The organism is Flavonifractor sp. An92 (assembly GCF_002159175.1).
Taxonomy (GTDB): Bacteria; Bacillota; Clostridia; order Oscillospirales; family Oscillospiraceae; genus Pseudoflavonifractor_A.
Genome location: NZ_NFGZ01000003.1, coordinates 170,659 through 217,550 on the forward strand (window position 1 = coordinate 170,659; position 46,892 = coordinate 217,550).

A 46,892-nucleotide genomic window follows, 5' to 3' on the forward strand; every position below is an offset into this window, starting at 1 on the left:
ATTGCTCAGCCCGAAGGAGCGCAGGAAGGCCTGGGTGGTGCGGTACTGGATGGGCCGGCCAGGCACCGGCAGGCGCCCGCACTCCTCGATGAGGCCCCGGTCCACCAGCATGCTGACGGTATAGGCGCTGTCCACGCCCCGGATCTGGTCGATATAGGCCCGGGTGATGGGCTGAAAGTAGGCGATGACTGCCAGCACCTCCAGCGCCGTCTGGGACAGGCGGGCGGGGCGTCGGCTCTCCAGCGCCCGGCGGATGACCTCCGCGTGCTCCGGCGCGGAGCAGAGCTGATAGGAGGTGCCCAGCTGCAAAAGCCGCATCCCCCGCCGCTCGAAGCGGTAGCGGTCGGCCAGACGGCGGCAGGCGCCGTCCACGCTCACACGGTCCAGGTCCAGCGCCATACACAGCCGCTCCACGCCCACCGGCTCACCGGAGGCAAAGAGCACCGCCTCGATGGCTGACTCCACTTCACGTTGTACGTCCAAGGCTTCCGCCCTCCTCTCAGCCCGCCTCTTCGCTTTGGTCGGCGCCCTCCGACACGGCGGTGACGGTACAGTCCCGCTCGTTGCCGGTCAGGCGCACCCGGCGGTCCTTGCACAGCTCCAGCACCGCCAGGAAGGTGGCCACAATCTCCGAGCGGCTGCGGCTGCCGCGGAACAGAGAGCGAAAGCCCATCACGCCGAAGCGCAGCAGGCGCTGCAGCACCTCAGCGGCCTTGTCGGCCACCGGGTAGGGTTCCCGGCCCACGATGCCCTCAAAGGCCGCCATGGGCGGCGGCAGCTTCCGGCCCGTGCGGGAGAGGACCTCCATTACGGCCCGGCGCAACTCCTCCGCCGTGTGCTCGTACTCATAGGAGCGGGCGGGCAGGGGCTCCGGCGTTTTCACGAGAAAATCCCGTCCCACTGCGTAGCGCCGCTCCAGCAGGGGCAGCACCGCGCGCACCCGGGAGCGGCTTTCGCTGCGCTGGTGCTCCTCCAGAGAGGCGATGAGCTGTTCCATCTCGCTCAGCGCCTCCTCGTCCTTGATGGACAGGAGCATCCGGGTCTTGATGAACATGAGTTGGGAGGCCATGGTGACGAATTCGCTGGCCACGTCCAGGTCCAGCTCCCGCCGCCGGGCCATCCACGCCAGATACTGGTCTAAAATCAAGGAAATCTGAATATCCTTGATCTCCATTTTGTTCTTGCTCAGCAGATGTAAGATAAGGTCCAGCGGTCCGTTGAAATCCTCCAGGTCGGCCTCCGCCCGGACCCGGACCACCTTCTCCAGATGATAAATGGGACTGTCCATACCGCTCCCCTACCCCAGAATGGCCTGGGCGATGGCGTAGTACGGGAAGCTGGACCACTGGAACAGCAGGTCGAACACCGCGTTCCGTGCGGCCAGCAGGGGCCCATCCAGCACCCCGGTCCACAGCACCAGCACCAGGGCGATCATCCCGTAGCGCTCGTACCGCAGGATGTTGTAGTAGGTCTGGTCCGGCAGGAAGGCCCCCAGGACCTTGGACCCGTCCAGCGGCGGAAAGGGGATCAGATTAAAGATACCCAGACCGATGCTCAGATAAGCGGTGATCAGCAGAAAATCCAGCATCCACGCCAGAATGGCGCTGTTGGGCCACAGGGCATAGCTCAGTCCCGCCAGCGCCGCCCGGAGCAGCAGCGCCAGAAAGGCCAGCACGAAATTGGACACCGGCCCGGCCAGCGCGGTGATGGCCATGCCGCTCTTGGGGTTTTTGAAGTAGTTGGGATTCACCGGCACGGGCTTGGCCCAGCCGAACCCCGCCACCAGCATCATCAGTGCGCCGAAGGGGTCCAGATGCCGCAGGGGGTTGAAGGACAGGCGGTGCATCTGCTTGGCCGTGGGGTCCCCCAGGGCCAGCGCCGCCAGGCCGTGGCAGGTTTCATGGACCGTCAGGCACAGCAGCACCGAAAAGGCCTGCATGAGCAGATATAGCAGCCCCTGCCAGTCCATGTGTTGAAAGAATTGGGAAAATGCGTTCAATCAGTCGTCCTCCTCTGTACGGGGCGGTTCTTCTGACGGGTTGAATTATACCAAGTTTTTCCCCGGTACACAAGGCGGAACGTCATACGATGTGGCTGCGCAGGACGCCGATGCCCCCGATCTCCACCTCCACGGTGTCGCCGGGGTGCATGGGCCCGATGCCCGCCGGGGTGCCGGTGGTAACCACGTCGCCGGGCTCCAGGGTCATGGAGGCGGTGATGAATTCCAGCAGCTCCGGCACCGCCGTCATGAACTGACTGGTGCGTCCGGACTGCACCACCCGGCCGTTGAGCCGGGTCTCCACCGGCAGGTCCGCCGGGTCCACCTCGTCGGTGACCAGGGGGCCGATGGGGGCAAAGCCGTCCATGCTCTTGCCGCGGCTCCACTGTCCGTCTCCCTTCTGGATGTCCCGGGCGGTGACGTCGTTGAGGCAGGTGTAGCCCAGAATGTAGTCGGCAAAATGCTCCGCCTTCACGTCCTTGGCGCGGCGGCGGATGACGAAGGCCAGCTCCCCCTCATAGTCCAGACGCTGGACAAAGCCAGGCGCGTGGACCTCCCCTTCGGGGTGGTTGAGGGTGTTGGGGGCCTTCAGGAAGAGCATGGGCCGCTCGGGCACCCCCTCCCCCATCTCCATGGCGTGGTCGTAGTAGTTCTTGCCCACACAGACGATCTTGGTGGGCTCGCAGGGGGCCAGCAGGGTGCAGCTGCTCAGCGGCAGGCTCTCCCCGTCATAGCACACCCCCTCGTAGGGCGGGCAGGCCAGGGTGCGCACGGTGTCGCCCTGGAGCACGCCCCACACGGGCTTCTCGTCCCGCAGGATACGGACGTATTTCATTGCATTCCCTCCCGATGGGCCTCCACCAGAGCCAGAAGCACGTCCCGGCCGTTCCCCTTCTCCGCGGAGAACGGGATGAGCGGGGTGTCCTCATCCAGGGAGAGGGTCTCCCGGATGCGCTCCAGATTGGGCTCGATCTCACTCTTTTTCAGCTTGTCCAGCTTGTTGGCCACCACGGCAAAGGGCTTGCCGCTGTTCTGGAACCACTCCGCCATGGTGCAGTCGTCCGCCGTAGGCTTGTGCCGGGCGTCCACGATGAGCACCCCCAGGGTCATGAGGGCGGGGTCGGCAAACCAGCTCTCGATGAGGCGGCCCCAGCGGGCCTTCTCCGCCTGGGAGACCTTGGCGTAGCCGTAGCCCGGCAGGTCCACCAGATAGAGCTTCTTGTCAATGAGGAAATAGTTGATGTGGGTGGTCTTTCCGGGGGAATTGCCCACCCGGGCGAAGTTTTTCCGCCCCAGCAGGCGGTTGATGACCGAGGACTTGCCCACGTTGGACCGCCCGGCAAAGACGATCTGGGGCAGGGCGTCCCGGGGAAAGTCGGCGGCCTTGGCGGCCGAGCGGACAAACTCCGCGTTGTTCAGGTTCAGCGGCACTCTCGTCGCCCCTTTCTCACACGCCCGCCGCCCCATACCGGAGCGGCGGGCAGGATTGCTCTCTCACTGCTGGAGGTTCAGCCCGCCGGTGCGGCAGGCGCTCTCCCCCTGGACCGGCTCCGCGCCCGGAGCGGGCTGAGCGGGGTCCAGGCCCAGAGCCTGGGCCAGCACCGCGTCCACGTGCTCCACCGGGATGAAGTGGAGGGCGGCGCGGACGGTCTGGTCGATCTCCTCCAGGTCCTTCTGATTGTCGGCGGGGATGAGGACGGTACGGATGCCGCCACGGAGCGCGGCCATGGTCTTTTCCTTCAGCCCGCCGATGGGCAGCACCCGGCCCCGCAGGGTCACCTCGCCCGTCATGGCCAGCTCCCGCTTCACCGGGATGCCGGTGAGGGCGGAAACCATGGCGGTGGTGATGGCGATGCCGGCGGAGGGGCCGTCCTTGGGGACCGCACCCTCGGGGAAGTGGACGTGGATGTCCTTCTTCTGATAGAAGTCCGGCTCCAGCCCCAGGCGGTCGGCCCGGCTGCGGATGTAGGTGTAGGCCGCGTGGGCGCTCTCCTTCATCACGTCGCCCAGGTTGCCCGTGAGCTCCACCTTGCCGGTGCCGGGCACCACGGCCACCTCCACCTCCAGGATCTCGCCACCCACGCTGGTCCAGGCCAGGCCGTTGACCACGCCCACCTGCTCGGTGAGGGCCACCTTCTCGGGGTGGTAGCGGCGCACGCCCAGCAGCTCCTCCAGGGAGTCGCCGGTGACGGAGAGGCTCTTCTCCCCCGCCACGATGCGCATGGCGGCCTTCCGGCACACCGCGCCCAGCTCCCGCTCCAGCACGCGCACGCCCGACTCCCGGGTGTATCCGGCGATGATCTCCCGGATGGCCCCGTCGGTGAGCTTGAGCTGGCTCTTCTTCAGACCGTGGCGCTTGAGCTGCTTGGGCAGCAGGTGGCGCTTGGCGATCTGGAGCTTCTCCTCGTCGGTGTAGCTGGTCAGCTCGATGACCTCCATCCGGTCCAGCAGGGGCCGGGGGATGGTGTCCAGGGTATTGGCGGTGGTGATGAAGAGGACGTCGGACAGGTCGAAGGGCACCTCCAGGAAGTGGTCCCGGAAGGTGCTGTTCTGCTCGGCGTCCAGCACCTCCAGCAGGGCGTCAGCCGGGTCGCCCCGGTGGTCGGCCCCCAGCTTGTCGATCTCGTCCAGCAGCAGGATGGGGTTACAGGACCCGGCCTGCCGGATGCCGGCGATGATGCGGCCGGGCATGGCGCCGATGTAGGTCTTGCGGTGGCCGCGGATGTCGGCCTCGTCGTGGACGCCGCCCAGAGAGATCCGGGCCAGCTTCCGGTGCAGGGCGTGGGCCATGCTCATGGCGATGGAGGTCTTGCCCACGCCGGGAGGGCCCACCAGGCAGAGGATCTGCCCCTTCAGGTCGGGAGAGAGCTGCTTGACCGCCAGAAACTCCAGCATCCGCTCCTTCACCTTCTGAAGGCCGAAGTGCTCGGCGTCCAGCACCTTGCGGGCCGCCTCCACGTCCACCCGGTCCTTGGTGCGCTTGCCCCAGGGGAGCTCCAGGCACACGTCCAGATAGTTGCGGATGACGGTGGCCTCCGCCGAGCCGAAGGGCTGCTTCTCCAGGCGGGAGACCTCCTTGAGGAGCTTCTCCTCGGTCTCCTTGGGGAGCTTGGCCTTCTCGATGCGCTGGCGGTACTCGGCCACCTCGTTCTCGGCGCCGGCCTCGCCCTCCCCCAGCTCCTGCTGGAGGACCTTGAGCTGCTCGCGGAGGTAGTAGTCCCGCTGGTTCCGGGACAGGCCGTCCCGCACCCGGCTCTGGAGCTCCAGCTCCAGCTCCAGCACCTCCAGCTCCCGCTTGAGCTGCTGATAAAGCCGCTCCAGACGGCGCACCGGGCGCAACTCCTCCAGGATGGCCTGCTTGTCCCCGGCCCGCATGACGATGTTCTGGGCGATATAGTCGGCGATGTACCCCGGGTCCTCGCTGGACAAGAGGTTCATCAGGATATCGGGGGTCATCTTGGGCGCCAGCTCCACGTACCGCCCGAAGAGCTCATACGTCTGGCGGATGAGGGCCTCGGTCTTGGCCGAGTTGCGCACGCGCTCCTCCACCGGGATCTCCTCCACCGTGCCGCTGAGGTACGGGGTGAGCTGGGTGAGACCGGTCAGCCGTCCCCGGGCAGAGCCCTCCACCATGACCCGCACGTTGTCGCCGGGCAGACGCAGGATCTGCTTCACACTGGAGATGGTACCCACCCGGCACAGATCCTTTTCCCGGGGGGCCTCCACCGCCAGGTCCTTCTGGGCCACCAGAAAAACGGGGCTGCCGTTGGTCATGGCCTCATCTAGGGCCTTGATGGAAATGTCCCGGCCCACGTCGAAGTGGAGCAGCATGTTGGGGAACACGGTCAGACCCCGCAGGGCCAGCACCGGCATCTCCACGCCGGAGGCGATGTGCTCTTGCTCTGTCATAAATCCTTCACTTCCCTTCCGGAAGGTCGTTGTAATTGCTGCGCGGTCCGAAAAAACGGCCGTTAACAGCGCGGGCGGGGCAGCGCCTGCCCCGCCCCTGTATCACTTTTTATCAGGACACGTTGCCCCGCAGAGGAGCGCCGCCCTGCTCCGAGCGCAGCGCAGCGCCGCCCAGACGGGGCCGCTCGGTGCGCTTGGGGTCGTGCTCCACCTGGGGCGGGACGTGGTCCCGCACGCTCTCGGCGGTGATGGTCACCTTGGAGATAGTGGGGTCGGAGGGCACGTCGTACATGACCTGGGTCATGACCTCCTCCAGCACGGCACGCAGGCCGCGGGCGCCGATCTCGCGCTCGATGGCCTTGTCGGCCGCCGCCTCCAGGGCCGCGGGCTCGAACTCCAGGTCCACCATGTCGTACTCCAGCAGCTTCTGGTACTGCTTCACCAGCGCGTTCTTGGGCTGGGTCAGGATCTGCACCAGCTGATCCTTGTCCAGCGCCTTCAGGGCGGTGATGACGGGCAGACGGCCCACCAGCTCGGGGATGATGCCGAACTTCAGCAGGTCGTGGGGCTGGATCTCCCGATAAATGGCGTCGTTGCGCTCGGTCTTGCTGTGGATCTCCGCGCCGAAGCCGATGCTCTTCTTGTCCAGACGCCGCTCGATGATCTTCTCGATGCCGTCGAAGGCGCCGCCGCAGATGAAGAGGATATTCTTGGTGTTGATCTGGATGAACTCCTGGTGGGGGTGCTTCCGGCCGCCCTGGGGCGGGACGTTGGCCACGGTGCCCTCCAGGATCTTCAGCAGAGCCTGCTGCACGCCCTCGCCGGACACATCCCGGGTGATGGAGGTGTTCTCGCTCTTGCGGGCGATCTTGTCGATCTCATCCACGTAGATGATGCCTCGCTCGGCCAGCTCGATGTCGAAGTCGGCGGCCTGCACCAGGCGCAGCAGGATGTTCTCCACGTCGTCGCCCACATAGCCAGCCTCGGTGAGGGTGGTGGCGTCGGCGATGGCGAAGGGGACCTTCAGGATGCGGGCCAGGGTCTGGGCAAAGAGGGTCTTGCCGCTGCCGGTGGGCCCGATGAGGAGGATGTTGCTCTTCTGGAGCTCCACGTCCTCTCCCCCGCCGAAGTAGATGCGCTTATAGTGGTTGTACACCGCCACCGAGAGGGCCACCTTGGCCTCCTCCTGGCCGATGATATACTGGTCCAGCACCTGGCGGATCTCCCGGGGCGTGGGGATCACGTCGGGCACATCCAGGCTGGTCTCCGGATCGTCGGCGCTGTAATCCTCGTCCAGGATGCTCATGCACAGCTGCACACACTCGTTGCAGATGTAGGCCCCGGGGCCGGCGATGATGCGGGCCACCTGCTCCTGATGCTTGCCGCAGAAGGAGCAGCGGACCGACTTGTGTTCGTCATTTTTTGCCATGTTCTTACCTCGGTTACAGGCACAGCGTGCCGATTCAGACATGCCGCGGAGGAGCGGGCGCAAATCGCCCCCGCTCCCCCGGGCTCGTTACCGCTGATAGATGACCTTGTCGATGAGGCCGTACTCCTTGGCCTCCTCGGCAGACATGAAGTTGTCACGCTCGCAGTCGGCGGTGACCACCTCCAGAGGCTTGCCGGTGTTGTCGGCCAGGATGCGGTTCATCCGCTTCTTGATGATCTCCAGCCGCTTGAGGTGGATGGCCATATCGGTGATCTGACCCTGAGTGCCCGCGGAGGGCTGGTGGATCATGATCTCGGCGTTGGGCAGGGCGATGCGCTTGCCCTTGGCGCCGGAGGAGAGCAGGAAAGCTCCCATGCTGGCCGCCATGCCGATGCAGATGGTAGACACGTCGCACTTGATGTACTGCATCGTGTCATAGATGGCCATACCGTCGGTCACACTGCCGCCGGGGCTGTTGATGTAGAACTGAATGTCCTTGTCGGGGTCCTGGGCCTCCAGATAGAGCATCTGGGCCACCACCAGACTGGCCGTGGTGGCGTTGACCTCCTCCCCCAGGAAGATGATACGGTCGTTGAGCAGGCGGGAGAAGATGTCGTAAGACCGCTCTCCCCGATTGGTCTGCTCTACTACATAGGGAACTAAACTCATGTCTCGGTACTCCTTTGATTCGATGTCGGGTCCGGGAAGCCCCGTCCCGGCCATCCTCTCCGGCCCGGCGGGCATCCACACACAGAGTATACCCGCATGCTGGAGGATTATACCAGACCGATTACTCGGCGGCCTTCTCCTTGGCCACGCCGGTGCTGAAGACCACCTCGGCGGCCTTCTCGCGGCACATGTCCTTCTTCAGGTCGTCGGCCACCAGGACCTTGCGCAGCTCCTCCTCGGGCATGCCGTACTGGAGAGCCAGCTCCTTGATCTTGGCGTCGGCCTCCTCGTCGGTGACCTCGATGTTCTCGGCGGCCACGATGGCGCCCAGGGCCAGATCGCTCTGCACCTGCTTGAGGGCGCTCTCCTTGGCCTGCTCCTTCATCTGGTCCATGGTCATGCCCATCATGGCCAGGTACTGCTCGAAGGCGATGCCCTGAGAGGCAACACGCTGAGCGTAGTTGTTCACCAGCTTGTCAGCCTCGTAGTCCACCATGGCGTCGGGGATCTCCACCTCCATGTTGGCCACGACCTGCTCCATCAGGGCGTTGCGGAAGGCGTTCTTGGCGTTCTCCTCGCGGTGCTCCTTCAGCTTCTCGGCCAGGCTGGTGCGGAAGGCCTCCAGGGTGTCGAACTCGGACACGTCCTTGGCAAACTCGTCGTCCAGCTCGGGCAGCTTCTTCTCCTTGACCTCGTGGACCTTGACCTTGAACACCACGGGGGCGCCGGCCAGCTCAGTGGCGTGATAGTCCTCGGGGAAGGTGACGTTGACTTCCTTCTCGTCGCCGGCCTTGGTGCCAACCAGCTGATCCTCGAAGCCGGGGATGAAGGAACCGGAGCCCAGCTCCAGGCTGTGGCCCTCGGCCTTGCCGCCGTCAAAGGCCACGCCGTCCTTGAAGCCCTCGAAGTCGATGACCACGGTGTCGCCGTTCTGAGCCTCGCGCTCCACGCTCACCAGCTCGGTGGCACGGTTGATGTAGGGCTTCAGCTCGTTGTCCACGTCCTCGTCGGTGACGTTGACGGTCTCCTTCTCCGCGGTCAGGCCCTTGTACTCGCCCAGCTTGACCTCGGGACGGACGGTGACCTTCGCCTTGAAGGTGAAGCCGTCCTTGTTGACCTCCTGGATCTCCACGTCGGGCCAGGCCACCACGTCCAGCTTCTCCTGCTCCACGGCGGTGGCATAAGCCTCGGGATAGATCTCGTTGATGGCGTCCTCATAGAACACGGCGGAGCCGTACATGCCCTCGATGACCTTCCGGGGGGCCTTGCCCTTGCGGAAGCCGGGGATGCTGATCTTGCCGCGCTGCTTCTTGTAGACCTTCTCGATGGCGGCCTCGAACTCGTCGTGACCGACCTCGATCACCAGTTCAACGATGCTCTTTTCCTGCTTTTCGACGCTCTTGACATTCATGTTGTTTACTTCCTCCTATCGGTTCTGCCCGGCGCGCTGCACCGAAGGCAGTGGCCTTATTGCATGATCTGTATAAGTGTATCAGAACTGCGCTCAGATTTCCAGCGTTTTTGTAAAAATTCTTTGGATTCTCCCAATTCGGTCAATCCAGAATCTTTTTCGGGCGGAATCCCAGGTAATCCGCGGCGATCAGGCGGTATTCCACCCCCTGCACCGCCCCTTCCACCGCCAGGCGGTGGCTGCCGCCGTGGAGATGACCATAGTAGCAGGTGCGCACCTGGTAGCGCTCCAGCAGGTCCAGGATCTCGGGACAGGTGTAGCCCTGGTAGCAGGGCGGGTAGTGGAGAAAGCACAGCTTCTCCCGCTCCCCCGCCGCCTTCAGGGAGGTCTCCAGGCGAATGAGCTCCCGGCGGAACACCTTCTCATTGTGTCCGCCGGCGTCCTCCTCATAGAACCAGCCCCGGGTGCCGCACAGGGCGAGGTCCCCGTAAAAATGGCAGTTGTTGTGGAGCAGCGTCAGGTTGGAAAAGCCCTCCTCCTTCCAGAAGCGCTCCATTTTCGTGGCGGTGTTCCACCAGTAGTCGTGGTTGCCCTTGAGGACGATCTTCCGCCCCGGGAACTCCTCCAGAAAGGCGAAGTCCGCCCGGGCGTCCGGGAGGCTCATGCCCCAGGAGATGTCTCCGCAGAGCACCAGGGTGTCCCCCTCCTTCAGGAGGCTCAGGCCCTCCCGGAGCTTGTCCACGTACCCGGTCCAGGCGCCCCCGAACACCTCCATGGACTTGTTCACTGAAAGGGAGAGGTGGGTGTCCCCCATCACATACAGTGCCAAAGGAACACCTGCCTTATTTCAGGAACTCCAGCACCCGCTGCGCCAGCTCGTCCTTGGTGGTCACCTGGCCGAAGCGGGTACGGCGGTCCTTCAGGATGGCCAGGGAGCGGGGCGGCTTGATGCCGGTGAGCTCGGAGAGCTGGTCGATGACCGCCAGGCCCTCCCCCGGCTGCTTGCCCAGGGCGGTGAGCACGTCGGAGCAGAACTTGTAGGGGCTGGCAGTGGAGACCACGATGGTGGGGGTCTCATCCTCAGTGGCGGCCCGGTAGTCCTCCAGGACCTTGAAGGCCACGGCGCTGTGGGGATCGGCCAGGTAGTGGTTCTCGTTCCACAGCTTGCGGATCTGGGCCTTGGTGGCCTCGTCGTCGCAGAAGCCGGCGGCGAAATCCCGCTGGAAGCGGGCCTTCACCGCGTCGCTCACCTCGTAGCGGCCGGAGGCGGCCAGCTGCTCCATGTAGCTGCGCACCTCCGCGTCGTTGCGGTCGGCGTACTCAAAGAGCATCCGCTCCAGGTTGGAGGAGATGAGGATGTCCATGGAGGGCGAGATGGTGTTATAGAAGGTGCGGTTGCGGTCGTAGAGGCCGGTGCGGATGAAGTCGGTGAGGACGTTGTTGGCGTTGGAGGCGCAGATGAGCCGGCCCAGAGGCACGCCCATCATCTTGGCATAGTAGGCGGCCAGGATGTCGCCGAAATTGCCGGTGGGCACGCAGACGTTGACCAGATCGCCCTTCTTGATCTTCTCCTCCCGCATCAGGTCGCAGTAGGCCGACACGTAGTAGACGATCTGGGGCAGCACACGGCCCCAGTTGATGGAATTGGCAGAGGAGAAGAAATACTCCCGCTCGGCCAGCTTGGCCCGCAGGTCCTCGTCGGCGAAGAGGCGCTTGACGCCGCTCTGGGCGTCGTCAAAGTTGCCCTCCACGGCGCACACGCCCACGTTCTCGCCCTCCTGGGTGAGCATCTGGAGCTCCTGGATGGCGGAGACGCCGTCCTTGGGATAGAACACCAGGATGCGGGTGCCCTTCACGTCCCGGAAGCCCTCCATGGCCGCCTTGCCGGTGTCGCCGGAGGTGGCCACCAGGATGCAGGCGGTCTTGCGCTCGGCGGTCTTTTCCAGGGAGGCGGTGAGCAGATGGGGCAGCATCTGCAGCGCCATGTCCTTGAACGCGCAGGTGGGCCCGTGCCACAGCTCCAGGCTGTACGTATTGCTGTCGATCTCCCGGACCGGGGCCACCTCCCGGGTGTCGAACTTGTTCTCACCATAGGCCCGCTTGGCGAACGCCGTCAGCTCCGACGCGGTGAAGTCGTCCAGATAGGGCTTCATCACATACACCGCCCGCTGCTGATAGCTCATATCCCGCATGGTGTCCAGCGCGTTCTGGGACAGCTTGGGGAACACCTCCGGCGTGAAGAGCCCGCCGTCCCCGGCCAGGCCCTGGGCGATGGCCTCGGAGGCCAGGCGCTTGACGCCCTTGTTTCTCGTGCTTACATAGTACATACTTCGTTCACTACCCTCATCAGATTATCGAAAAAGATGGCGTGCACCAGCATCTCGGAATAATTCCGCCGGAGCAGCCCCTCGTAAAGCGATCCCAGGTCCTGGATGCCGGTGATCCCGTCAGGGAAACAATCGCCGCACCCGTCCAGATCCCCGCCGATGCAGATGCTGCGCTCCCCGCCCAGGGACAGGAAGTGCTCGATGTGGGCGATGGCGCCGTCCACGGTGGCCGGCTCCCCCACAAAGGCCCGGAACAGGTTCAGCCCCGCCACGCCGCCGGAGCGGACGATGGCGGAAAACATGTCGTCGGTGAGATTGCGCCTCTCCGGGCACACGGCGCGGGCGTTGGAGTGGGTGGCCACAAAGGGCCCCTTCACCAGCTCGGCCACATCCCAGAAGCCCGGGTCGGACAGGTGGGATACGTCCACCAGCATCCCCAGCTCCCCCATCCGCTGAACAAAGGCGCGACCCTGGGGGCTCAGGCCCCGCTCCGTCTCCTCCACGATGGAGCCCGAGAGGGCGTTTGCGTAGTTCCAGGTCAGGGTCACTGCCCGGACGCCCCGCTTCCAGCCCGCCTCCAGGCCCTCCAGGGAGCAGCCCAGCAGCTCCGCCCCCTCCACCGAGAGGACGGCGGCGCATTTCCCGGCATCCAGCGCGGTACGGATCTCGGCCCCGGTACGGCACTGGGCCATCCGGTCGCCGTTGGCCGACAGCTCCTCCTCGAAGAAACGGCAGCCCACCTCAAACACCGTCTCCGGCGACGCGCCGCCGCCGGGGATCACGTCGGGCTCAGGAAAGAGGGCGAAGAACTGGGCCCAGGGCCCCAGTGCTCTCCCCCGCTCCAGGTCGATGTTCCCGGCGTTGTGTGCCAGCCGCGTCCCCTCCCGGAGACAGCGGGTCAGGGTGTCACAGTGTGCGTCAAAAAGCTCCATGTCATCCCCTCCAGTTTCGCCCCTTCCCCGGAGGGTCAGAAGGCGTTTTCGAGATAGCGGATTTTAGGCGCGGGCGTGTTTACCCCATCCGGGGCCAGCACCTCCGCCACATCAAGGCGGGGCTGCTTTTCGGTGGGGTGCGTGCTGAGGTAGCACTCCGCCGTGGTGCGCAGCCGCTGCTGCTTGCGGGCGTCCACCGCCTCCGCGCCGCTGACCGGGCCCTTGCCGCTGCGGAGCTTCACCTCCACAAAGGCCAGAAACTTCCGGTTCTCCGCAATGAGATCGATCTCTCCGAAGCGGGTGCGGTAGCCCGAGGCCACCACAGTCCACCCCTTCTTCCGCAGGTATTCGGCCACTTGCGCCTCGCCCCAGCGGCCCAGAAGGGTGCGCTCTCCCCCGCTCACAGATTTTTCAGGAACGTACGGCGGTGGATGGGCGAGGGCCCATACTGCCGCAGTTTTTCATAATGTAGGGCCGTGCCGTATCCCTTGTGCTTCTCAAAGGCGTACTGGGGATACTGGACGGCCATTGCCTCCATAAAGCGGTCCCGGCTCACCTTGGCCAGGATGGAGGCCGCCGCGATGGAGGCGGACAGGCTGTCCCCCTTCACCACCGTGCGGTGGGGCGCGGTGATGGCCGCGCCTTTCCCCTTGTCCCGGTTGCCGTCGATGAGGGCGAAGTCTGCCGGAGGGTCCAGCTGGTCGATAGCCAGCTGCATGGCCTTCATCCGGGCGGTGAGGATGTCGGTCTCATCGATCTCGGCGGCGTCCACAGAGGCCACTGCCCAGCTCACCGCCTGCTCCCGGATGAGGTCAAAGAGGACATCCCGCTTCTTGGCGCTCAGCTTTTTGGAGTCGTTGAGGCCGGGAAGCTCCAATTCGCGTGGGAGCACCACCGCCGCGGCGTACACCGGACCGGCCAGGGGGCCAGCCCCCGCCTCGTCGCAGCCGCACACGATTGCGTGTCCCTCCGCCCAGGCCTCCCGCTCCAGGGTCCACAGGTCAGTCGGCTCCATGCTCATCCTCCTGCTCCCCCTCGTCGGGGAACTCCAGGGTGAACTTGCCCAGCTTGCCCGAGCGGTACTCGTCCAGCAGCACCCGGGACATGCGCTCGGTGTCCGGCTCGCCGCCGGAGATGAGGAAGCCACGCTTCTTCGCCGCCCGCTCCAAAAGCTCCCAGCCCGCCGCGTCGGGGTCGGGCTCCAGCTTGTAGCGGCCCAGCGCGTCCGGGTAGCGGGTGTTCAGCAGCTCCATAAAGTGGCAGGCCAGGGTCTCCACATCCACGATCTCATCCTTCACCGCGCCGGTAAAGGCCAGGTGCAGGCCGGTGGTCTCGTCCTCGAACTTGGGCCAGAGGATGCCCGGGGTGTCCAGCAACTCCAGCGAGGAGTCCACCGACACCCACTGCTTGCCGCGGGTCACGCCGGGGCGGTTGCCCGCCTTGGCGGACTTGCGCTTGGCCACCTGATTGATAAAGGTGGACTTGCCTACATTGGGCACGCCTACGATCATGGCCCGGATGGGTCGGCCCACCTGACCCTTGGCCTTCCACTGCTCCAGCTTCTCCTTCAAAGCCACCTTGGCGGCAGCGGAGAAGTTCTGCACACCCTTGCCGTCCCGGGCGTTGGTCTCCAGGACCGTGTAGCCCCGGGCGCGGAACCAGCCCCCCCACACCTTATTCATGGCGGGATCCGACTGGTCGGCCCGGTTCAGGACCAGAATGCGGGGCTTGCTGCCCACCAGCTCGTCGATGTCCGGGTTGCGGCTGGACACCGGGATGCGGGCGTCCACCACCTCGGCCACCAGGTCCACGTATTTGAGATCTTCCGCGATCATACGCCGCGTCTTGGTCATATGACCGGGATACCACTGTATATTGATGGCGATCAGCCCCTTTTCCATTGACAGGTCGCACCGGTACACCGGTACGATTCTATCATTATACACAACCTGCGGCCAGAAAAAAAGACCTTTGTTTCAGAAACCCCGTGAAATTGCAAAACCCCGGAGGACCAAGCCGTCCTCCGGGGTCTGTCATTCCGCAGCGTGACCGCCCGCTCCTACGCTCTGGGATGGGCCTTCTGATAGACTTCCTTGAGCTTCTGATTGACGATCTGAGTGTAGATCTGGGTGGAGGAGATATCGGCGTGGCCCAGCATCTCCTGGATGGAGCGCAGGTCGGCGCCGTTCTCCAACAGGTGGGCGGCGAAGGAGTGGCGCAGGGTGTGGGGGGTGATGTCCTTCTGGATATCCGCCTTCTCCTGATAGTGCTTGATGATCTTCCAGAACCCCTGGCGGCTCATCCGCTCCCCGCTCATGTTGACGAAGAGGGCCTTTTCATCGGGGCGCTCCACCATCTGGGGCCGCACATGGTCCAGGTAGTCGCTCAGTGCCTGCACCGCCGTGGCGTACAGGGGGATGATCCGCTCCCGGTCCCGCCCCACACAGCGGATGAAGCTGGCGCTCAGGTTGATGTGGTCCACGTTCAGGCCGATGAGCTCGCTGACCCGGATGCCGGTAGCGTAGAGGAGCTCCAGCATGGCCTTGTCCCGGCAGCCCTTGGGGTCGGCCGGGTCGGGCTGATCCAGGAAGAGCTCCACCTCCTTGGAGGTCAGGATCTGCGGAAGCTTCCGCTCCACCCGGGCGGGGCTCAGCCCCCGGGCCGGATTGTGGTCCACCCAGCCCCGCTCCCCCAGGAACTGATAGAACGACTTCAGCGACGCCAGAGAGCGGGTGATGGTGGCCGCCGACTTGTGCTCGGCCGTGAGATGATGGGTGTACCGCTCCACATCGGACTGAGCCGCCGTCTCCACGGCCACTCCCTCCTCCTGGAGCCACTGAAGATACTGCCGCACGTCCCGCAGATAGGAACTTTGTGTATTGGACGCCGCCTTCTTCTCGGTCTCCAGATAGACCGCGTATTCCTGGTAATAGTCCATACAGGGCACCTCTCTACTCTCGTTTATGGGAGCGTCAGCAGCTCCGCCGCCCCCGACACGAAGGCCGGAACGGCCGTCGATTCCAGCAGGACACACACACACAGCCCGCCGGCACACAGCGCACAGCGCAGAAAGAAGGTCCGCCCATAGGGCAGGTCCTTCCGGCTCTCGCCCAGGAAGCGGGAGGCCAGAGCCCGGGACGCGGCCATCCCCTGCACCCCCAGCACGAAGAACGCCGGGAGGGACACCGCACCAGTCACCCCGAACACCGCCATGGCCAGCAGCCCGCCCGCCCCGCCGAACATGCGGATGAAGGCTCCGATGGCAAAGGCCAGCGAAAACCCCCGCAGGGCGAACACCGCCGGCAGGAACAGCAGGCCCAGGCTGGTGAAGCCCAGCACAAAGACCAGCAGGTGCCAGCGGAAGCATTCCCAGATCAGGACCGGCACGGGAGCCGCCTGGGGCGTCTGGGCGGCGGAGCGCTCCAGAAAGGTCTGAAGCAGCGCGGAGAGCGTGCCGTCATCGGCGCCTCCGGCCTGCCCGGAGAGCACCAGCCCAGCCAGACCGCCCGCCAGAAAACAGCCGGCCAGCACCGCCAGCGGAAGGCGCATGTCCCTCTCCGGTCCATCCCATAACTTGCCGCCCTTGCCCCGCATCCGCCTCACCTCCGAGGGAGTGTATGTCCGGGGGCGGGGAATTAGAAGCGGAGGTGCTCCTCTGGAAATATTATGACATTACATAATATAACTCACACGAAACGATTATGCAAGAGCACATTCGAAATTCGCCCACTTTTTGTACATTATGTCATAGTTTTATGTTAACAGTTTTATGTTAACTAGTGCTACCTCGATCCCGAATTTGAGCCCTCGGGGAGGCATAGAAATACACCATATTGTTGTTTACGAATCGTATACCACAATATGGTGTATTCAGCCTGTAATCACGCCGCCTCAGACGGCACCATTACATTTTGTATTTTACTCGCCCATGCCCGCGTCGATGGCCTTCAGGGCGATGGCGCACTCCAGGCGCTTGCGCTCCAGCTCGCAGCCCACCTTGTGGGGGTGCTTGATGTCGCCGTTGACCAGCAGGTTGGACGCCGAGCAGCCGCCGGAGCAGTAGAAGCGGGCCCAGCAGTGGGCGCACTCCTCCCGGGTGTAGATGTTCAGCCCGGCAAACTTCCCGGACAGCTCCGTGTTGAAGCTGCCGTCGTAGACGTTGCCCAGCTTGTACTCCTCATTGCCCACGAACTGGTGGCAGGGGTAGATGTCGCCGTCGGGGGTGATGGCCACGTACTCGCAGCCCGCACCGCAGCCCCGCAGGCGCTTGATCACGCAGGGGCCCTGGGCCAGGTCCACGTTGAAGTGGAAGAAGTTGGTCTCCCGGTGGTCCTTCAGGTACTCGGCCAGGCGCTCATACTCGGCCTTCAGCTCGGGCAGGTCGGACTCCTGGAGGGCGTAGGGGTCCTCCTCCTTCCCTACCACGGGCTCCACCGACACGTTCTTGCCGATGGCGGCCAGGGCCTTCACGTCCTCGGCGAAGTCCTTGTGGAAGCGGGTGAAGGTGCCGCGGAGGTAGTAGTCCTTGGTGCCGCGGCCGGCGATGAGCTTCTCGAACTTGGGCACGATCACGTCGTAGGAGCCCTTGCCGTTGATGGTGGGCCGCAGGTCGTCGTTGACCTCCTTGCGCCCGTCCATGGAGAGGACCGCGTTGGACATTTCCCGGTTGATGTACTCGATGTTCTCGTCGTTCAGCAGCACGCCGTTGGTGGTGATGGTGAAGCGGAAGCACTTGTTGTGCTCCTTCTCCAGGGAGCGGGCGTACTCCACGGTGGCCTTCACGGTGTCCATGGCCATCAGAGGCTCGCCGCCGAAGAAGTCCACCTCGATGTTGCGCCGGGGACCGGACTTCTCCACCACGAAGTCGATGGCCTTCTTGGCGGTCTCGATGTCCATGGTCATCCGCTTGCCGGTGCCGAAGTCGCCTGTGGAGGCGAAGCAGTACTTGCAGCGCAGGTTACAGTCGTGGGACACGTGGAGGCACAGGGCCTTCACCAGGGCCTGCTGCTGCATGGAGGCGGCCTTCTCCCGGTCGATGTAGTCGTCCTGCTCGAAGAGGAGTCCCCCCTCCTTCAGGCCCTTCAGCTCCTCCCAGGCCTCCGCCAGAGCGGCGGCGTCGTACTGGGGCAGGGCGGCGACGAGGGCCTCCGGCAGCGCCCCGGACAGGCTCTCGCCGTTCTCCTCCCGCTCAGCCAGGGCGGTGAGCAGGTCATAGGTCAGCCCGTCCAGCACATGGACGGCGCCGCTGTTCACGTCCACGGCGATGTTCACGCCGAGGCATTGAAAGGTATGTACCATAAATTCGTTCCTTCCTTTGCGCATAGAAAAGGGTGGGCTTTCACCCACCCCTTTTCCACGGCGTTGTTGTTAGCGATTCTCGCACTTCTGGTTGGCCACGGTGCAAGAAGTCTTACAAGCGGACTGGCAGGAGGTCTGGCACTCGCCGCAGCCGCCGTGAGCGGCGCTCTTCTTCAGGGTAGCGCCGTTGAGCGTCTTGATATGCTTCATTACTGGATTCCCTCCCCTATTTGTTTAGGATTCACACACAGTATAACACAGCCCGTCTCTCTTTTCAATCACTTTCGCCGTTTTTTCTCGCGCCGGCCCAGGAGCCCTGCGGCGGCTCCGCCGCACAGCGCGGCACAGAGCACTAGCACGCCCCGGCCGTCCTGGGGGACGCTGCCGAAGGCCAGCGCCCCGATGGTGAGCAGCAGCAGAAAGAACACCGCTCCCGTGGCCAGGCCCACCACCAGCGCCCGGCGGCCGCACCGGCGCACCGCGGCGATGCCGCCGCAGAAGGCCCCCAGCACGCAGGCCGCAACCGTCACCCGGCCGCTGAGCTCCTCGCCCATGGCCCCGGCGGAGATGGCGCAGGACGCCAGCAGCAGCAGCGCCAGCGAGACCGCAAAGGCCACCGCGCCCCCCAGCAGGACCCCGGTGGCGCAGCGCAGCAGAGCCTTCCCCGGCTCCTCTTCCCGTTTCGCCACAAAAATACCCTCCCTTCACAGGCTTCCTGGTGGAATCCTATGAGGGGAGGGCTCCGGTTATCCCGGTTTTTACTTCACGGTCTCCTCGGTCTGCTTGCCCTTGGTGGACACGGCCCACTTGGTGAACTCGATGCGCACCCGGTCAGCGCCGGTCTCGATGACGATGGTCTCCTCCTTGACGGCGCAGATGGTGCCCACGATGCCGCCGATGGTGGTGATGACGTCGCCCACGGCCAGCTCGGAGCGCATCTTGGCCATCTGCTTCTTCCGCTTGTTCTCAGGACGGATGAGCAGGAAGTAGAAGATGGCGATCATCGCCACCAGGGGGATGACGAAGCTCAGCAGTCCGCCGGTAGTGTCGGTACTGGTCAGAATGGTGTTGGAAATGCCAGTCAGCAAGGTGATCTCCTCCAAATGTTTATTGTACGCGGAACGTGAAAAATATTATACGGCACTTTGTCCCGTTTGGCAAGGCCTTTTGGCAGTTTTTACAGCCGCTGGTCCAGCTTCGCGCTGTACGTCTCCCGGAAGGCGTCAAATGTCCCCTCGTCCAGGGCGGCGCGGATGTGGGCCATGAGGGAGTTATAGAAGTACAGGTTGTGGAGCACCGCCAGACGCATGGCCAGCATCTCCCCCGCCACGAAGAGGTGGCGCAGGTAGCCCCGGGAGAAATTCCGGCACACCGGGCAGTCGCACTGGGGGTCGATGGGGCTCTCGTCCAGCTTGTACTTCTCGTTCTTGATGTTGATGGAGCCCTCCCAGGTGTAGAGCTTGCCGTGGCGGGCGTTGCGGGCGGGCATGACGCAGTCGAAGAAGTCCACGCCCCGGGCCACCGCCTCGATGATGTTGGAGGGGGTGCCCACGCCCATGAGATAGCGGGGTTTATTCTGGGGCATGTGGGGCTCCACCGCGTCGATGATGTCGTACATCACCTCCGTGGGCTCCCCCACCGCCAGACCGCCGATGGCGTAGCCGTCACAGTCGATCTTGGCAGTCTCCTGCATGTGCCACACCCGCAGGTCGGGGAAGGTGGCGCCCTGGTTGATGCCGAAGAGCATCTGGTGGGGGTTCACCGCGTCGGGCTGGGCGTTGAGCTTGTCGTGCTCCTCCTTGCACCGCGCCAGCCACCGCAGGGTGCGCTCACAGGAGTTCTTGGCGTACTCATAGGTGGCCGGGTTCTCCACGCACTCGTCAAAGGCCATGGCGATGTCGCTGCCCAGATTGGACTGGATGCGCATGGACTCCTCGGGGCCCATGAAGATCTTCCGGCCGTCGATGTGGGAGGCAAAGGTGACACCCTCCTCCTTGATCTTGCGCAGGCCCGAGAGGGAAAAGACCTGGAATCCGCCGGAATCGGTGAGGATGGGCCCGTCCCAGTGCATGAATTTATGGAGGCCTCCCATCTCCTTCACCACGCCGTCGCCGGGGCGGAGATGCAGATGGTAGGTGTTGCTCAGCTCCACCTGGCAGCCGATCTCCTTGAGGTCCAGGGCGGAGACCGCCCCCTTGATGGCCGCCTGAGTACCCACGTTCATAAAGACCGGGGTCTGCACCGTGCCGTGGGCGCACTGGAACACGCCACGCCGGGCACGACCCTGGGTTTTGATCACTTCAAACACACCAAAACTCCTTTTCATCAATCTGTGCCTATCATAACAAAACCGCTCTTTTTTGGCAAGGGGGACCGGGCTACTCCCCGAGGACTTCGAAGGCCGCGGCCTTCAGCGCCTGGAGAAACCGCAGCCGGGCCTCCGCCCTGCGGCGCGTGCTGACCGGGACCTGTTCCCCGGTGCTGAGCTGAAAATACTCCGTTTCAAAGGCGGTCACCCGGTCCATATTCACCAGAAAGCTCTTGTGGCACTGGAAAAACCGGTCGTCCAGCTGGCGCTCCAGCTCATGGAGCCTGCCATAGCTCTCAAAGACGCCGTGGTCGGCCACACAGCGCACCTGCCGCCCCCGGCTCTCCAGATACCGCACCCGGGCAAAGGGGAGAAAATAGACCGCGCCCCGGGTCTGGAGCACTATCCCCTCGGTGCGCCGGCGGGCGAGGCGCTCCTTGGCCCGCGCCACCGCTGCGGCCAGAGCCGCCGGCTCCACCGGTTTCAGCAGGAAGCTCAGGTGCTCCGTCTCATAGACCTAGGTGCAGTACTCCACGTACCCGGTGATGTAGATGACCTGGATGCCGGACACCTCAGGCGTCAGGCGCTTGACCAGGTCGATCCCGTTCTCCTCCCCCAGGCGGATGTCCATGAGGAGGAGGTCCGGCCGGCGGGCTCCCCCGCAGGCCCGCTCCACCTCCCGGGTGGAGGTGCAGCAGTCGATATGAAGCTCCGTGTCTGCCGCCAGCAGCTCTTTGAGACGGTTCCCCTGCTCCGGCTGGTCATCACAGATCAGGACATTCCACATGGCAGTTCTCCTCCCCGTTTTCTTCCGTTAGCAGCGCGGACAGCCGTTCCAGATGCGTCTCCGCCCGGGCCGCCTCTCCCCGGGCGATCAGGCCGTCGATGGTCTGGAGCTGATTGTTGATGTCGTGCCGGAGGCGGCGGACCGTCTGCTCTGTCTTTTGCAGTCCCGCGTAATAGGCCTCCATACGGGCCAGCTCCTGCTCCAGCTCCGCCTGCCGCTCCCGGGCCCGGCAGCCCCGCTCCAGCCGGTCCAACAGCCGCAGCAGCAGCGCATCCGCCCCCAGCTGGAGCGGAATCAGAAGGAGCACCAGCCAGCGGGCGCCGCCGCTCTCCTCCGGGAAGTCCCGCATGGTGCGCAGGATGACCGCCAGCGCCGCTCCCTGGCTGCCCGGCAGCAGGAAGAGGATGTGCCGCCACCAGGGGAGCAGGCTCTTGCGGCAGAAGCGGTAGAAGCAAATGCTGGGGACCAGGAACAGCCCGAACACCAGCAGCGGCTCCAGCTTATCCATGCCCATCCTCCTCTGTCTCCGGGCCCAGCCAGACCGTGAGGCAAAACCGGCCGTCCTCCTCTTTTTTCTCCAGTTCACCGCCGTGGTTTCGGGCGATGTGGGTTAAAATCTCCAGCCCCAGGCCCCGGCCCGCTCGGACACGGCGCTGCCGCGCGGCCAGGTCCAGAGGCGGCGGCAGAGGGTTCTCCTCCTCCACGATCAGATAGCCGCCCCGGCAGCCTGCCCGGCAGTGGATGACCCGCTCCTCCTCCGGGAGGCGGCGGCAGGCCTCGATGGCGTTGTCCATGACATTTCCGAAGAGGCTGCACAGACTGGGGCCGTCCTGGGGCAGCTCCGCCGGGAGATTTAGGGCCAACTCCAGGCGGATGTGCTCCGCCGCGCAGAGCCGCGCCTTATCGGCCAGCACGGCGTCCACCACCGGATGGGCGCAGAAGGTCCCCCGCAGGGCATTGAGCTGTTTGGCCGCGCGGCCCAGCGCGCCGCCGGCCTCCGAGAGGTCCTGCCGGCACAGGGAGCGCCGGGCCTCCTCCAGCTGTTCGCGCAGCCCCTCCCGAAGCTCGGCCACCCGCCGGGCGCCGGAAGCCAGCTCCTCCTGCCGGGCCTTCTGCAAAATCAGCTGGTGCTCTAACAGCCGCTGCCGCTCCCGGGCGCGGTAGTACTCCTTGGCCTGGGAAAAGAGGCACAGCAGCAGCACGCCGGACGCCAGCAGCAGTCCCACCAGGACCGCCAGCCGCGTGAGGGTCATGGGCCGCTCCGGCGTCAGGATCCAGATGAAATAGTCCAGCAGAATCACGGCCGCTGTCTGCCCCAGCAGAAACAGCAGAAAGGGCGCATTCCACTGGACCTCACCGTGGTCGATGAACCGGCGCCACAGCTGCCCGAACCCCCAGCTCAGCAGAAAGAGGAAGAGGGCGTAGGTCAGCTTCACGGACACAAGGCGGGCCACCGGCCCCAGGAGCAGCTCGTTCAGGATGTCCTCCCCCAACAGAGCGGACAGCACGGAGCTGTACACCACATCCGAAAGGTTGAGGAGCAGCATCTGTGCCACCCCGAAGAGGAGGGTCTTTTTCGTTCCCTCCCGGCTAAAGCAGCACGGGAGGATCGCCATGGCCGCCACGGTACACAGGATCCGGGTGGCGGAGGCGTACATCCCCGGCCAGCGGCCGTCCGCCAGAGCGTACCCGAACTGGATAGCGCAGAGAACCAGGGTGTAGAGCCCCGCAAAGCACACCTTCCGGCGCACATAGAACAGTCGGAAAAACAGCCAGATCTGAACGGCGATCTGGGGCAGTCCCAGCAGGATATTCCGGAGATGAAATGGCAGAGTATTCATGGCCGCCCGGTCCCCCAGCGCGGGGCGGGACCGCTGATTTTGACATTCCGGGCCGCGTTTATGTCAAACCGCTTGAAATCCGGTTTTCCCGATACTACACTGGCCACACCGGCGTCCCCCTCCCCTGCAATGGTCTCATATCAGTCTATTATAGTGCCCTCGACAGGATTTGCAAGGCCGGACACCGGAAACACAGGAAAGGATGAATCCCACATGAAGCTGAGAAAACCCCTTCTGTCCCTCCTCCTGGCCCTGGTCCTCTGTCTGGGCCTGTCCGTTCCCGCCCTGGCCGGCGGCAGCCTGTACGACATTGAGATCCTCTATCGCGACGGGACCCTCGTCGGCTGCGACGCCGACCAGAACGGCAGCGGCGACGGCTGGAGCTACGACAGCGCCACCCAGACCCTCACGCTGGACGGGCTGGACTGCGACAACGTCTCGTTCACCTGCATGGGCTATTCCGAAAATGAAAACTGGACGCTGCGCCTGGCCGACGGCAGCGTCAACACCGCCGGACAGCTGGGGCTGTGGGTGGACGGAGGACACCTCACCATCACGGGAACCGGCTCCCTCACCCTCCAGGGAAATAAACTGGCCGCCGTGAGCTGCTTCCTCGACGACGACTCCTCTGTCGCATTTCAGTCTCCCCTCGCCATCACCGGCGGCCCCAAGGACGGCGACCGGCTGCCGCTGACTGGTGTGAATGACGGCAGATACCTCGTTTATCAGACCGCCAACGGCGAGAAGGCCCTCTACGCCGTCATCGCCCCCAGCGGCGCCACCGTCCCCGAGACCCCCGCCAAGACCGCCTACGCCACCCCCTGCCCCATCCTGGTGGACGGTCAGGCCGTGGATTTTGACGCCTACATGCTCAAGGACGCCAACGGCAACGGCACCAACTACCTCAAGCTGCGGGACGTGGCCTATGTGCTCAACGGCACCGAGGCCCAGTTCAACGTGGGCTGGGACGGCGCGGCCGGAGCCATCACCCTCACCACCGGCGCGGCCTATGTCCCCGCCGGCTCTGAGATGTCCACCCCCTTCTCCGGTGACCAGACCTATACGGACAATCAGTCCGCCGTGCTGATCAACGGCGTCCAGACCGATCTGGAGGCCATCACCCTCACCGACTCCTCCGGCGCTGGATACACCTATTTCAAGCTCCGTGACCTGGGCGAGGCGCTGGGCTTTACCGTGGACTGGGACGGCACCTCTGTGGTCGTCCGCACCCACTGATTGCTCCTCACAAAAGAGCCCCTGCCGCTACTTAGCGGCAGGGGCTCTTTTCGATCAGTGGATGAACATGGCGTCGCCGAAGGAGAAGAAGCGGTAGCGCTCCTTCACCGCCTCGGCGTAGGCGTTCAGGATATGCTCCCGGCCCGCCAGGGCGGAGACCAGCATCACCAGGGTGGACTCAGGCAGATGGAAGTTGGTGATGAGGGCGTCCAGCACCTTGAAACGGTAGCCCGGGTAGATGAAAATGTTGGTCCATCCGGCGCTCTCCTTCAGCGTGCCGTCCTCCGCCGCCCAGCTCTCGATGGTGCGGCAGGAGGTGGTGCCCACGCAGATGACGCGCCCCCCCTCCCGCTTGGTGCGGTTGATGAGCTCGGCGGTCTCGGCGGAGATCATGCAGTACTCACTGTGCATCTCGTGGTCCAGGATGTCCTCCTCCTTCACCGGGCGGAAGGTCCCCAGCCCCACGTGGAGAGTCACATAGGCCAGACGCACCCCCATGTCCTCCACCTGCTGCAAAAGCTCCTTGGTGAAGTGGAGGCCGGCCGTGGGTGCGGCGGCGGAGCCCACCTCCCGGGAGTAGACGGTCTGGTACCGCTCGGGATCCTGGAGCTCCGCCTTGATGTAGGGCGGCAGGGGCATCTTGCCCAGCTGCTCCAAAATCTCCAGAAAGATGCCCTCGTAGTCGAAGCGGATCAGGCGGTTGCCGCCCTCCAGCACCTCCTCCACCGTAGCGGTGAGGAGCCCGTCGCCGAAGGAGAGCTTGGCGCCGGTACGTACCTTGCGGCCGGGCCGTACCAGGCACTCCCACACCTTGTCTCCCCGGTCGATGAGGAGGAGCACCTCCACCGCGCCGCCGCCGGGCTCCCGGTGGCCCAGCAGCCGGGCGGGGAGCACCCGCGAGTCGTTGAGCACCAGGCAGTCCCCCGAACGGAGGAACTGGGGCAGCTCGTAAAAATGCCGGTGCTCCATCTCCCCCGTGTTCTTGTCCAGCACCAGCAGCCGGGAGGAATCCCGCTTCTCCAGCGGGGTCTGGGCAATGAGCTCTTCCGGCAGGTCAAAGTAAAAATCCGATGTTTTCATATTAGTAGACGTCCACTCCCGTGTAATAGAATTTCAAAATCTGATCGTAGGTATACCCCTGCTTGGCCATGGACAGGGCGCCGTACTGGCTCATGCCCACGCCGTGGCCCCAGCCGGAGCCGGTGATGGTGTAGCTGTCGGCGGCGGTCCCGCCGCTGCTGCCGCCGGGCTGGGTGAACCCGTCCCCGGTGATGACCCAGGCGTCCCCCGACACGGCGCTCACGTTTCCGCTGCCGTCAATGGCGTAGGCCCCGTTCAGGGAGATGCTGCCGCCGCCGGCCAGGGAAACCTGGGTGCTGGTGGAAGAGGTGCTCCCGCTCCCGCCAGTAACGGTGTAGCGCTGGGAGCGCAGGCCCAGGAAGGTGCGGGCGTCCTGCTTATAGAAAGACCAGCTCTTCCCGTTCACGTCGGTGAAGGTGATGGCGTACACATTGCCGGTAGGGGTGGTCTGGGTCACCGCAAAGGAGGCCAGATCGCCGCACTGGTAGCCCTTGGCGCGCAGCTTGGCCTCCAGCTCGTCGGCGGTATAGGTGACCGTCCAGTTGTAGTTGGGGATCTGGTCGGCGATGAGGCCCTCATAGGGGTCCACCTTCCCCACCAGATAGGGCACGGCGTTGACCCACACATTCTCCGAGCTCTCCGACGCGCCGCCGTTGCTGGAGGAGTACACCGTGTCGGCCAGGGTGCCGTTGTAGTAGACACAGACTCCCTCGCTCTCCTCCGCCGCCTGGATGCTGTTGCTGGTGAGGTTGGAGGTGCCGTAGTAGGCCTGGCAGTCGGTGGTGGCGCACAGGTCGAAGTGATAGGTGCTGTGCTTGTTCAGGTTGCGCATGGCGTAGGTCCGGGCGCAGGCGGCCTGGGCCTTCAGGGCCTCCTTGTGCCAGGAGGCCCCCATCTCCCAGGTGATGACGCAGGAGACGTAGTCCTCCAGGTGGACCATGTTCACCACGGTGAGATTTCCGCCATTGATGCGCTCATACCGGAAGCCGCCGTAGTACTTATAGCCCTTGAACCAGGTCTGGGGGTCCTCCAGCCCGGTGGTGTCGGGCATAACTCCCAGCGAGCGGCTGCTCCCCCCGTCGAACTGGAAGATCACCTGGCTGGTACCGGTGCGCACCACCGTGACGGCGTAATTGCCGGCCTTCTCCACCGTGCCGGTGAGGCCCAGAGAGGTACGCAGGCTCTCCGCCTCGCTCTGGCTGGCGCAGGTGCCCACCCGGGCCTGCCACGTGCCGTCCTGCCACGCGGGATAGGCCCCGCTCACCCCCGCGGCTGCCGCGGCGGCTTCGCTCTGGCTGGCGTAGGAGCCCAAAAGCACATACCACCCGCCCACAGCCGTTCCGCCGGCCGTGGTGGAGTAGGTCCCGTCTGAGGCCAGGTACAGAGTGTCGCTCTTGTTCATGGTGATGGCGGTCTCGCTGGTGGTCATGAGGGACGTGAAATTCCCGCTGTCGTCAAAATAGCCCAGCCGGTAGCCGCTGCCCACGCTGTTGAGCAGATTGGCCGAGGGGAGCGCCGTACTGCCGTAGTAAAGTCCCACCCGCAGCATCCGGTCGCTCACCGCCGCCTGGGCGCTCAGGCTGCCCAGGGGCAAAAGCAGCGCAGCTGCAAGAGCGGTCGATGCAAGTTTCATCCAGAGTTTTTTCATGGCAAGCTCCTGTTTTCAGAATTTAGCGGATAAAAGCGTATTGACAGCGCACCTTTCCTGTGATACTATCAGTTTACATTACAGGATAGAGGTTGCGGGACGCATCAGTAGCGCGGCGAGGGCTCCGAGGGCCCTTTGACCCGACGCGAAAGGGTTTCCCGCCGAAGAGGATCGTCCCCCGGAAGGCCGTCCTCTGGGCGTGCAGGCGAAAGCCGCGCGACTGTCACCGGGTGGGTCCCGGTGGAGCGCTGTCTGTGTTTTGGATATGGTGCGGAAGCCGCATATGCTTCTGACATTATAGTACAAAATCAGCCGGTGTGTAAACCCGCTGATTTCTTTTTTTACCGTTCTCCCCCCGGAGGGCGGCAGACGAGCGGTCAAGTCTCATTTCCTGGGATGCGTCATAGACTAAGAAAAATGGGAGGTCATAGCTATGGAAAAATTTAAGGTAGGCGTCATCGGCTGCACCGGTATGGTGGGTCAGCGCTTTGTCACTCTGATGGAGAATCACCCCTGGTTCCAGCTCACCGCCGTCGCCGCCAGCCCCCGCTCGGCGGGCAAAACCTACGAGGAGGCCGTGGGCAGCCGCTGGGCCATGGACACCCCCATGCCCGAGGAGGCCAAGAAGCTGGTGGTCCTCAACGCCGAGGCCGACGTGGAGAAGATCGCCTCCATGGTGGATTTCGTCTTTTCCGCCGTGGACATGAAGAAGGAGGAGATCCAGGCCCTGGAGGAGGAGTACGCCAAGCACGAGTGCCCGGTGGTCTCCAACAACTCTGCCCACCGCTGGACCCCCGATGTGCCCATGGTGGTGCCCGAGATCAACCCTGAGCACCTGGACGTCATCCCCGCCCAGCGCAAGCGCCTGGGCACCCAGCGTGGCTTCATCGCCGTCAAGTCCAACTGCTCCCTCCAGAGCTACGTCCCCGCCCTCCATCCCCTGCGGAAGTTCGGCGTGAAGGACGTGCTGGTGTGCACCTATCAGGCCATCTCCGGCGCCGGTAAGACCTTTGAGACCTGGCCCGAGATGGTGGACAACGTCATCCCCTACATCGGCGGCGAGGAGGAGAAGAGCGAGCAGGAGCCCCTGAAGCTGTGGGGCAAGGTGGAAAACGGCGTCATCGTCAACGCCGACGGCCCCGCCATCACCGCCCAGTGCTTCCGTGTCCCCGCCTCCAACGGCCACATGGCCGCCGTGTTCGTGCGCTTTGAGCACAAGCCCTCCATGGAGGAGATCAAGGAGATCTGGGCCAGCTTCCGCGGCCGCGCCCAGGAGCTGGACCTTCCCTCCGCCCCCAAGCAGTTCCTCCACTACTTCGAGGAGGACAATCGCCCCCAGACCAAGCTGGACCGCATGACCGAGAAGGGCATGGCCGTGTGCATCGGCCGCCTGCGCCCCGACACCCAGTACGACTACAAGTTCGCCTGTCTCTCCCACAACACCCTGCGGGGCGCTGCCGGCGGCGCGGTGCTGCTGGCCGAGCTGCTGTGCGCGGAGAACTACATCACGAGGAGGTAACCTGCTATGCGTGAGCCTATTTTCACCGGCGCCTGTACCGCCATCGTCACCCCCTTTGACGAGAGCGGCGCCATCGACTACAAGGCCTTCGGCAGCCTCATCGAGGACCAGATCGCCCGGGGCATCGACGCCATCTGCGTCTGCGGTACCACCGGCGAGAGCGCCACCATGTCCATCCGGGAGCACATCGCTGCCGTGGAGTTCTGCGTCAAGCAGGTCAACCACCGCGTCAAGGTCATCGCCGGCGCGGGCAGCAACGACACCTCCGCCGCCGTCTACCTCTCCCAGCACGCCCAGGACTCCGGCGCGGACGCCCTGCTCCACGTCACCCCCTATTACAACAAGGCCAGCCAGACCGGCCTCATCAAGCACTATGAGTACATCGCCGACCGGACGGAGCTGCCCATCCTCCTCTATAACGTCCCCGGCCGCACCGGCGTGTCCTTCACCGCCGAGACCTACCGCATCCTCGCCCAGAACCCCAAGATCAACGGCGTCAAGGAGGCCAGCGGCAACTTCTCCCTCCTGGCCCACACCCGGTGCATCTGCCCTGACGACTTCTACATCTGGTCCGGCAACGACGACCAGGTGGTGCCCATGATGAGCCTGGGCGCCAAGGGCGTCATCTCGGTGGCCTCCAACATCGTGCCCGAGGTCATGGTGAAGATGAGCCACCTGTGCCTGGAGGGCGACTTCCACGCCGCCGCCAAGCTGCAGATCGAGTACATGGACTTCATCGACGCCCTCTTCATCGAGGTCAACCCCATCCCCATCAAGGCCGCCCTCAACCTGGCCGGCCGCAACGTGGGCGGGCTGCGTCTGCCCCTGTGCGACATCTCCCCCAAGAATCTGGAGGTCCTCCGGGCCTCCATGGAGCGCATGGGCCTGCTGGCCTGAGTCGCGGGAGGGATGTCCAAATGGTAAAGATCCTCATTTCCGGCTGCAACGGCCACATGGGCCGGGTGGTGGCCGACATCTGCAAGGCCCGCTCCGACGCGGAGGTGGTGGGCGGCTTCGACATCCTGGGACAGGGCGACGGCTCCTTCCCGGTGTGGTCCAATCCCGTCCAGTGCGCCGTGGAGGCGGATGCGGTCATCGACTTCTCCTCCCCCGCCGCGCTGGAGAATCTGCTGGCCTTCGGCAAGGAGAAGCACGTGCCCCTGGTACTGGCCACCACCGGCTACTCCGAGGAGCAGCTTGCCGCCATCGATGCAGCTTCCAAAGAAGTGCCCATCTTCCGCTCGGCCAACATGTCCCTGGGCGTGAACGTCCTCATGGAGCTGGTCAAACGCTGCGCCTCCCTTCTGGGGGAGGACTACGACGTGGAGATCGTGGAGCGCCACCACAATCGCAAGGTGGACGCCCCCAGCGGCACTGCCCTCATGCTCTATGAGGCCGCCGCTCAGGGTCTCCCCTACCAGCCCAACCCGGTCTATGACCGCCACGCCGTCCGCCAGCGCCGGGACCCTCACGACATCGGCATCTCCGCCGTCCGGGGCGGCAACATCGTGGGCGACCACGAGGTCATTTTCGCCGGGCGGGACGAGGTGGTGGAGCTGAAGCACTCCGCCATGAGCCGCGAGGTGTTCGCCTCCGGCGCGGTGAAAGCCGCCTGCTATTTGGCCGGGGTGAACGAGCCCGGGCTCTACAACATGAACGACCTGGTCTCCGCTGTGGTCTGAAACAAGAAAAAGGGACGCGTTCCAGTTGGAACGCGGCCCTTTTTTTATTCGCTCTCGTCGCTCTCATCGGGAGGGGCCGGAGCCTCTCCTTCGGGGGCGCGGATGCCCTTGGCCTTCAGACGGCCCCGCACCCAGTCGCCCAGCAGGGAGTACAGCACCGCAAAGGTGGGCACACCCAGCAGCATACCGGGGAAGCCGAAGAGCCCGCCACCGATGACGATGGACACCAGCACCCAGAAGGCCGAGATACCCGTGCTGTCGCCCAGGATCTTGGGGCCCAGGATGTTGCCATCGAACTGCTGCAGACCCAGCACCAGGATGGAGAACCGCAGCGCCTGCCACGGGTCCACGATGAGCAGGATGAAAATGCAGGGGATGGCGCCCACAATGGGGCCGAAGAAGGGGATGATGTTGGTCACCCCGATGATCACGCTGATGAGCACCGCGAAGTCGATGCGCAGCAGCACGGTGAGGATGAAGCACAGAACGCCGATGATGGCGCTGTCCAGGATCTTGCCGTTGAGGAAGCCGGAGAAGATCCGGTTGGCCCGGCTGCACACCGCCAGGAAGTGGTTGGCCTTCTTCACCGGCAGCACCGCGTAGGTCAGCTTCTGCGCCTGCCGGGAGAGGACGTTCTTGCTCAGCAGCATGTAGATGGAGGAGATCACCGTGGTGATGGCCGCGATGATGCCGCTCACCACCCCGCTGCCCAGAGCCACGCCCATGCTGAGCAGGGTGGGGAGCAGCCGGGAGGCCATGCCCGAGACCTGGCTCACGATGTCGCCGTAGGAGAGCATGAACTGGTTGGTCATCTGCTCCACCATGGCCTGGTCGATGTTGTACTTGACTGCCAAGTCGTTGAGGAGCACCCCCAACTTGGTCAGCGCGCCCTGGAGGGTGTAGTACAGGCTCACGATGCTGTAAATGATCTGGGGCACGATCAGCTTCACCAGAACGGCCAGCAGCGCCACAAAGAGCACATAGACCACCAGCACCGCCAGCCCCCGCCGGCATTTCAGGTTCCGGAACACCTGGGTCTCAAAGTAATTCGTGGGCCCGTTGAGCAGGTACGCAATGGCAAAGCCCACCAGAAACGGCATGGCCACGCCCAGGAAGATGTTCCAAATCCCATGGATCACATCCAGGTGGGAGATGAGCAGATAAAAGCTGATGGCGATGAGCACCACGATCAGGTTGGCGATCGCCCGCTCATCGTGGAAAAACCATTTCTTCTTGTCGTTCACAGATCCTCCCCCTCTCCTTCCGCACTGCGGTCCGAACGCCGCCGCTTAGCCAAGCAGGGCACGGTGGAAGACCTTCTTGCCTTTCTTGATGGTGACGCCTTCGCCGGAGAGGGCATCCGCGGAGACGGTCTGCTCCACGCTGGTCACCTTCTCGCCGTCCAGGGACACGCCGCCCTGCTCGATGAGCCGGCGGGCCTCCTTCTTGGAGGGCACCAGACCGCACTTGAGCATCAGGTCCAGGATGCCGATGGTCCCGTCGGTCAGGTCCTCGGCCGCCAGGGTGGTGGAGGGCATGTTGCTCCGGTCGCCGCCGGTGGAGAAGAGCGCACGGGCGGCATCCTGGGCCTTCTTGGCCTCCTCGGTGCCGTGGACCAGCTGGGTCAGCTCGAAGGCCAGGATCTCCTTGGCGGTGTTCAGCTGGGCGCCCTCCCACTTGTCCATCTCGTCGATCTGCTCCAGAGGCAGGAAGGTGAGCATCCGCAGGCACTTCAGCACGTCGGCATCACCCACGTTGCGCCAGTACTGGTAGAAGTCGTAGGGGCTGGTCTTGTTGGGGTCCAGCCACACCGCGCCGGACTGGGTCTTGCCCATCTTCTTGCCCTCGGAGTTCAGCAGCAGGGTGATGGTCATGGCGTGGGCGTCCTTGCCCAGCTTGCGGCGGATGAGCTCGGTGCCGCCCAGCATGTTGGACCACTGGTCGTCGCCGCCGAACTGCATGTTGCAGCCGTAGTGCTGGAACAGGTGGTAGAAGTCGTAGGACTGCATGATCATGTAGTTGAACTCCAGGAAGGACAGGCCCTTCTCCATGCGCTGCTTGTAGCACTCGGCCCGGAGCATGTTATTCACGCTGAAGCAAGCGCCCACTTCCCGCAGGAGCTCCACATAGTTGAGCTTCATCAGCCAGTCGGCGTTGTTCACCATCTGGGCCTTGCCCTCGCCGAACTCGATGAAGCGCTCCATCTGCTTCTTGAAGCAGTCGCAGTTGTGCTGGATGGTCTCGGGGGTCATCATCTGGCGCATGTCGCTGCGGCCGGAGGGGTCGCCCACCATGCCGGTGCCGCCGCCGATGAGGGCGATGGGCCGGTTGCCCGCCATCTGGAGGCGCTTCATCAGGCACAGGGCCATGAAGTGGCCCACGTGGAGAGAGTCGGCGGTGGGGTCAAAGCCGATGTAAAAGACCGCCTTGCCCTCGTTGATCATCTTGGAGATCTCCTCCTCGTTGGTCACCTGGGCGATGAGGCCGCGGGCCTTCAGTTCTTCATAACAAGTCATGTTCATTCTCCTTCATTTAAAATAACCGTTTCCCACAGTGGGGACATTTGGGGTCGTCCATTTCGTGGAGCATGCCGCAGAAGGGACAGCGGGCCTGGGCGATGCCGGAGCAGGGGCCCGGTGCGGTGCGTTCGGCCAGGTAGAAGTCCAGATGCTGACAGCTCGTGCAGCACCACACCTCCACCGGCAAGGAACTCTCCCCGCTCTCGTGCTCCAGGTCCCCCCGCAGATGCCAGCCGGGGTTTCCTTTCCGCAGCAGCTGCTGCCCCATGGAGACCATGGTCCCGCCGCAGCGGATACACTTCTCCCGCTCCATCGTCTGCCTCCTTTCGACAAAAAAGCCCCCTGTCCCGCAGGACAGAGGGCGTTTCTTACGCGGTACCACCTCTGGTTCGCCGCTCTCTCACAAAAGCGGCCTCAGGCCGTGCCAACACACGGCGGCGCGATAACGGGCGCTCCCGGCCTCCCCTACTGCGCTTTGGGTTCAGGGGGCTGCTCCGAGGGGTATTCCCAGGCGCTCCCGCTCCCCCTCCCACCAGCCGGGGGTTCTCTGTGCCGGTACCTGCCTGTTACTCTTCCTCATCCACGCAATGTCGTATGGCCTGATTATAGCGTGCCGGGTTTCCTTTGTCAAGAGGCGGTCTGTGGCTCCAGCCGGAGCTTGAGCACGTTGTAGCCCACCACCGAGCCCACCACGATCACCGCTCCCACCAGGGACAGCGGGCCGATGGTCTCGTGGTAAAAGACCGCCACCAGGATGGGGTTGAGCACCGGCTCGATGCCCGACACCAGGCAGGCCGTCACCGCCGGGGTGGTGCGCAGGCCGATGGTCAGCAGGATGTAGGCAAGGCCCACCTGGAACGCACCCAGGATCACCAGACTGGTAAGGGCCGTGGGGGTGAATTCCGTCTCCTGCAGAAGGAACGGAAGGCCGGTCACCACACTGACGATGTCGCCCCAGAACACCGAGGAGATGGGGTCGGCGTCGGGCAGGTCCTGGAGGAGAAACACCCCCGCATAGCTCAGCCCCGACAGGAGCGCCAGGACATTGCCCAGCATGTCTCCCGCCTCCAGGCTGTCCACGAAGAAGCACAGCACCCCCAGCAGCACCACCGCACAGGCGCCCAGGTCCAGGCGGCCCGGCTTTTTGCGCCAGAAAATGGCGGACAAGAGGATCACAAATATGGGCGCGGTGAATTGGAGCACGATGGTGTTGGCGGCAGTGGTCATCTTATTGGCCACCGTGAAGAGCATGTTGGTGCCGCACACGCACAGCGAGCCCAGCGCCACCCAGCGGTTGAACTTCGGTCGGTGCTTCACGGCCAGCAGATAGCCGCCGATGACCATCAGCGCCACGATGTTCCGCCCGCTGTTGATGGAAAGACCGCTCCAGGGGATCACCTTGATACACAGTCCGCCGATGCTGTACAGCACCGCCGCCAGAAAACACAACAGCACCCCTCGGCGCTGTTCCCGTTGCGTCGCCATTGGAAACGCCTCTTTTCGTTATGATGATATTCGTTTGGAATGCGCTCGCCGCGCAGGCCGCCTACTCGGCGGGAGCACCGCTTTCTTTGCAAAGAAAGCGGTGGGAAAGAAAGCCCAGAGGGGGGATACCCCCCCTCTGGACTCCCCCAAAGCGCACCCCGGTCTCCATCCGGCTGCGGAGGGATTTCCTTACACCGGCGTGGCCAATTCCAGGCTTTCTGCCTATCCGGAAAGCGTTGTACCCCGGCAAAAACAGGTGGCCGAAGGCCGCCCGCTGCTGTCCGCGTAGGACGCCCGCGCGGCGAGCGCAAATCTTCCGGGCTCCCCGGAGAATTACTGCCGCTCTGCTCCGCCTCGGAGGAGTTCCTCCGCCCCCGCCAGGATGGCGGGGGTGATGTGCTCGCCGCCGGTGAGCCGGGCCAGGGCCTGAATCCTCCCCTCCCGGTCCAGCCGTTCCACCCGGGTATAGGTCCGCCCGTTCCGCTCGCCTTTCTCCACTGAGAAGTGAACCCCCGCCATAGCGGCGATCTGCGGAAGGTGGGTGACGCAGAGGACCTGCTTGTTCTTCGCCACAGCGGCCATTTTCAGGGCCACCTTCTGGGCCGCCCGGCCGCTGACGCCGGTGTCCACCTCATCAAAGATAAGGGTGGCGATGGCCTCGTTCTCCGCCAGCACATTTTTCAGCGCCAGCATGATGCGGGAGAGCTCACCGCCGGAGGCGATGCGCTGGATGGGCTTCAGATCCTCGCCCACGTTGGCCGACATGAGGAACTGCACCTCGTCGGCGCCCGTCTCGTCCAGCCCCTCCCCCGCCTTGGGGTGCAGGTCGGTTTGGAAGCGCACCCGGGGCATGTCCAGCTGCCGCAGCTCCTCCTGGATGCGCGCTTCCAGCTCGGTGCCCGCCTTCTTCCGGGCGGCGGTGAGGGCATCTGCTTTCTCCCGGGCCACAGCAAGGCACTTGGCCTCCTCCTTCTCCAGCTTGGCCAGAGCGTCGGATGAAAACGCGATCTCGTCCAGCTCCCGCCGGCAGCGCTCCAGATAGGCCAGCATCTCCCCCACCGTGTCGCCGTACTTCTTTTTCAGTCGATAGAGCACATCCAGCCGGCTCTCGATCTGGTCCAGCTCTCCCGGCTCGAAGTCAAAGGAGGCCCGCAGATCCCGCACCAACTCCGCCGCGTCCTCCGCCAAGGCGGAGAGCTCGGAGAGCTTGTCCGCGGCGGTGGAGATGTCCACGCTCATGCCGGACACCCCGGCCAGATTGCGCTCCGCCGTAGCGATGAGGGCGGCGGCGCCCTCCCGCTCGTCGTCGCCGGAGAGGGCGAAGTGAGCGCCCTCCACTGCCTGGATCAGTCTTTCCGCGTTGCGCAGCAGGGTGCGCCGCTCGGTGAGGGACTCCTCCTCCCCTTCCTCCAGGTGGGCCCGCTCCAGTTCTCCGATCTGGAAGGTGAGGCTGTCGATGCGCCGGGCCTTCTCCGCGTCGTCCAGACGCAGGGAGTTCATCTGCCGCCGCACCTTCTGGAGGGCGGCATAGGACTGGGCGTAGTCCTCCCGCTGGCCGTCCAGCTCGCCGAAGCTGTCCAGATAGCCCAGATGATAGCTCTCGTCCAGGAGCTGCTGGCCGTCGTGCTGGCCGTGGATGTTGATGAGCTGCCGTCCCAGGTCCCGCAGCTGGCTCACGTTCACCAGACGGCCATTCACCCGGCAGGTATTGCGTCCATCGGAGAGGATCTCCCGCTGGATGAGCACCGTCCCCTCCTCGTCGGGAGCGATGCCGTTCTCTTCAAACCAGGGCAGCGGCGCCACGTGGAGGAACTGGGCCTCCACCCGGGCCCGGCGGGCGCCGGTGCGGATCAGGTCCCGGCTGGTCCGTCCGCCGGTAATGGCCCCGATGGCGTCGATGACGATGCTCTTGCCCGCTCCCGTCTCGCCGGTGAGGACGTTGAAGCCGGGCTCAAAGCGGATGTCCGCCGACTCGATGACCGCGATTTGTTCGATGTGGAGCAGTGAAAGCATGGATACCCTTCCGTTCTAGCTGTAAAGGAAATTAACTTTACGATTATTTCAGCATCTTGTGGATCTCGTCGCAGAACTCCACCGCCGCCTCGTTGGTGCGCATGATGAGAATGGCGGTGTCGTCGCCCGCCAGGCTCCCCACCAGATCGTCGATCTCCATGCCGTCGATGGCAGCGCCCGCCGCCGAGGCCAGGCCCGGCATGGTCTTGAGAACCACGATGTTCTGGGCCACGTCAAAGGAGGTGACGCCCTCCTTGAAGATGGTGCGCAGGCGGCTGGCCAGATTGATGGACACCTTGCGCTCGCTGACGGCGTAGCGGTAGGTGCCAAAGCCGGTCAGCTCCTTGATGAGATGGAGCTCCTTGATGTCCCGGGAAATGGTGGCCTGGGTGGACTGCATGCCACGGGCCTTCAGTTCCTGAAGCAGCTGCTCCTGAGTCTCCACGTCCTGTTCTTCGATGATACGCAGGATCTCCTGCTGTCGCTTTGCCTTCATAGGACTACATCCTCCCTAATTTCTGAGTGACGATCTCGTAAAAGCTGCGGTTGGTCAGTCGGATGAGGTGGGTCTTGGTCTCGGCACGGCGGATCTGGAGCTGGTCGCCCCCCCGCAAGCGAAATGCCTTGCCACCGTCCACCGAGAGATAAGCGGTCTTGCGGGACAGGTCCTTCACCCGCACCGTCAGCGTCCGCTTGTGGTCCAGCACGAAGGAGCGGGCATTGATGATGGAGTGGGGACAGATGGGTGTGAGGATGATATTCTCGGCTGTAGGCTCCACGATGGGGCCGCCTGCCGACATGGAGTAGGCGGTGGAGCCGGTGGGGGTGCTGATGATGACGCCGTCCCCCGAGTAGGAGGTGATGGGCACCCGGTCGCTGCGGACCTCCATCTCCACCACCCGGGCTACCGCCCCCTTGGTGATGACCGCGTCGTTGAGGGCCAGATCGGAGTAGATGGTCCGGCCCTCCCGCTTTACTGCCACGTCCAGCATCATGCGGGACTCCACGCTGTACTTCCCCACCGCCAGCTTGGACAGCAGGGGCAGCTCGCTCTGCTCCACCTCGGCCATGAAGCCCACGCTGCCCAGATTCACCCCCAGAATGGGGATGCCGTAGGCGTTGGCGTCCTTGGCGGCGTGGAGAATGGTGCCGTCCCCGCCGAAGCACACCAGAACGTCGGTGTCGGGCAGCTCCTGCTCCATGGAGGAGAGCTGGACGTGCTTGGGAAACTCAATATTGGTCCCCTCCACCGGGAAGGGCAGACAGATCCGGGTCTCCACCTGGGCGTTGTTCAGGATGCGCATGGCCGCCTGGGCCGTCTTTAACCCCTTATCGCGGTAGGGATTGGGACTAAGTACGATCTTCACGGGTACTCTCCTCCAATGTCCGGTGGGATTCCTCGACCAGCGCCTTCAGGTCGCCCGGCCAGCGCGCACCACGGCCCACCGCCAGGTGCCCCAGATATTCGATGTTCCCCTCCGGCCCTTTGATGGGTGAAAAGGTCATATCCTTTACCGTAAAATCCGCCTCGTCAGCGTGGTCCAGGAAGTGCTCCAGCACCTCCAGGTGGACCTTGGGGTCCCGCACCACGCCCTTTTTGCCTACCTTCTCCCGGCCGGCCTCAAACTGGGGCTTGACCAGGCAGACCACCTCGCCCTGGTCGGAGAGTACCCCCCGCAGGGCGGGCAGGATCAGACGCAGGGAGATGAAGGACACGTCCACCGAGGCGAAATCCAGCTCCTCAGGGATCTGCTCGTGGGTGAGATAGCGGGCGTTGGTGCGCTCCAGGGCCACCACCTTGGGGTCGCTGCGGATCTTCCAGTCCAGCTTGCCGTAGCCGGTGTCCACGGCATACACCTTAGCCGCGCCGTTTTGCAGCATGCAGTCGGAAAAACCTCCCGTGGAGGCCCCGATGTCGGCGCACACCTTGCCGGTCAGGTCGATGGGAAAGACCTGCATGGCCTTCTCCAGCTTCAGCCCGCCCCGGCTCACATAGGGGATGGCCTTGCCGCGGACCTCGATGGCGGCGTCCTCCGCCACGGCGAAGCCCGCCTTGTCCACCCGCTGGCCGTTGACGAACACCAGCCCGCTCATAATGGTGGCCTGAGCCTTCTGCCGGCTCTCAAAATATCCCTGCTCCGTCAGCAGCACATCCAGCCGCTTTTTCGCCATGGCGCAGGACCTCCTCTACTCGTTTGATGAGATGCCCGGCATCCAGCCCGCACAGGGCCAGCAGCTCTTCCGCCGAGCCGTGGGGAACATACCGCTCCCCCAGATTGCAAAGGGTCAGGCTCTTCAGCGCCACCCCGGCGGTGAGCAGCCGCGCCCCCAGGCGCTCTCCCACACAGCCGGACGCGGCACACTCCTCGGCCACCAACAGATGGCCGGTCTTTTGCACCGAGCGGGCCACCTCGCCCCAGTCCAGGGGGGTCAGGCGTCCCAGCTTAACCACTTCCGCCGAAATGCCCCGGGCTTCCAGCACCTGAGCGGCTTTCAGCAGCTGATTGATGAGCAGTCCGTAGCCCACCAGCGTGATGTCCCGGCCGGGTCGGAGCACCGCCGCGGTGAGACCCGCGTCGTCCTTGTAGTCCCCTTCCCCGCCGCGGGGATAGCGCACCGCCACAGGGCCGGTGCACCCGCTCACCGCGTGGCGCAGCATGGTGCGCAGCTCGGCAAAGCTGGCGGGGCTGTATACCGTCATGCCGGGGACCGTGTTCAGAAAGGCCACGTCGAAGGCCCCGTGGTGGGTCTCGCCGTCGGCCCCCACCAGACCCGCGCGGTCCACCCCCAGCACCACATGGAGCCCCTGAATGCCCACGTCGTGGAGGAGCATGTCGTAGCCCCGCTGGAGGAAGGTGGAGTAGACGGCAAACACCGGGGTCATCCCCTGCTTGGCCATGCCCGCCGCCAGCGAGACGGCGTGGCCCTCGGCGATGCCCACGTCAAAGGAGCGCTCCGGGGAGGTCTCAAAAAAGCCGCTCAGGCCGGTACCGGGGGCCATGGCCGCCGTGATGGCGCAGACTCTGGGGTCCTCCCCCGCCAGCTCACACATGGTCTCTCCAAAGACCTTGGAGAAATCGGTGCCCGACGGGCGCACCGGCGCGCCGGTCTCCACACAAAAGCGGCTCACGCCGTGGAACTTGTCCGGGTTCCGCTCGGCAGGGGCATAGCCCTTGCCCTTGACGGTGCGGATGTGGAGCAGCACCGGGCACGAAAGGTCCCGGGCGTAGCGCAGGAGCTTGGTGAGCCGCTTGACGTCGTGGCCGTCCACCGGTCCCAGGTAGGTGAAGCCCATGTCCTCAAAGAAGCTGCACGGCAGCAGGGTCCCCTTGATGCCGCTTTTCAGCTTGTGAGTGACCCGGTAGATATGCCGTCCCCCGGGCAGGACCTTCATGGCCTTCCGGTAGCCCTGCTTGAAGTGAAGATACTGGGGCTTTAAGCGCTGGCGGGCCAGAAGCTCCGCCACGCCGCCCACATTTTTGGTGATGGACATGCCGTTGTCGTTGAGAATGACGATGAGGGGCTCACCGCTGCCCCCCGCGTCGGAAAGGCCCTCATAGGCCAGGCCGCCCGTGAGGGCGCCGTCCCCGATGAGAGCCAGAACGTGGTAGTCCTCTCCCAGCCGGGTACGGGCGCGGGCCATGCCCACCGCCACCGACACCGAGTCGGAGGCGTGGCCGGCGATAAAGGCGTCGTGGACGCTCTCCGCCGGCTTGGGGAAGCCCGCCAGTCCGCCGAAGGTGCGCAGGGTATCCATGCGCCCGCCCCGGCCGGTGAGCATTTTATGGATATAGCACTGATGTCCCACGTCGAACACCAGCCGGTCCCGGCTGGTGTCAAAGACCCGGTGGATGGCCACCGTGATCTCCACCGCGCCCAGATTGGAGGCCAGATGCCCCCCGGTACGGGAGACCGACTGGATGAGCTCGGCCCGCAGCCGGGCGCACAGCGCCTCGGCCTCCTGGTCGGTGATGGAACTCAGGTCAAAGCATTCCTCCGTAATGATACTACCGCCTCCAAAATGGTTCCGGGCTCAGCCCCAGATGAACATACCGGCGGTCCCGACCGCCACGCCCAGCAGGCCGCCCATGAGCACCTGGAAGGGAGTGTGGCCCAGCAGCTCCTTGAGCTCCTTGCTGAAAAAGGCCGGGCGCATCTCCTGCCAGTGCTCCATCATGTAGTTGAGGATCTTGGCCATCTCGCCCGCCGCGCGGCGGACGTTGGACGCGTCGTACATGACCACGATGGCCACCACCGCCGCAATGGCGAAGCTCACCGAGCCGAAGCCCTGCATGATCCCCACCGACGTGGCGCAGGCGCAGACGAATGCCGAGTGGGAACTGGGCATGCCGCCGCTGGAGAGGATGTGCCGCCAGTCCCAGCGGTGCTTGGTGATGAGGACCAAGAGCACCTTCAGCACCTGGGCACAGGCCCAGGCCAGAATGGACAGGTTGAGGATCAGGTTCCCTGTCAGAACCTCGCTGACGTTTTTCATGGCCGCCTCGCTAGTTCTTGCGGGCCACCAGCTCCCCTGCCAGCCAGCAGAGGAACCCGGAGGCCTCGCCGAAGGGGGCCAGCGCCTGCTGGGCCTCCGCCGTCAGCTCCTCCACCAGCCCCTGACAGCGCTCCAGGCCCTTCAGGGTGACAAAGGTGGTCTTTTCGTTCTCCGCGTCGGAGCCGATGGGCTTGCCCAGGGTCTGCTCGTCTCCCTCCACGTCCAGCATGTCATCCCGGATCTGGAAGGCCAGGCCCAGCTTCTGGGCGTAGCGGCGCACTGCCGCCCGCTCCTCCTCGCCGCCGCCGGCCAGGATGCAGCCCATCTCCACCGCCGCGGCGATGAGGGCGCCGGTCTTGAGGCGCTGCAGCTCCTCCACGTCGGACAGGGACAGGGCGTGGCCCTCTCCCGCCATATCCAGCGCCTGACCGCCCACCATGCCGCGGGCGCCGGCGGCCTTGCCCAGGCAGGCGGCCGCGGCCACCACCCGCTCCGGCGGGAAGGGCCCGCCGTGCTCCAGCATGGTCTCAAAGGCGGCGGTCAGCAGGGCGTCGCCGGCCAGGATGGCCGTGGCCTCCCCGTAGACCTTGTGGTTGGTGGGGCGGCCCCGGCGCAGGTCGTCGTTGTCCATGGCCGGCAGGTCGTCGTGGATGAGGGAGTAGGTGTGCAGCATCTCCACCGCGCAGGCAAAGGGCAGCGCCCCCTCCACATCTCCGCCGCACATGCGGCAGGTCTCCAGCAGCAGCACCGGCCGCAGCCGCTTGCCGCCCGCCAGAAGGCTGTACCGCATAGCGTCGTACAGATCCGCATGGGGGTCCCGGTCCGAGAAGCACTCCCGCAGCCAGGCCTCCGCCTGCTGGGTGTCCTGGCGCAGCTGCTCGTGATAATTCATTCGGCTCCCTCCCCGTCAAATGCCTGCTCCACCGGCGTGCCGTCAGGGGCGGCGGTCAGCTTGCGGACCTTCTGCTCCGCCCGGTCCAGCAGGGTGGTACAGGTTTTCATGAGACCGGTCCCCTCCTCAAAGAGGGCCATGGCCTCCTCCAAAGGCGCGTCTCCCCGCTCCAGAAGGCGAACGATCTCCTCCAGGCGCTGGGCAGACTCCTCAAAGCTCCGTTTCTTCATGGTTTGCTCCTTCTGTCTGGTTTACGCCCTCCACGGTGCAGCGGAGGGTCCCGTCCCGCAGACGCAGGTCCAGTTTCTCACCGGGGACGGCCTGCTCCACCGAGCGGACCACGGTACCCGCCCCGTCGTAGGCGATGGCGTAGCCCCGGCCCAGCACCTTCAGCGGGCTCATGGCGTCCAGCGCGGCGGAGAGCCGCCCCAGACGCTCCCGCTGAGCGGAGAGGGTCCCCTTCAGGCCATTTGCCAGGCGCTCCCGCTGGTAGTCCAGCAGCACCCGCCGGTCCTGGATGGGGGCCATGGGGTCGCTGAGCACCCGGCGCTCGGCCAGGCGCTCCACCCGGGTGCGCTCCCGCTCCAGACGGCGGGACATGGCGCCGGTGAGGCGCTCCTCCAGCCCGGTCAGAGCGGCGCGCAGCTCGGCCTGGTCGGGTACCGCCAACTCGGCGGCATTGGAGGGGGTGGCCGCCCGCAGGTCGGCCACAAAGTCCGAGATGGTCACATCGGGCTCGTGCCCCACCGCCGAGATCACCGGGATGGGACAGGCATAGATGGCCCGGGCCACCTGCTCGTCGTTGAAGCACCACAGGTCCTCCATGGACCCGCCGCCCCGGCCGGTGATGATGAGGTCGGCCACGGCGTGCTCCCCCGCCCAGCGCAGGGCGGCGGAGATCTCGCCGGGGGCCTCTGCCCCCTGGACCCGCACCGGCAGAATGACAACTTCCGCCAGAGGCCAGCGGGCTTTCAGAATGCGCAGCATATCCCGCACCGCCGCCCCGGCCGGGGAGGTGATGAGGGCAATTTTCTGGGGATAGCGCGGAATGGGCTTCTTATGGGCCGGGTCGAAGAGGCCTTCCCCATACAGCTTGGCCTTGAGCTGTTCAAAGGCCACATGCAGGTCTCCCACCCCATCGGGGGTGAGGCGGCTGCAATAGAGCTGATACTGCCCGTCCCGGGGAAAGACGGTGAGCCGCCCGAAAGCAATCACGGTCATGCCATTTTCCGGCTGGAAGCGGAGAAATTCCGCCTCCCGGCGGAAGAGGACGCAGCGGATGGCGCCCTCGCTGTCTTTCAGGGAAAAATAGTGGTGGCCGGAAGGGTAGCGCTTATAGTTGGAGATCTCCCCCCGGACGAAGAGCCCGGAGAGGCGCTGGTCCCCGTCCAGCAGGCTCTTTACATAGCGGTTGACCTGGCTGACGGTGTAGACGGTGTTCCCGCTCATTCCGCCCCCTCCTCCGCAAAGCGGCTGGCCAGGATGGCCACGCCCATGGCGTTGTCGGTGGAGTAGCAGGGCTGGGCGAAGCGGGCTCCGCAAGAAGTCTCCATCACCTGCCGCAGGCGGGAGTTGGAGGCCACGCCGCCGGAGCACAGCACCGGAAGGCCGGGCCACTCTTTGAGGGCGGCCAGAGTGGTGCGGCGCACCACGTCAGAGATGGTGTTGAGGACGAAGGCGGCGATGTCCGCCGGAGCCTCACCCTTCTCGGCGCGTGCCTTCACCTGGTTCTCCACGCCGGAGAGCGAGAAGGTCAGGTCTTTCAGTTTCACGGGGAAGCGCTCCCCCTTGGGCTGCTCCGCCGCCAGGGCGTCCAGGGCCTTCCCCGCCGGGAACTGGAGCCCCAGCAGCACACCGGTGCGGTCGATGAGCTGCCCGGCGGAGATGTCGCTGGTGCCGCCCACCTTCTCGCAGCGGACGTTTTTTCCCTCCGGCTCCACCTTCAAAAGCTCAGTGGTGCCGCCGGACAGATGCCAGGCCAGCAGGGGCTTGTCCAGCAGGCCCAGGTCCCCGGCGGACCAGGCCGCCGCGGCGATGTGGCCCTGCTGGTGGGACACGGCGTAGAAGGGCACGCCCAGCACGTCCGCAATGGCCCGCCCCTGGCCCTCGCCTGCCAGGAAGCAGGGCATGTAGGAGCCCTCCACCGCCCGGGGCCGGGTGGAGGCCGCCACGGCGGTGATGCCTTGCAGCACCCCCTCCTCCCTTAAGGCGGAGATGAGGCCGGGCAGGCGCTTGACGTGCTGGAACAGGGCGTCGCTCTGCCGCAGGCCCAGGGTCCCGGCGGGCACGTCCAGAAGGCGGGAGCGGTTCACTCCCGCGGTGCCGTCAAAGACTGCGGCGGAGGTGGTGTAGTTGCTGGTGTCCAGCCCCAGGCAAGTCCTGCTCATGCCTGGCCGTCCGTTCCCGCGGCGCGGTCGGGGATGTGCTCCTCCCGGACGAAGGTGCCCAGGATGCCGTTGAGGAAGGCCACCGTCTTGGGGTCCTCGTAGTGCTTGGCCAGCTGCACCGCCTCGTTGATGGCGGCGGCGTTGGGGATGTCCTGCATGTACAGGATCTCATACATGGCCACCCGCAGGATGGAAATGGCCACCCGGGGAATGCGGGAAAACTTCCAGCCGATGGCATACTTGGAGATGTACTCGTCCAGCTCGGGACAGTGGTCATAGACCCCCTTCACCAGGGCGCGGATATAGGCGGTCTGCTTCTCGTCGGGGAATTCGGCGTACAGCGGCTCCTCCTCCCCGATCTGGCGAAAGACCGCGGGGGTCAGCATGGCGTCCAGCAACGTGTCGGCGCTCTCATCGGAAAAGCCCAGCTCAAAGGTGAAATGTACGGCGATCTCCCGGGCACTGGTTCGTGTCATTGGTATTCCTCCCAAATCCGGGCTTGAGCCCGGTCTCTGTACTGCTCTAATATCCATATTATACACAGGAGTATACAAAAAAGAAACCCCCAGTTTTGAAACTTCGGGGAAAATAAAAAAGGAGGGCGGAGCCTCCGCTCCGCCCTCCGTTTCGGGCCGCAGAAAATCAGTTGGTCTTGGCCTCCCGGTCGAAGGTCACGCCGGCCACATTGACGTTGACGCACTCCACATCCAGGCCGCTGGTGTTGCTGATGGCGTTGTAGACCGCCTCCTGCACGGCGCCGGCCACCTCAGGGATGGTGAAGCCGTACTTGATGAGGATGGAGACCTCCACATGGACGCTCTGCTCCACCACGTTGATATGGACGCCCTTGGAAAGATTCTTCTTCCCCAGCAGCTCCGCCAGGTCAGAGCCCAGATTGGGGGCCAGGCTGCCCACGCCCTCCACCTCCAGCGCGGCGGCGGCGGCGATGACGGCCAGGACGTCCTCCGATATATGGATATTTCCCAGCTCGTCGGGACGGGAAACGTACTCTCTAGCATCGGGCATTGCGCTTCACGCTCCTTTGTTCTCTTAGGCGAAATCCATTCGCTGCTTTTTATTGTACCACACCGGCGGGGAAATACCAACAGATTTTTTCTGCACCGCGTGAATTTAGGGCTCGGCCTCGATGATGCGGATCTGACTGGCGGAGAGGCCGGTCTCCCCGGTGACGATCTCGGTGATGCGGGCGATGTCGGCGTCGGTGAGTCCCTCCTCGGTGGCGGCCACCACGATGCTGGCGCTGCTCTCCCCCAGGAAGGCCACGCAGTCGGCGTACCCCTTGGCGGTGACCATGTTCTCGATCTGGGCCTCGGAGACGGTGGCGTCCGCCATGGTCTCGATGGCCTGGGTCATCTCGGCCTGCATGGTCTCATCGGCCGCCGACTCCTGCAGGATGCGCAGGGCGCTGTCCCGGGCCTCCTGGCGGTTGAGTCGGGCGGAGGCAAAATAGCCCGTCCCGCTGCCGCTCTCCCCACCGGAAGTCTGGACGTCCGTCCCGGAGGGTGCGGGGCTCTCGGTGCTGCCGGAGGGGGCCGGGCTGGCCGACACCCCCGCCAGCAGCGGGTCGGTGCTCTCCGCTCCCACCAGGGTCGCCTGACCCAGGACCTTCCCCGCGTCCGCCGTCTCCTGGTTGTAGGACCAGTTCAGATACACCGCCACACAGACGAACAGGACGATCACTGCCACCACCGCGTTACGTTTCCACAGTTTCATACCTTGTCTCCTCACTTTCCTTTACAAATCGCGATCCGGTCGGTGCCCAGCCCGGTGACCGCCGAGACCGCCTCGGCCACGGCCAGCCGCACCTGGGGATCGTCGCCCCCCGAGCATACCACCAACGCCCCGCGAAATTGAGCCGAAACCTGCCCCACCGTCACGGTCTCCTGGACCCCGGAACCCCGGGAAAGCACCACGGTGGTCTCCTCCTCCCGCACGTCCTCCCCGTCGGTCTCCGACGTGCGGTCCTCCGCCAGAATCTGGCGCGGCGCGTGGCTGACGGTGAGGACCACCTCCACCGTGCCCGCCCCGTCAATGCGGGAAAGGGCATCCTCCAGCCGCTCCTCCAGCTCCCCGGCGTCCCACTCCTCCGCGGAGGCCGGGGCGGTCTTTGCTGTCTCGCCGCTCTTCCCGGTGGGCAGCAGCAGAAGCACCGCCCCCGCCAGCGCCACCAGCAGCACATACCGATAGCGCCCGATCCCCTGCCGTAGCCGGCCCAGGAGCCGCTCCACAGCTTCGTTTGTTTTCATGTCCCCTCCTCCGTCCGATAGGTCTGCCGCTCGGCCGGGATGGCCAGCTCCGCCTCGATGCGCCGGGTGAGCCGCTGCCGGGTGGCCTCGTCCAGGTCCCCGGTGATGGTCACCGCCCAGGGCACCGGATAGCCGTCGTCCTGCACGCGGGTCTCCACCGTGACGGTACACGCCGCCCCCAGCTCGGCCGCCTGTTCCGAAATATATGTCCCCGATTCCTCTTCTATGAGGCTCTGGAAGAGGGCCTCATTGGCCTCCCCCAGCTCCTCGGTCCGGGTCTCCGGGAAGTGGTACTCGCTCATGGCCCGGGCCAGGGCCTCCCCGTCCACCGACACCAGCGGCGACAAGAGTGCCAGCAGCAGCACCAGCGAGCCGGTGAGCTGGCCCAGCCGCCGCACCGTGCCGGGGGGCGTCAGGCTCCCCGCCGCCGCCGTCAGCATGGCCGCGCACACCACCCGGTAGACCCAGCTCTGCATCCCCTCCAGCACTTACCTCACCCCCCTGCCGTCATGGAGATGGCCGACACCAGGCTCACCAGCAGCAGCAGCGCGCCGCTGCCCGTCATGCCCAGCACCAGCCCAAAGGCCCCGCCGATGCCGTCGATGAGGGTACTGGCGCTCCCGCCCGACACCGTAGCGGCCAGGGCTGCGGCCAGCTTATAGACCAGATAGTGGACCCCTAGCTCCAGGAAGGGCCCCAGGCAGAGGCCCAGCACCACCAGAAGCCCAAAGACCCCGATGGTCCCCCGCAGCACCCCAG

51 protein-coding genes, 1 pseudogene, 1 riboswitch and 1 other annotated feature (1 of these 54 running past the window's edge) are annotated in these 46,892 nt (G+C 64.8%); of the genes and pseudogenes, 4 read left to right on the forward strand and 48 right to left on the reverse strand.

Translation table 11 applies throughout. The features are described from left to right. From scpB to B5G43_RS04030, 26 genes are all read right to left on the reverse strand, one after another. Nucleotides 1–483, reverse strand: partial view of an SMC-Scp complex subunit ScpB gene (scpB, locus tag B5G43_RS03905; protein ID WP_087259164.1) — the 5' portion only. Its footprint begins 114 nt before the window's first position; 483 of the gene's 597 nt are visible here — the first part of the coding sequence; its start codon is at nt 481–483; the stop codon falls past the left edge of the window. A gap of 16 nt (nt 484–499) precedes the next feature. After that, a complete protein-coding gene (locus B5G43_RS03910) occupies nt 500–1,288 on the reverse strand; it encodes a segregation/condensation protein A (protein ID WP_087259165.1) in 789 nt (262 codons plus the stop codon). 9 nt (nt 1,289–1,297) lie between these two features. Beyond that, entirely contained in the window at nt 1,298–1,999 is a 702-nt protein-coding gene (locus B5G43_RS03915) for a site-2 protease family protein (RefSeq protein WP_242960443.1), read from the reverse strand. Between the two features lie 82 nt (nt 2,000–2,081). Continuing rightward, nucleotides 2,082–2,834: a fumarylacetoacetate hydrolase family protein gene (locus tag B5G43_RS03920; RefSeq protein WP_087259166.1), complete on the reverse strand. Its 753-nt coding sequence runs from the start codon at nt 2,832–2,834 to the stop codon at nt 2,082–2,084. Further along, the gene (gene yihA, locus B5G43_RS03925) at nt 2,831–3,430 is read right to left on the reverse strand and encodes a ribosome biogenesis GTP-binding protein YihA/YsxC (RefSeq protein WP_087259167.1); all 600 of its coding nucleotides are present in this window, start codon (nt 3,428–3,430) and stop codon (nt 2,831–2,833) included. Before yihA ends, B5G43_RS03920 begins: the two co-directional genes overlap by 4 nt. A 63-nt stretch (nt 3,431–3,493) precedes the next feature. Further along, complete coding sequence (gene lon / locus B5G43_RS03930; protein WP_204244504.1) at nt 3,494–5,908, reverse strand: endopeptidase La; 2,415 nt, start codon at nt 5,906–5,908, stop codon at nt 3,494–3,496. A 112-nt stretch (nt 5,909–6,020) separates the two neighbouring features. Then, nucleotides 6,021–7,337, reverse strand: coding sequence for an ATP-dependent Clp protease ATP-binding subunit ClpX (clpX, locus tag B5G43_RS03935; protein WP_087259168.1), 1,317 nt, complete (start codon nt 7,335–7,337; stop codon nt 6,021–6,023). Nucleotides 7,338–7,424: 87 nt separating this feature from the next. After that, on the reverse strand, nt 7,425–8,006 hold the full coding sequence (clpP, locus tag B5G43_RS03940; RefSeq protein ID WP_087259169.1) for an ATP-dependent Clp endopeptidase proteolytic subunit ClpP: 582 nt from the start codon (nt 8,004–8,006) through the stop codon (nt 7,425–7,427). Nucleotides 8,007–8,127: 121 nt separating this feature from the next. Beyond that, complete coding sequence (tig, locus tag B5G43_RS03945; RefSeq protein WP_087259170.1) at nt 8,128–9,417, reverse strand: trigger factor; 1,290 nt, start codon at nt 9,415–9,417, stop codon at nt 8,128–8,130. 142 nt (nt 9,418–9,559) lie between these two features. Then, nucleotides 9,560–10,246, reverse strand: a complete 687-nt coding sequence (locus B5G43_RS03950; RefSeq protein WP_087259171.1) for a metallophosphoesterase — start codon at nt 10,244–10,246, stop codon at nt 9,560–9,562. Nucleotides 10,247–10,259: 13 nt separating this feature from the next. Continuing rightward, on the reverse strand, nt 10,260–11,744 hold the full coding sequence (thrC, locus tag B5G43_RS03955) for a threonine synthase (RefSeq protein ID WP_087259172.1): 1,485 nt from the start codon (nt 11,742–11,744) through the stop codon (nt 10,260–10,262). Next, nucleotides 11,732–12,676, reverse strand: a complete 945-nt coding sequence (locus B5G43_RS03960) for a dipeptidase (protein WP_087259173.1) — start codon at nt 12,674–12,676, stop codon at nt 11,732–11,734. The genes thrC and B5G43_RS03960 overlap by 13 nt, the downstream gene beginning before the upstream one ends. Before the next feature lie 35 nt (nt 12,677–12,711). Continuing rightward, entirely contained in the window at nt 12,712–13,080 is a 369-nt protein-coding gene (locus B5G43_RS03965) for a YraN family protein (protein WP_087259174.1), read from the reverse strand. Continuing rightward, the gene (locus B5G43_RS03970; protein ID WP_087259175.1) at nt 13,077–13,691 is read right to left on the reverse strand and encodes a ribonuclease HII; all 615 of its coding nucleotides are present in this window, start codon (nt 13,689–13,691) and stop codon (nt 13,077–13,079) included. Before B5G43_RS03970 ends, B5G43_RS03965 begins: the two co-directional genes overlap by 4 nt. Beyond that, entirely contained in the window at nt 13,678–14,556 is an 879-nt protein-coding gene (gene ylqF / locus B5G43_RS03975; RefSeq protein WP_087259218.1) for a ribosome biogenesis GTPase YlqF, read from the reverse strand. The genes B5G43_RS03970 and ylqF overlap by 14 nt, the downstream gene beginning before the upstream one ends. A gap of 179 nt (nt 14,557–14,735) precedes the next feature. Continuing rightward, complete coding sequence (gene xerD, locus B5G43_RS03980) at nt 14,736–15,614, reverse strand: site-specific tyrosine recombinase XerD (protein WP_087259176.1); 879 nt, start codon at nt 15,612–15,614, stop codon at nt 14,736–14,738. 23 nt (nt 15,615–15,637) lie between these two features. Next, nucleotides 15,638–16,225: a stage II sporulation protein M gene (locus tag B5G43_RS03985; RefSeq protein WP_087259219.1), complete on the reverse strand. Its 588-nt coding sequence runs from the start codon at nt 16,223–16,225 to the stop codon at nt 15,638–15,640. 369 nt (nt 16,226–16,594) lie between these two features. Next, nucleotides 16,595–17,974 carry a thioether cross-link-forming SCIFF peptide maturase gene (gene scfB, locus B5G43_RS03990; RefSeq protein WP_087259177.1) on the reverse strand — a complete coding sequence of 460 codons (1,380 nt, stop codon included), beginning with the start codon at nt 17,972–17,974 and terminating at the stop codon, nt 16,595–16,597. A 69-nt stretch (nt 17,975–18,043) separates the two neighbouring features. Then, nucleotides 18,044–18,184 carry a six-cysteine ranthipeptide SCIFF gene (gene scfA, locus B5G43_RS03995; RefSeq protein WP_087188745.1) on the reverse strand — a complete coding sequence of 47 codons (141 nt, stop codon included), beginning with the start codon at nt 18,182–18,184 and terminating at the stop codon, nt 18,044–18,046. 68 nt (nt 18,185–18,252) lie between these two features. Next, the gene (locus B5G43_RS04000) at nt 18,253–18,663 is read right to left on the reverse strand and encodes a TIGR04086 family membrane protein (protein WP_242960444.1); all 411 of its coding nucleotides are present in this window, start codon (nt 18,661–18,663) and stop codon (nt 18,253–18,255) included. A 69-nt stretch (nt 18,664–18,732) separates the two neighbouring features. After that, the gene (gene yajC, locus B5G43_RS04005; protein WP_087259178.1) at nt 18,733–19,062 is read right to left on the reverse strand and encodes a preprotein translocase subunit YajC; all 330 of its coding nucleotides are present in this window, start codon (nt 19,060–19,062) and stop codon (nt 18,733–18,735) included. 89 nt (nt 19,063–19,151) lie between these two features. After that, the gene (gene tgt, locus B5G43_RS04010) at nt 19,152–20,282 is read right to left on the reverse strand and encodes a tRNA guanosine(34) transglycosylase Tgt (protein ID WP_087259179.1); all 1,131 of its coding nucleotides are present in this window, start codon (nt 20,280–20,282) and stop codon (nt 19,152–19,154) included. A gap of 70 nt (nt 20,283–20,352) precedes the next feature. After that, a complete protein-coding gene (locus B5G43_RS04015; protein WP_158097353.1) occupies nt 20,353–20,760 on the reverse strand; it encodes a LytTR family DNA-binding domain-containing protein in 408 nt (135 codons plus the stop codon). 39 nt (nt 20,761–20,799) lie between these two features. Continuing rightward, nucleotides 20,800–21,069 (reverse strand): response regulator, encoded by a 270-nt coding sequence (locus B5G43_RS04020; protein WP_087259181.1) that lies wholly within the window; start codon nt 21,067–21,069, stop codon nt 20,800–20,802. Further along, the gene (locus B5G43_RS04025; RefSeq protein WP_143382831.1) at nt 21,047–21,577 is read right to left on the reverse strand and encodes a Spo0B domain-containing protein; all 531 of its coding nucleotides are present in this window, start codon (nt 21,575–21,577) and stop codon (nt 21,047–21,049) included. The genes B5G43_RS04020 and B5G43_RS04025 overlap by 23 nt, the downstream gene beginning before the upstream one ends. Continuing rightward, a complete protein-coding gene (locus B5G43_RS04030) occupies nt 21,570–22,910 on the reverse strand; it encodes a GHKL domain-containing protein (protein WP_087259183.1) in 1,341 nt (446 codons plus the stop codon). Before B5G43_RS04030 ends, B5G43_RS04025 begins: the two co-directional genes overlap by 8 nt. A 213-nt stretch (nt 22,911–23,123) precedes the next feature. Between B5G43_RS04030 and B5G43_RS17955 the strand changes: the two genes are divergently transcribed. Next, entirely contained in the window at nt 23,124–24,146 is a 1,023-nt protein-coding gene (locus B5G43_RS17955) for a copper amine oxidase N-terminal domain-containing protein (RefSeq protein WP_087259184.1), read from the forward strand. A gap of 54 nt (nt 24,147–24,200) precedes the next feature. On the opposite strand, the gene queA is transcribed toward B5G43_RS17955, so the two are convergent. Then, a complete protein-coding gene (queA, locus tag B5G43_RS04040; RefSeq protein WP_087259185.1) occupies nt 24,201–25,226 on the reverse strand; it encodes a tRNA preQ1(34) S-adenosylmethionine ribosyltransferase-isomerase QueA in 1,026 nt (341 codons plus the stop codon). Between the two features lies 1 nt (nt 25,227). Then, nucleotides 25,228–26,859, reverse strand: a complete 1,632-nt coding sequence (locus B5G43_RS04045; protein ID WP_242960445.1) for a SpoIID/LytB domain-containing protein — start codon at nt 26,857–26,859, stop codon at nt 25,228–25,230. A 93-nt stretch (nt 26,860–26,952) separates the two neighbouring features. Further along, nucleotides 26,953–27,133: riboswitch (Lysine riboswitch) on the forward strand. Between the two features lie 174 nt (nt 27,134–27,307). Here B5G43_RS04045 and asd point away from each other — a divergent pair. Genes asd through dapB form a run of 3 tightly spaced genes read left to right on the forward strand, consistent with a single transcriptional unit; the run spans nt 27,308 to nt 30,075 of the window. Next, entirely contained in the window at nt 27,308–28,393 is a 1,086-nt protein-coding gene (gene asd / locus B5G43_RS04050; protein WP_087259187.1) for an aspartate-semialdehyde dehydrogenase, read from the forward strand. A gap of 6 nt (nt 28,394–28,399) precedes the next feature. Further along, complete coding sequence (gene dapA / locus B5G43_RS04055) at nt 28,400–29,290, forward strand: 4-hydroxy-tetrahydrodipicolinate synthase (protein ID WP_087259188.1); 891 nt, start codon at nt 28,400–28,402, stop codon at nt 29,288–29,290. A 20-nt stretch (nt 29,291–29,310) separates the two neighbouring features. After that, nucleotides 29,311–30,075 (forward strand): 4-hydroxy-tetrahydrodipicolinate reductase, encoded by a 765-nt coding sequence (dapB, locus tag B5G43_RS04060; protein ID WP_087259189.1) that lies wholly within the window; start codon nt 29,311–29,313, stop codon nt 30,073–30,075. 44 nt (nt 30,076–30,119) lie between these two features. Here the strand turns inward: dapB and B5G43_RS04065 are convergent, their stop codons facing one another. The 20 genes and pseudogenes from B5G43_RS04065 to B5G43_RS04160 all read right to left on the reverse strand — a co-directional run. After that, nucleotides 30,120–31,319, reverse strand: coding sequence for an AI-2E family transporter (locus B5G43_RS04065; protein WP_087259190.1), 1,200 nt, complete (start codon nt 31,317–31,319; stop codon nt 30,120–30,122). 45 nt (nt 31,320–31,364) lie between these two features. Beyond that, nucleotides 31,365–32,591 (reverse strand): tyrosine--tRNA ligase, encoded by a 1,227-nt coding sequence (tyrS, locus tag B5G43_RS04070; protein WP_087259191.1) that lies wholly within the window; start codon nt 32,589–32,591, stop codon nt 31,365–31,367. 16 nt (nt 32,592–32,607) lie between these two features. After that, nucleotides 32,608–32,907, reverse strand: coding sequence for a hypothetical protein (locus B5G43_RS04075; protein ID WP_087259192.1), 300 nt, complete (start codon nt 32,905–32,907; stop codon nt 32,608–32,610). 41 nt (nt 32,908–32,948) lie between these two features. Then, nucleotides 32,949–33,186: a binding site (T-box leader), on the reverse strand. Nucleotides 33,187–33,221: 35 nt separating this feature from the next. Next, the gene (locus B5G43_RS04080) at nt 33,222–34,079 is read right to left on the reverse strand and encodes an EamA family transporter (RefSeq protein WP_087259193.1); all 858 of its coding nucleotides are present in this window, start codon (nt 34,077–34,079) and stop codon (nt 33,222–33,224) included. 333 nt (nt 34,080–34,412) lie between these two features. Then, nucleotides 34,413–36,092 (reverse strand): DNA repair protein RecN, encoded by a 1,680-nt coding sequence (recN, locus tag B5G43_RS04085; protein WP_087259194.1) that lies wholly within the window; start codon nt 36,090–36,092, stop codon nt 34,413–34,415. A gap of 43 nt (nt 36,093–36,135) precedes the next feature. Continuing rightward, nucleotides 36,136–36,588: an arginine repressor gene (locus B5G43_RS04090; protein ID WP_087259195.1), complete on the reverse strand. Its 453-nt coding sequence runs from the start codon at nt 36,586–36,588 to the stop codon at nt 36,136–36,138. A 4-nt stretch (nt 36,589–36,592) separates the two neighbouring features. Continuing rightward, nucleotides 36,593–37,459, reverse strand: coding sequence for an NAD(+)/NADH kinase (locus B5G43_RS04095; RefSeq protein WP_087259196.1), 867 nt, complete (start codon nt 37,457–37,459; stop codon nt 36,593–36,595). Then, nucleotides 37,443–38,264 carry a TlyA family RNA methyltransferase gene (locus tag B5G43_RS04100; protein ID WP_087259197.1) on the reverse strand — a complete coding sequence of 274 codons (822 nt, stop codon included), beginning with the start codon at nt 38,262–38,264 and terminating at the stop codon, nt 37,443–37,445. The genes B5G43_RS04095 and B5G43_RS04100 overlap by 17 nt, the downstream gene beginning before the upstream one ends. Continuing rightward, on the reverse strand, nt 38,215–40,098 hold the full coding sequence (gene dxs, locus B5G43_RS04105; protein ID WP_343214385.1) for a 1-deoxy-D-xylulose-5-phosphate synthase: 1,884 nt from the start codon (nt 40,096–40,098) through the stop codon (nt 38,215–38,217). The genes B5G43_RS04100 and dxs overlap by 50 nt, the downstream gene beginning before the upstream one ends. A gap of 27 nt (nt 40,099–40,125) precedes the next feature. After that, nucleotides 40,126–40,587, reverse strand: coding sequence for a divergent PAP2 family protein (locus B5G43_RS04110; protein WP_087259199.1), 462 nt, complete (start codon nt 40,585–40,587; stop codon nt 40,126–40,128). 10 nt (nt 40,588–40,597) lie between these two features. Continuing rightward, nucleotides 40,598–41,479, reverse strand: a complete 882-nt coding sequence (locus B5G43_RS04115; RefSeq protein WP_087259200.1) for a polyprenyl synthetase family protein — start codon at nt 41,477–41,479, stop codon at nt 40,598–40,600. After that, entirely contained in the window at nt 41,476–41,709 is a 234-nt protein-coding gene (xseB, locus tag B5G43_RS04120) for an exodeoxyribonuclease VII small subunit (RefSeq protein WP_087259201.1), read from the reverse strand. The genes B5G43_RS04115 and xseB overlap by 4 nt, the downstream gene beginning before the upstream one ends. Further along, nucleotides 41,690–42,928 carry an exodeoxyribonuclease VII large subunit gene (xseA, locus tag B5G43_RS04125; protein ID WP_087259202.1) on the reverse strand — a complete coding sequence of 413 codons (1,239 nt, stop codon included), beginning with the start codon at nt 42,926–42,928 and terminating at the stop codon, nt 41,690–41,692. The genes xseB and xseA overlap by 20 nt, the downstream gene beginning before the upstream one ends. Beyond that, entirely contained in the window at nt 42,925–43,866 is a 942-nt protein-coding gene (locus tag B5G43_RS04130; protein ID WP_087259203.1) for a DNA-binding protein, read from the reverse strand. The genes xseA and B5G43_RS04130 overlap by 4 nt, the downstream gene beginning before the upstream one ends. Continuing rightward, entirely contained in the window at nt 43,863–44,342 is a 480-nt protein-coding gene (gene nusB, locus B5G43_RS04135; RefSeq protein ID WP_087259204.1) for a transcription antitermination factor NusB, read from the reverse strand. The genes B5G43_RS04130 and nusB overlap by 4 nt, the downstream gene beginning before the upstream one ends. A gap of 166 nt (nt 44,343–44,508) precedes the next feature. Continuing rightward, nucleotides 44,509–44,892, reverse strand: a complete 384-nt coding sequence (locus tag B5G43_RS04140; protein WP_087259205.1) for an Asp23/Gls24 family envelope stress response protein — start codon at nt 44,890–44,892, stop codon at nt 44,509–44,511. Between the two features lie 105 nt (nt 44,893–44,997). Beyond that, on the reverse strand, nt 44,998–45,600 hold the full coding sequence (locus B5G43_RS04145) for a SpoIIIAH-like family protein (protein ID WP_087259206.1): 603 nt from the start codon (nt 45,598–45,600) through the stop codon (nt 44,998–45,000). Between the two features lie 11 nt (nt 45,601–45,611). Continuing rightward, entirely contained in the window at nt 45,612–46,133 is a 522-nt protein-coding gene (locus B5G43_RS04150; protein ID WP_087259207.1) for a hypothetical protein, read from the reverse strand. Further along, nucleotides 46,130–46,621: a hypothetical protein gene (locus tag B5G43_RS04155; protein WP_087259208.1), complete on the reverse strand. Its 492-nt coding sequence runs from the start codon at nt 46,619–46,621 to the stop codon at nt 46,130–46,132. Before B5G43_RS04155 ends, B5G43_RS04150 begins: the two co-directional genes overlap by 4 nt. A gap of 5 nt (nt 46,622–46,626) precedes the next feature. Further along, nucleotides 46,627–46,892, reverse strand: a pseudogene (locus tag B5G43_RS04160) (stage III sporulation protein AE); the annotation flags it as partial.

Bases quoted from the DNA above. Each gene is read 5' to 3' on its own strand.
- B5G43_RS03920 (WP_087259166.1), bottom strand. From the start codon at position 2,834: ATGAAATACGTCCGTATCCTGCGGGACGAGAAGCCCGTGTGGGGCGTG.
- B5G43_RS04090 (WP_087259195.1), bottom strand. From the start codon at position 36,588: ATGAAGGCAAAGCGACAGCAGGAGATCCTGCGTATCATCGAAGAACAG.
- nusB (WP_087259204.1), bottom strand. From the start codon at position 44,342: ATGACACGAACCAGTGCCCGGGAGATCGCCGTACATTTCACCTTTGAG.
- clpX (WP_087259168.1), bottom strand. From the start codon at position 7,337: ATGGCAAAAAATGACGAACACAAGTCGGTCCGCTGCTCCTTCTGCGGC.
- scfA (WP_087188745.1), bottom strand. From the start codon at position 18,184: ATGAAGCATATCAAGACGCTCAACGGCGCTACCCTGAAGAAGAGCGCC.
- lon (WP_204244504.1), bottom strand. From the start codon at position 5,908: ATGACAGAGCAAGAGCACATCGCCTCCGGCGTGGAGATGCCGGTGCTG.
- xerD (WP_087259176.1), bottom strand. From the start codon at position 15,614: ATGGACTATTACCAGGAATACGCGGTCTATCTGGAGACCGAGAAGAAG.
- B5G43_RS04130 (WP_087259203.1), bottom strand. From the start codon at position 43,866: ATGAGCAGGACTTGCCTGGGGCTGGACACCAGCAACTACACCACCTCC.
- B5G43_RS04080 (WP_087259193.1), bottom strand. From the start codon at position 34,079: ATGGCGACGCAACGGGAACAGCGCCGAGGGGTGCTGTTGTGTTTTCTG.
- B5G43_RS04020 (WP_087259181.1), bottom strand. From the start codon at position 21,069: ATGTGGAATGTCCTGATCTGTGATGACCAGCCGGAGCAGGGGAACCGT.
- xseA (WP_087259202.1), bottom strand. From the start codon at position 42,928: ATGAGCGGGAACACCGTCTACACCGTCAGCCAGGTCAACCGCTATGTA.
- tig (WP_087259170.1), bottom strand. From the start codon at position 9,417: ATGAATGTCAAGAGCGTCGAAAAGCAGGAAAAGAGCATCGTTGAACTG.
- clpP (WP_087259169.1), bottom strand. From the start codon at position 8,006: ATGAGTTTAGTTCCCTATGTAGTAGAGCAGACCAATCGGGGAGAGCGG.
- B5G43_RS04045 (WP_242960445.1), bottom strand. From the start codon at position 26,859: ATGAAACTTGCATCGACCGCTCTTGCAGCTGCGCTGCTTTTGCCCCTG.
- B5G43_RS04145 (WP_087259206.1), bottom strand. From the start codon at position 45,600: ATGAAACTGTGGAAACGTAACGCGGTGGTGGCAGTGATCGTCCTGTTC.
- tyrS (WP_087259191.1), bottom strand. From the start codon at position 32,591: ATGACTTGTTATGAAGAACTGAAGGCCCGCGGCCTCATCGCCCAGGTG.
- B5G43_RS04025 (WP_143382831.1), bottom strand. From the start codon at position 21,577: ATGGATAAGCTGGAGCCGCTGCTGGTGTTCGGGCTGTTCCTGGTCCCC.
- B5G43_RS17955 (WP_087259184.1), top strand. From the start codon at position 23,124: ATGAAGCTGAGAAAACCCCTTCTGTCCCTCCTCCTGGCCCTGGTCCTC.
- B5G43_RS03985 (WP_087259219.1), bottom strand. From the start codon at position 16,225: ATGCGCCTTCCGCTGGCGGTGCTGGCCGGCTGTTTTCTGGCGGGCGGT.
- B5G43_RS04030 (WP_087259183.1), bottom strand. From the start codon at position 22,910: ATGAATACTCTGCCATTTCATCTCCGGAATATCCTGCTGGGACTGCCC.
- dapA (WP_087259188.1), top strand. From the start codon at position 28,400: ATGCGTGAGCCTATTTTCACCGGCGCCTGTACCGCCATCGTCACCCCC.
- B5G43_RS04110 (WP_087259199.1), bottom strand. From the start codon at position 40,587: ATGAAAAACGTCAGCGAGGTTCTGACAGGGAACCTGATCCTCAACCTG.
- scfB (WP_087259177.1), bottom strand. From the start codon at position 17,974: ATGGTACATACCTTTCAATGCCTCGGCGTGAACATCGCCGTGGACGTG.
- B5G43_RS03960 (WP_087259173.1), bottom strand. From the start codon at position 12,676: ATGGAGCTTTTTGACGCACACTGTGACACCCTGACCCGCTGTCTCCGG.
- B5G43_RS04150 (WP_087259207.1), bottom strand. From the start codon at position 46,133: ATGAAAACAAACGAAGCTGTGGAGCGGCTCCTGGGCCGGCTACGGCAG.
- B5G43_RS04115 (WP_087259200.1), bottom strand. From the start codon at position 41,479: ATGAATTATCACGAGCAGCTGCGCCAGGACACCCAGCAGGCGGAGGCC.
- B5G43_RS04100 (WP_087259197.1), bottom strand. From the start codon at position 38,264: ATGGCGAAAAAGCGGCTGGATGTGCTGCTGACGGAGCAGGGATATTTT.
- queA (WP_087259185.1), bottom strand. From the start codon at position 25,226: ATGAAAACATCGGATTTTTACTTTGACCTGCCGGAAGAGCTCATTGCC.
- thrC (WP_087259172.1), bottom strand. From the start codon at position 11,744: ATGTACTATGTAAGCACGAGAAACAAGGGCGTCAAGCGCCTGGCCTCC.
- B5G43_RS04075 (WP_087259192.1), bottom strand. From the start codon at position 32,907: ATGGAGCGGGAGAAGTGTATCCGCTGCGGCGGGACCATGGTCTCCATG.
- asd (WP_087259187.1), top strand. From the start codon at position 27,308: ATGGAAAAATTTAAGGTAGGCGTCATCGGCTGCACCGGTATGGTGGGT.
- B5G43_RS03910 (WP_087259165.1), bottom strand. From the start codon at position 1,288: ATGGACAGTCCCATTTATCATCTGGAGAAGGTGGTCCGGGTCCGGGCG.
- B5G43_RS04140 (WP_087259205.1), bottom strand. From the start codon at position 44,892: ATGCCCGATGCTAGAGAGTACGTTTCCCGTCCCGACGAGCTGGGAAAT.
- dapB (WP_087259189.1), top strand. From the start codon at position 29,311: ATGGTAAAGATCCTCATTTCCGGCTGCAACGGCCACATGGGCCGGGTG.
- recN (WP_087259194.1), bottom strand. From the start codon at position 36,092: ATGCTTTCACTGCTCCACATCGAACAAATCGCGGTCATCGAGTCGGCG.
- B5G43_RS03970 (WP_087259175.1), bottom strand. From the start codon at position 13,691: ATGGAGCCGACTGACCTGTGGACCCTGGAGCGGGAGGCCTGGGCGGAG.
- xseB (WP_087259201.1), bottom strand. From the start codon at position 41,709: ATGAAGAAACGGAGCTTTGAGGAGTCTGCCCAGCGCCTGGAGGAGATC.